58 protein-coding genes are annotated in these 54154 nt (G+C 71.7%); 10 read left to right on the forward strand and 48 right to left on the reverse strand.

The window, feature by feature from the left end; genetic code table 11:
• The 5 genes from DCW30_RS29165 to DCW30_RS29185 form a co-directional block, all read right to left on the reverse strand.
• On the reverse strand, positions 1-974 hold a 974-nt coding region (locus tag DCW30_RS29165; RefSeq protein WP_164992605.1), incomplete at its 3' end, for a serine/threonine-protein kinase.
• Between the two features lie 113 nt (positions 975-1087).
• Positions 1088-2719: a serine/threonine-protein kinase gene (locus tag DCW30_RS29170; RefSeq protein ID WP_076684936.1), complete on the reverse strand. Its 1632-nt coding sequence runs from the start codon at positions 2717-2719 to the stop codon at positions 1088-1090.
• A 195-nt stretch (positions 2720-2914) separates the two neighbouring features.
• Positions 2915-5632, reverse strand: a complete 2718-nt coding sequence (locus DCW30_RS29175) for a protein kinase (protein WP_076688966.1) — start codon at positions 5630-5632, stop codon at positions 2915-2917.
• 248 nt (positions 5633-5880) lie between these two features.
• Positions 5881-7878, reverse strand: coding sequence for a serine/threonine-protein kinase (locus DCW30_RS29180; RefSeq protein ID WP_076684937.1), 1998 nt, complete (start codon positions 7876-7878; stop codon positions 5881-5883).
• A 413-nt stretch (positions 7879-8291) separates the two neighbouring features.
• On the reverse strand, positions 8292-10001 hold the full coding sequence (locus DCW30_RS29185) for a glycerol-3-phosphate dehydrogenase/oxidase (protein WP_076684938.1): 1710 nt from the start codon (positions 9999-10001) through the stop codon (positions 8292-8294).
• Positions 10002-10228: 227 nt separating this feature from the next.
• Between DCW30_RS29185 and DCW30_RS29190 the strand changes: the two genes are divergently transcribed.
• Positions 10229-11482 carry a nucleotide sugar dehydrogenase gene (locus DCW30_RS29190; RefSeq protein WP_076684939.1) on the forward strand — a complete coding sequence of 418 codons (1254 nt, stop codon included), beginning with the start codon at positions 10229-10231 and terminating at the stop codon, positions 11480-11482.
• Positions 11483-11537: 55 nt separating this feature from the next.
• On the opposite strand, the gene DCW30_RS29195 is transcribed toward DCW30_RS29190, so the two are convergent.
• The 4 genes from DCW30_RS29195 to DCW30_RS29210 all read right to left on the reverse strand — a co-directional run bounded on the left by DCW30_RS29195 (position 11538) and on the right by DCW30_RS29210 (position 15860).
• Positions 11538-12662 (reverse strand): GuaB3 family IMP dehydrogenase-related protein, encoded by a 1125-nt coding sequence (locus tag DCW30_RS29195; protein WP_062775222.1) that lies wholly within the window; start codon positions 12660-12662, stop codon positions 11538-11540.
• Positions 12663-12773: 111 nt separating this feature from the next.
• Positions 12774-14279 carry an IMP dehydrogenase gene (gene guaB / locus DCW30_RS29200; RefSeq protein ID WP_076684940.1) on the reverse strand — a complete coding sequence of 502 codons (1506 nt, stop codon included), beginning with the start codon at positions 14277-14279 and terminating at the stop codon, positions 12774-12776.
• Positions 14280-14406: 127 nt separating this feature from the next.
• Positions 14407-14982, reverse strand: a complete 576-nt coding sequence (locus DCW30_RS29205; protein ID WP_062775217.1) for a sigma-70 family RNA polymerase sigma factor — start codon at positions 14980-14982, stop codon at positions 14407-14409.
• 266 nt (positions 14983-15248) lie between these two features.
• Positions 15249-15860 carry a response regulator transcription factor gene (locus DCW30_RS29210; protein WP_003948568.1) on the reverse strand — a complete coding sequence of 204 codons (612 nt, stop codon included), beginning with the start codon at positions 15858-15860 and terminating at the stop codon, positions 15249-15251.
• A gap of 388 nt (positions 15861-16248) precedes the next feature.
• Between DCW30_RS29210 and DCW30_RS29215 the strand changes: the two genes are divergently transcribed.
• Complete coding sequence (locus DCW30_RS29215) at positions 16249-16596, forward strand: WhiB family transcriptional regulator (protein WP_062775214.1); 348 nt, start codon at positions 16249-16251, stop codon at positions 16594-16596.
• Positions 16597-16671: 75 nt separating this feature from the next.
• Here the strand turns inward: DCW30_RS29215 and DCW30_RS29220 are convergent, their stop codons facing one another.
• Positions 16672-17598 (reverse strand): LysR family transcriptional regulator, encoded by a 927-nt coding sequence (locus tag DCW30_RS29220; RefSeq protein ID WP_076684941.1) that lies wholly within the window; start codon positions 17596-17598, stop codon positions 16672-16674.
• Positions 17599-17679: 81 nt separating this feature from the next.
• Here DCW30_RS29220 and DCW30_RS29225 point away from each other — a divergent pair, with 81 nt between their 5' ends.
• On the forward strand, positions 17680-18351 hold the full coding sequence (locus DCW30_RS29225; protein ID WP_076684942.1) for an MOSC domain-containing protein: 672 nt from the start codon (positions 17680-17682) through the stop codon (positions 18349-18351).
• A gap of 57 nt (positions 18352-18408) precedes the next feature.
• Positions 18409-19182 carry an SDR family NAD(P)-dependent oxidoreductase gene (locus DCW30_RS29230; protein ID WP_062775209.1) on the forward strand — a complete coding sequence of 258 codons (774 nt, stop codon included), beginning with the start codon at positions 18409-18411 and terminating at the stop codon, positions 19180-19182.
• A gap of 176 nt (positions 19183-19358) precedes the next feature.
• Here the strand turns inward: DCW30_RS29230 and groL are convergent, their stop codons facing one another.
• The 3 genes from groL to DCW30_RS29250 form a co-directional block, all read right to left on the reverse strand.
• Positions 19359-20987: a chaperonin GroEL gene (groL, locus tag DCW30_RS29235; protein WP_076684943.1), complete on the reverse strand. Its 1629-nt coding sequence runs from the start codon at positions 20985-20987 to the stop codon at positions 19359-19361.
• 115 nt (positions 20988-21102) lie between these two features.
• Positions 21103-21411, reverse strand: a complete 309-nt coding sequence (gene groES / locus DCW30_RS29240) for a co-chaperone GroES (protein WP_016434667.1) — start codon at positions 21409-21411, stop codon at positions 21103-21105.
• Between the two features lie 571 nt (positions 21412-21982).
• Positions 21983-22909 carry a polysaccharide deacetylase family protein gene (locus tag DCW30_RS29250; RefSeq protein ID WP_076684945.1) on the reverse strand — a complete coding sequence of 309 codons (927 nt, stop codon included), beginning with the start codon at positions 22907-22909 and terminating at the stop codon, positions 21983-21985.
• An 83-nt stretch (positions 22910-22992) separates the two neighbouring features.
• Here DCW30_RS29250 and DCW30_RS29255 point away from each other — a divergent pair, with 83 nt between their 5' ends.
• Positions 22993-24234 (forward strand): THUMP-like domain-containing protein, encoded by a 1242-nt coding sequence (locus tag DCW30_RS29255; protein WP_076684946.1) that lies wholly within the window; start codon positions 22993-22995, stop codon positions 24232-24234.
• Positions 24235-24252: 18 nt separating this feature from the next.
• On the opposite strand, the gene DCW30_RS29260 is transcribed toward DCW30_RS29255, so the two are convergent.
• Positions 24253-25512 (reverse strand): RNA polymerase sigma factor, encoded by a 1260-nt coding sequence (locus tag DCW30_RS29260; protein ID WP_076684947.1) that lies wholly within the window; start codon positions 25510-25512, stop codon positions 24253-24255.
• A gap of 74 nt (positions 25513-25586) precedes the next feature.
• Positions 25587-25943, reverse strand: coding sequence for a YciI family protein (locus DCW30_RS29265; RefSeq protein WP_076684948.1), 357 nt, complete (start codon positions 25941-25943; stop codon positions 25587-25589).
• 147 nt (positions 25944-26090) lie between these two features.
• Between DCW30_RS29265 and DCW30_RS29270 the strand changes: the two genes are divergently transcribed.
• Positions 26091-26708: a class I SAM-dependent methyltransferase gene (locus DCW30_RS29270; protein ID WP_076684949.1), complete on the forward strand. Its 618-nt coding sequence runs from the start codon at positions 26091-26093 to the stop codon at positions 26706-26708.
• On the opposite strand, the gene DCW30_RS29275 is transcribed toward DCW30_RS29270, so the two are convergent.
• The 4 genes from DCW30_RS29275 to tsaB are packed head-to-tail and all read right to left on the reverse strand — an operon-like array spanning position 26696 to position 29226.
• The gene (locus tag DCW30_RS29275) at positions 26696-26959 is read right to left on the reverse strand and encodes a hypothetical protein (RefSeq protein ID WP_062775196.1); all 264 of its coding nucleotides are present in this window, start codon (positions 26957-26959) and stop codon (positions 26696-26698) included. The two genes, DCW30_RS29270 and DCW30_RS29275, sit on opposite strands and share 13 nt — an antisense overlap.
• Positions 26956-28062, reverse strand: coding sequence for a tRNA (adenosine(37)-N6)-threonylcarbamoyltransferase complex transferase subunit TsaD (gene tsaD, locus DCW30_RS29280; protein ID WP_076684950.1), 1107 nt, complete (start codon positions 28060-28062; stop codon positions 26956-26958). The genes DCW30_RS29275 and tsaD overlap by 4 nt, the downstream gene beginning before the upstream one ends.
• Entirely contained in the window at positions 28055-28537 is a 483-nt protein-coding gene (rimI, locus tag DCW30_RS29285) for a ribosomal protein S18-alanine N-acetyltransferase (protein WP_062775295.1), read from the reverse strand. Before rimI ends, tsaD begins: the two co-directional genes overlap by 8 nt.
• A gap of 32 nt (positions 28538-28569) precedes the next feature.
• The gene (gene tsaB, locus DCW30_RS29290; RefSeq protein ID WP_076684951.1) at positions 28570-29226 is read right to left on the reverse strand and encodes a tRNA (adenosine(37)-N6)-threonylcarbamoyltransferase complex dimerization subunit type 1 TsaB; all 657 of its coding nucleotides are present in this window, start codon (positions 29224-29226) and stop codon (positions 28570-28572) included.
• A gap of 112 nt (positions 29227-29338) precedes the next feature.
• Here tsaB and DCW30_RS29295 point away from each other — a divergent pair, with 112 nt between their 5' ends.
• A complete protein-coding gene (locus tag DCW30_RS29295) occupies positions 29339-29890 on the forward strand; it encodes a hypothetical protein (protein WP_076684952.1) in 552 nt (183 codons plus the stop codon).
• 299 nt (positions 29891-30189) lie between these two features.
• Here the strand turns inward: DCW30_RS29295 and tsaE are convergent, their stop codons facing one another.
• The 5 genes from tsaE to DCW30_RS29325 form a co-directional block, all read right to left on the reverse strand.
• A complete protein-coding gene (gene tsaE, locus DCW30_RS29305) occupies positions 30190-30711 on the reverse strand; it encodes a tRNA (adenosine(37)-N6)-threonylcarbamoyltransferase complex ATPase subunit type 1 TsaE (protein WP_076684954.1) in 522 nt (173 codons plus the stop codon).
• A gap of 33 nt (positions 30712-30744) precedes the next feature.
• The gene (locus DCW30_RS29310; RefSeq protein WP_076684955.1) at positions 30745-31989 is read right to left on the reverse strand and encodes an alpha/beta fold hydrolase; all 1245 of its coding nucleotides are present in this window, start codon (positions 31987-31989) and stop codon (positions 30745-30747) included.
• Between the two features lie 33 nt (positions 31990-32022).
• The gene (gene alr / locus DCW30_RS29315) at positions 32023-33183 is read right to left on the reverse strand and encodes an alanine racemase (protein ID WP_062775182.1); all 1161 of its coding nucleotides are present in this window, start codon (positions 33181-33183) and stop codon (positions 32023-32025) included.
• 118 nt (positions 33184-33301) lie between these two features.
• Positions 33302-34741: a bifunctional ADP-dependent NAD(P)H-hydrate dehydratase/NAD(P)H-hydrate epimerase gene (locus tag DCW30_RS29320; RefSeq protein ID WP_076684956.1), complete on the reverse strand. Its 1440-nt coding sequence runs from the start codon at positions 34739-34741 to the stop codon at positions 33302-33304.
• Between the two features lie 50 nt (positions 34742-34791).
• On the reverse strand, positions 34792-35160 hold the full coding sequence (locus tag DCW30_RS29325; protein WP_062775178.1) for a holo-ACP synthase: 369 nt from the start codon (positions 35158-35160) through the stop codon (positions 34792-34794).
• 82 nt (positions 35161-35242) lie between these two features.
• Between DCW30_RS29325 and coaA the strand changes: the two genes are divergently transcribed.
• The gene (gene coaA / locus DCW30_RS29330; RefSeq protein ID WP_198503436.1) at positions 35243-36217 is read left to right on the forward strand and encodes a type I pantothenate kinase; all 975 of its coding nucleotides are present in this window, start codon (positions 35243-35245) and stop codon (positions 36215-36217) included.
• Positions 36218-36241: 24 nt separating this feature from the next.
• The gene (locus DCW30_RS29335; protein WP_076684957.1) at positions 36242-37189 is read left to right on the forward strand and encodes a DUF389 domain-containing protein; all 948 of its coding nucleotides are present in this window, start codon (positions 36242-36244) and stop codon (positions 37187-37189) included.
• Here DCW30_RS29335 and glmM read toward each other — a convergent pair.
• The 4 genes from glmM to DCW30_RS29355 form a co-directional block, all read right to left on the reverse strand.
• Positions 37186-38544: a phosphoglucosamine mutase gene (gene glmM, locus DCW30_RS29340; protein WP_076684958.1), complete on the reverse strand. Its 1359-nt coding sequence runs from the start codon at positions 38542-38544 to the stop codon at positions 37186-37188. The two genes, DCW30_RS29335 and glmM, sit on opposite strands and share 4 nt — an antisense overlap.
• A 172-nt stretch (positions 38545-38716) precedes the next feature.
• A complete protein-coding gene (rpsI, locus tag DCW30_RS29345) occupies positions 38717-39238 on the reverse strand; it encodes a 30S ribosomal protein S9 (RefSeq protein WP_076684959.1) in 522 nt (173 codons plus the stop codon).
• Between the two features lie 42 nt (positions 39239-39280).
• On the reverse strand, positions 39281-39724 hold the full coding sequence (gene rplM, locus DCW30_RS29350; RefSeq protein WP_076684960.1) for a 50S ribosomal protein L13: 444 nt from the start codon (positions 39722-39724) through the stop codon (positions 39281-39283).
• A 346-nt stretch (positions 39725-40070) separates the two neighbouring features.
• Positions 40071-41288 carry a glycosyltransferase family 87 protein gene (locus tag DCW30_RS29355; protein ID WP_076684961.1) on the reverse strand — a complete coding sequence of 406 codons (1218 nt, stop codon included), beginning with the start codon at positions 41286-41288 and terminating at the stop codon, positions 40071-40073.
• A gap of 74 nt (positions 41289-41362) precedes the next feature.
• On the opposite strand from DCW30_RS29355, the gene DCW30_RS29360 reads away from it, so the two are divergent.
• Positions 41363-42229, forward strand: a complete 867-nt coding sequence (locus tag DCW30_RS29360) for a hypothetical protein (RefSeq protein WP_076684962.1) — start codon at positions 41363-41365, stop codon at positions 42227-42229.
• Between the two features lie 33 nt (positions 42230-42262).
• Here DCW30_RS29360 and truA read toward each other — a convergent pair whose 3' ends face one another.
• The 20 genes from truA to rplN all read right to left on the reverse strand — a co-directional run bounded on the left by truA (position 42263) and on the right by rplN (position 54123).
• Complete coding sequence (gene truA, locus DCW30_RS29365) at positions 42263-43117, reverse strand: tRNA pseudouridine(38-40) synthase TruA (protein WP_076684963.1); 855 nt, start codon at positions 43115-43117, stop codon at positions 42263-42265.
• Between the two features lie 136 nt (positions 43118-43253).
• The gene (gene rplQ / locus DCW30_RS29370) at positions 43254-43745 is read right to left on the reverse strand and encodes a 50S ribosomal protein L17 (RefSeq protein ID WP_062775159.1); all 492 of its coding nucleotides are present in this window, start codon (positions 43743-43745) and stop codon (positions 43254-43256) included.
• 138 nt (positions 43746-43883) lie between these two features.
• On the reverse strand, positions 43884-44906 hold the full coding sequence (locus DCW30_RS29375; protein ID WP_016645160.1) for a DNA-directed RNA polymerase subunit alpha: 1023 nt from the start codon (positions 44904-44906) through the stop codon (positions 43884-43886).
• 140 nt (positions 44907-45046) lie between these two features.
• Complete coding sequence (gene rpsK / locus DCW30_RS29380) at positions 45047-45451, reverse strand: 30S ribosomal protein S11 (RefSeq protein WP_003948617.1); 405 nt, start codon at positions 45449-45451, stop codon at positions 45047-45049.
• A 65-nt stretch (positions 45452-45516) separates the two neighbouring features.
• Positions 45517-45897, reverse strand: a complete 381-nt coding sequence (rpsM, locus tag DCW30_RS29385) for a 30S ribosomal protein S13 (protein ID WP_030782528.1) — start codon at positions 45895-45897, stop codon at positions 45517-45519.
• Positions 45898-46084: 187 nt separating this feature from the next.
• A complete protein-coding gene (rpmJ, locus tag DCW30_RS29390; protein ID WP_003948619.1) occupies positions 46085-46198 on the reverse strand; it encodes a 50S ribosomal protein L36 in 114 nt (37 codons plus the stop codon).
• Between the two features lie 58 nt (positions 46199-46256).
• On the reverse strand, positions 46257-46478 hold the full coding sequence (gene infA / locus DCW30_RS29395) for a translation initiation factor IF-1 (protein ID WP_003948620.1): 222 nt from the start codon (positions 46476-46478) through the stop codon (positions 46257-46259).
• A 180-nt stretch (positions 46479-46658) separates the two neighbouring features.
• On the reverse strand, positions 46659-47495 hold the full coding sequence (map, locus tag DCW30_RS29400) for a type I methionyl aminopeptidase (RefSeq protein ID WP_076684964.1): 837 nt from the start codon (positions 47493-47495) through the stop codon (positions 46659-46661).
• A 117-nt stretch (positions 47496-47612) separates the two neighbouring features.
• Entirely contained in the window at positions 47613-48266 is a 654-nt protein-coding gene (locus tag DCW30_RS29405) for an adenylate kinase (protein ID WP_076684965.1), read from the reverse strand.
• On the reverse strand, positions 48266-49579 hold the full coding sequence (secY, locus tag DCW30_RS29410; RefSeq protein WP_062775152.1) for a preprotein translocase subunit SecY: 1314 nt from the start codon (positions 49577-49579) through the stop codon (positions 48266-48268). Before secY ends, DCW30_RS29405 begins: the two co-directional genes overlap by 1 nt.
• A gap of 225 nt (positions 49580-49804) precedes the next feature.
• Complete coding sequence (gene rplO / locus DCW30_RS29415; RefSeq protein ID WP_062775150.1) at positions 49805-50260, reverse strand: 50S ribosomal protein L15; 456 nt, start codon at positions 50258-50260, stop codon at positions 49805-49807.
• Between the two features lies 1 nt (position 50261).
• Complete coding sequence (gene rpmD, locus DCW30_RS29420) at positions 50262-50444, reverse strand: 50S ribosomal protein L30 (protein WP_005481207.1); 183 nt, start codon at positions 50442-50444, stop codon at positions 50262-50264.
• Positions 50444-51046: a 30S ribosomal protein S5 gene (rpsE, locus tag DCW30_RS29425; RefSeq protein ID WP_055553512.1), complete on the reverse strand. Its 603-nt coding sequence runs from the start codon at positions 51044-51046 to the stop codon at positions 50444-50446. Before rpsE ends, rpmD begins: the two co-directional genes overlap by 1 nt.
• 68 nt (positions 51047-51114) lie before the next feature.
• The gene (gene rplR / locus DCW30_RS29430; RefSeq protein ID WP_062775147.1) at positions 51115-51498 is read right to left on the reverse strand and encodes a 50S ribosomal protein L18; all 384 of its coding nucleotides are present in this window, start codon (positions 51496-51498) and stop codon (positions 51115-51117) included.
• A 3-nt stretch (positions 51499-51501) separates the two neighbouring features.
• A complete protein-coding gene (rplF, locus tag DCW30_RS29435) occupies positions 51502-52041 on the reverse strand; it encodes a 50S ribosomal protein L6 (protein ID WP_055527119.1) in 540 nt (179 codons plus the stop codon).
• 21 nt (positions 52042-52062) lie between these two features.
• Positions 52063-52461, reverse strand: coding sequence for a 30S ribosomal protein S8 (gene rpsH / locus DCW30_RS29440; RefSeq protein WP_018528360.1), 399 nt, complete (start codon positions 52459-52461; stop codon positions 52063-52065).
• Between the two features lie 219 nt (positions 52462-52680).
• Positions 52681-52866: a type Z 30S ribosomal protein S14 gene (locus DCW30_RS29450; protein WP_003956452.1), complete on the reverse strand. Its 186-nt coding sequence runs from the start codon at positions 52864-52866 to the stop codon at positions 52681-52683.
• A gap of 5 nt (positions 52867-52871) precedes the next feature.
• A complete protein-coding gene (gene rplE / locus DCW30_RS29455; RefSeq protein ID WP_062775145.1) occupies positions 52872-53429 on the reverse strand; it encodes a 50S ribosomal protein L5 in 558 nt (185 codons plus the stop codon).
• Positions 53429-53752: a 50S ribosomal protein L24 gene (rplX, locus tag DCW30_RS29460; protein ID WP_016645174.1), complete on the reverse strand. Its 324-nt coding sequence runs from the start codon at positions 53750-53752 to the stop codon at positions 53429-53431. The genes rplE and rplX overlap by 1 nt, the downstream gene beginning before the upstream one ends.
• A 2-nt stretch (positions 53753-53754) precedes the next feature.
• On the reverse strand, positions 53755-54123 hold the full coding sequence (rplN, locus tag DCW30_RS29465; RefSeq protein ID WP_003974257.1) for a 50S ribosomal protein L14: 369 nt from the start codon (positions 54121-54123) through the stop codon (positions 53755-53757).
• Positions 54124-54154 lie beyond the last annotated feature (31 nt).

Below are 54154 nucleotides of genomic sequence, written 5' to 3' on the forward strand. Positions count from 1 at the left end.
CCCGCCAGGCGGCCGTGGCCCGCGCCGTCGCGGCCCGCCCCGCTCCCACCGTCCGGCGGCGCGGACATGCGCCCCGTGTCGACGTATTCCTGGAGCAGCCGCTCGGCCCCCGCCGCGTCGAGGCGCCGCCTCGGGTCCCGCTCCAGCAGGCCGCTGACGACGGGGAGGAGCGGGGCCGCGCGCTCCGGCGGCCGGATCTCCTCGTATATGACGGCGTGCAGGACACCGCCGATCGAGTCCCTGCGGAAGGGCGACTCGCCCGCGAGCGCGGTGACCAGCAGCGCGCCGAGCGACCAGAGGTCGGAGGCGGGGCCGGTCCGCTCCCCCGCGATGCGCTCCGGCGCGGTGTACTCCGGCGAGCCGACGAACGACCCCACTTCCGTCAGCGTCGTCGCCCCGCTGACCTGCGCGATCCCGAAGTCGGTGAGCACCACACGGCCGCCGGCCCGCTCCACGAGCACATTGGCGGGCTTCAGGTCGCGGTGCAGGATGCCCGCCTCGTGTGCGGTGCTCAGGGCGCCGAGCAGGTCAATGCCCATCCTGGCGACGGTCTGCGCGTCGAGCGGCCCGGTCCGGCCGATCTGCCGGGCCAGCGATCCGCCCTCGATCAGCTCCATGACGATGTAGGGCTGCTCGGCGTGCTCGACGACGTCGTGGACGACGACGATGTGCGGGTGCCGCAACTGGGCGACCGCACGGGCCTCGCGCAGGGTGCGCTCGCGCTGCTGGGCGGCCTCGGTGTCGGACAGCGTCTCGTCCCTGTCCAGTTCCTTGACGGCGACCTGACGGCCCAGCAGCAGGTCCGTGGCGCGCCACACCGTTCCCATGCCGCCCCGGCCGAGCCGCGCGTCGAGGCGGTAACGGCCCGCGATCACCCGGGCGTTGCCCTCGTCCCCCACGGCGTCGGCGTCCCCGCCGCCGGCTCTGCCCGCGCCGGCGCCGGCCGCGCCGGCGTGGTCTCCCAGGCTCCCCATGCGGCCATCATGCCCCACACGTGTACGAAGGAAATGGGTCTCCGCGCCGGGCGGCTGGTTCCGGCCGCAGCCACCGGGCGTCCCTCTGGCACACCGGAGCACCCGGGGCCGCGTCAGCGCTCCCGCCAGCCCCGGAGCATCGAGTCGAACTGCTGCCGGGTCTTGTCCCAGCCCTCGGCGGGGGCCGAGAGGTAGAGGGCGTACTCGACGCCGTCCTTGCTGATGTAAATCTGTTCGATGGCCCGCCGGGGGCCTCTGGTGGTGTCGTTCGCCCCGGCGGTCCAGCTGAACTCCCAGAGGGCTCCGTGCCGGCTGCGGAACGTGTTCGCGTCCAGATGCAGCCGCCGGTAGTCCTGGTACTTCCGCAGGCCCTTCTCCAGGTCCAGTTGATGCGTGTACGGGGAGTCGAAGTCCGGGCTCTTGTCGACGCCGATCCGCAGGAAGCGGCGTCCGCCGTCCGGCGTGTAGTCCACCTGGCTGCCGTTCGCCTGGCGCTTCCAGCCCTTGGGCAGCATGAGGCTGAAGCCGTCGGGGTCGTTCACGCGCACCCAGTCGGCGGGTATGCCGCGCGCGGGCTCCCCCGCCTCCTCGCTCGCGCTCTGCCCCTGGCCGCCGCCGTCGCCGGTGAGGTGCAGGAAGCCGAGGACCCCGCCGCCGCCGAGCAGCGCGGCCGCGACCACGAGGGCGGCGACGGCGAGCCCGCGGCGGCGCGGCGCGGCCGGAGCCGCCGCGGGGCCCCGGCCGTGGACGTCGTGGCCGCCGCCGGACCCCTGGACGGCCGTGACGGGCCCCGCCCCGTGCGAAGTCGCCGCGCCGTGCGGGGCCGTCGAGCCGTACGGGGTGGTCCGGCCGTACGAGGCAGCCGGATGCGCACGAGCGGGGTGCACCTGGGTCGGCACGTACGCCTGCGCCTCGGTCGGCCGCCGTCCCTCCGCGGCCTCGGCCAGCATCGACTCGGCCTCCTCTGCGGTCGGCCTGGCCGCCGGGTCCTTGCGCAGGAGCGCCTCGATGACGGGGGCCAGCGGGCCCGCGTGCGCGGGCGGTGACGGCTCCTCGGTGACCACGGCCTGCATGGTGCCGAGCGGCGACGTGCGCCGGAACGGCGAGGTGCCCTCGACCGCCGTGTACAGCGTGGCCCCGAGCGCCCACAGGTCCGAGGCCGGTCCCGGGTTGGCGCCGCTGACCCGCTCGGGCGCGAGGTAGTCGACGGAACCGACGACCTCGCCGGTGCGCGTGATCGTCGAGTCGCCTTCGATCGCGGCGATCCCGAAGTCGGTGAGCAGGATGCGGCGGTCGTCGGCGAGCAGGACGTTGCCGGGCTTGACGTCGCGGTGCAGCACCCCTGCGGTGTGCGCGGCCCGCAGTGCCTTCAGGGTCCACAGGCCGATCCGGGCGGCCTCGACCGGGTCGACGCGGCCCCGGTCCTTGACGGCGTCCGCGAGCGAACAGCCCTCGACCAGTTCCATCACGATCCAGGGACGGTCGTCGTACTGGATGACGTCATGGACGGTGACGACGGCGGGGTGGTTGATCCTGGCCGCCGCCCGCGCCTCCGTCTGCGTGCGCGCGAAGAGGACCGCGCGGTCGGCCTCCTGCACGAACTGCGCGGCCGTCAGTTCCTTGACGGCGACGGTACGGTGCAGCACCTCGTCCTGCGCGCGCCACACCCGTCCCATGCCACCGCGGCCAATGGACTCACCGAGACGGTAGCGGCCCGCGAGGAGCAGGCCCTGGCTCTGATTCACGTTCCCCCGCAATGGTATTGACAGGGCCAGGTTAAGGAGCGGGCCGCGTGCAGGGAACCGCAGGGGGGTCGCGGAGACCTCAATGTGACGCTTGCCGCTGATGTCCTGACGGGGCAGATCTGCCCCTCCCGGTGTGGCCGGGCAGTCTTCTGAGGGCCCGTCGGAGAGCCAACCGGAGACTTGGTAACCGGAGGGTCAACCGGAGACGTGGTAAGTGGTGGACGCCTGTTCGTAGAGCCGCGTCACCTCGTCGCGCTCGGCCTCCGGACCGCGCACCTGCACCACGTGGTACTTGCCTCCGACGACCATCGCGAGATTGCGTACGTACAGCTCGCGGCCCGCGTCGTCCTGCCAGGTGAACTGCCCCTCGGCCATGGCACGGCCGCCCACGTCGATGCGCCGCATCCCGCTGGAGGTGGCCCAGGAGGAGTCGCGGAACGGCTGCAGTTCCCGCTCGTGCTCGCGCTGGTACTTCATGGGGTCGCGGCCGTAGCCGTCGGTCGTGTCGCGGCCCGGCACCACGAGGAGCTCGAAGTCGCCGTGGGTGTAACGGACCTGCCCGCGGCCGTTCTTCGGCTGCCGGTCCCAGCCGCGCGCGACGGCCACGCGGAAGCCCTCGGTGTCCTTGCGCAGGGTGAACCCCTGCGCCACCTCGGGCCCGGTGGTCTGCGGCTGCTGCGAACCGCGGTTCTTGCCGGACGTGTCCTCGCCCTTGCCCTTGTCCCCGCCCTCACCGGGCTTCTCCTCGTGGCTGGGGTCGGGGTTCGGCGGCGCCGCCGAACCGGCCTCGCCCGCGGCCCCGGCCCGGTCGCCCGAGCCGCCCTCGTCGTTCTTGGGCATGAACAGCATGGCGTACGCGATCGCCGCCACGAGGCCGATCAGGATGGCGAGCAGCAGCAGCCGCCCCAGCGAACGCGGGCGCGCCGGGCCGCGCTCCCGCGACGCGGGCGCGGCCTCGCGCGGGGGCGGGGTCCCCCGCAGGTTCTGCGGCTCGCGCGGCGGCGCGGACGCCCGCACGGCCTTGCCCTTGCCGCGCTTGTGCCGGCCGTGCCCACCGGTGGTGGCGGGCGCGGACGCCCGGCGCTTGCGCACGACCTCGCCGCGGCGGCGCACGATGGGCAGCCGCCCCGCGTCGTACGGCGGCACCGGCACGACGTGCGCCCCCGCCTCCGGCTCCGGCGCGGACCGCACCAGCGAGCGGAGCCAGCCGCCGACCTCCTCGAAGTCCAGGCGCTCGGTGGGGTCCTGACGCAGCAGCGACTCCACGACGGGCCGCAGCGGCCCGCACTCCTCGGCGAAGGCGGGCGGTTCCGCGCACACCATCTGCACCAGCTCGGCGGTGCTGTCCTCGGGGTAGGGCGCGTGGCCCTGCACGGCCCGGAAGAGGAGCGCGCCCAGGGCCCACAGGTCGGTGGCCGGTCCGATCGGCGCGGCGAGCTGCCAGTTCTCGTGCACGGGGCCCGCCTGCTCGGGCGCCCACCGCTCGGTGACGGCGCCCACCACGACCATGCGGGCATGCCGCGCCCGCTCGGCGTCCAGAGCGCTCCCCGGCCCCCGCCGCGCCTCCCCGCCGTCTCCCCACTCACCGAAGCCGCCGGCGCCGGCGCCGACAGGGGTTGGGGTCGGGGTGGCTTCCGGGGCGGGGGGCGTGGACCCGGCGCGCGGGGCGAACGGCGTGCCGGAGCCTCGCGGGGCAGCGTGCGGGGCGTCGGTCGCGGGTGCGCCGCCGAGGTCGCGGGACCCCGTGTAGGGGCCGCCCTCGCGGGTGCGCGGCGCCGGAGTGCCCGTGCGGGCCGCCGGGACGCCGCCGCGGGGCGCCGCGCCGTGCCACGGCTTCGTCTCGGCCACTCCGTAGGGGTCCGTGATCCGTCCGGGCGGCCCGGGCTCCGCCTCGCGCCCCGAGGGTCCGGCCGCCCTGCCCGGCCCGCTCTCGCCGCCGCTCCGCGGCTGCGGCACCCCGCGCCCGCCGCCCTCCTCGTCGCCGACGCGCGCCGCGGCCCTCGTGCCCGCCCGGTACGCCGCGATGGCCGACCCCGCATGCGCGGTCCGCGCGTCGCTCCACGCCGCCCCCGCGGTGTCCGCCACCTCGACGGCACGCCGCACCGCGGAATCCGCGAAGCCCGCCGCAGGCGCCGGTTCGAGCGCCTCGTCCCCCGGTTCGTCCTCACGGTCGCCGTCGAGGCCCGGCTCGAAGGCCCCTTCGTACGCGGACACGCCCTCGTATAGGGACACGTCCTCGTACGCCGACACGTTCCCGACGGAGCCCGCCGAACCGGCCGCCTCTCCGGCCTCCACCGGCCGCGGGTCGTACCCGCACAAGGCTTCCTCGGCCGCTCCCGCCGCCAGGCCGGTCAGCATCACGCGGCCGTCGTCGCAGATGAGCACCGTGCGGGCAGTGATGTTGCGGTGGACCCAGCCGTGTGCGTGCAGCACGCGCAGCGCCGCGAGGACGTCCGCGGCGACCTCGGCCGCCCGGTACGGGCTCAGCGGCCGGTCGGCGAGGAGCGCCGCCAGCGGCCTCGCCGACACCAGTTCGCTCACTATCCACAGCGAGCCGCCCTCGGCGAACACGTCGAAGACCTGGTCGAGCCGCGGGTGATCGGGTATCTGCGCGGCGGTCTGCGCCGCCTCCATGGCGCGCCGCACCGCCGGGTCCGTGGGCCTGCGCGTCGTCCGCGCCGAGGCCCGCCGCATGCCGCCGGAGGCACCTGGCCGGGGCGCGAACCCTTCGGGCAGGTCGTCCTCGTCGAGGACCTCCGCCTCGACGACCTCGGGCAACGGGACCTGCCTGACCAGGACTTCCTGCCCGCTGTACGTGTCAAAGGCACGCGACTCGGCCAGTTCGTACTCGTCCGTGGGCGGTAACGGCAGGCGGTAGCGGTCGGCGAGCACCCGACCCGCGTAGTCGTCCACGATGCCTTCCCCGTCCGCCCGGTGGTCAATTCCGTTCGTCTTGCGGCTCATTGCGGCTTGTCACGCCTCTATTGCGGCTGCGCAGGGTCCGCAAGCATTCACGATACGTGCCCTACCCGCACCGCAATGAGGCGATTCGAGATCTCGGCGCCGAAATCTCGCGCCGGAGCCCGCGGGCCGGGTCCCCCCACCGGCCGAGCCGGCCCGGCACCGCGAGCGGTCCGGGCCGGGGCCGTGCGCGCCCTGGTTCAGGACTTCGGCTGGAACGTCCGCGTGAACGTCTTCCATGCGGAACGCCGCTGGTCACCGCCCCAGTCGTCGGCCTTGGCCGTGTACATCAATCCGTATCCGAGGCCGCTGTTGACGACGAAGCCGCGATCCACGGAGCGGTACTTGGTCCCGCCGTCCACGTAGGTGAACTCCCAGTCGGCGGTGTTCCAGCCGCGGAAGTCCACCTTCTCGATGCGAATCCGGTCGTACTGCGACCGGACCATGTAGTTCTCCTGGTTCTTCCAGTCGCTCACCGGGTTGTCCTTGGGCGTCGTCGTCCATCCGACGAGCAGCTTCTGCCCGTCGGGGCCGCTGAACCGCGCGCCCGCGCGGCTCGTGGTCTGGAACTTCCACCCCTTCGGCAGCCCGATCTTGAAGCCCTGGTCGTGCTTGTACGTCGACGCGGCGCCGTCCTCGGGCTTCTTCTCCTCGTCCTTGCCCGGATCGTGGCCCTGGCCCTCGTCGGCGTCCTCGCCCTTGCCCGGGTCCTCGGTCCTGCCCTCGCCCTGGGCCTGGTCCTCGCCGTCGCCCGAACCGGCGCCCTTGTCCGAGCCCTTGCCGTCCTTGCCGTTGTCGTCCCCGGCGGTCGCCCCGCTGGACGCGGCCTTGTCGCCGCCCTTGTTGTCCTCGCCGGAGCCGCTGTCGTCGCCGGAGAGCGCGAAGGCGAGCACCGTGCCGAGCACCGCGAGCACGGCCACCACGCTCACTATCACCAGCGTCCGCCGCGGCACCACGTCGGTGAGCGACGCCTTGGGCGGCACCCTCGGGGCACCCCTCGGCGGCGTCCCGAGGGGCGGCGCCGAGGCCGTGCCGGGCGCGCTCCCGGCGCCCGCGCCGACCCCACCGCTGCCCGTGCCGCCGGCCGTCGCCGCGCCCGCGCCGGTCGCCGCGCCGGGCGTGGTCGCCTTGCGGACCGACCGGAAGGCGTCCTTCAGCCGGTCGGCGGCCTCCTCGGCCTTGCTCCCGACACCGGCGGCCGCACCCGCGCCCGCGGCGGCGCCCGCCTTCTTCGCGGGCCTGGCCTGACCGCCCGGCTTCGACTGCTTGGCCGGCTTCTTCGGGAGCGGCGGCAGCGGCACCACCTTCGTCGCCTCGACCGGCTCCGGCTCCGCCGCGGCCTCCGGAGCGTGGATGACGTCCCGCAGGAGCGCCCGCGCCCCCGCGTCGTCGAGCCGCTGGGCGGGGTCCTTGGCGAGCAGGCCGTAGATGACCTTCTCCAGGGCGGGGCCGGCGTTCGTGGGCCGCTCCACGTCCTCGGTCATCACCGCGGTGAGGGTCGCGATGGCCGAACCCTTGTCGTAGGGCGGCACGCCCTCCACCGCGGCGTACAGCAGGCCGCCCAGTGACCAGAGGTCGGCCGCCGGGCCCGGCTTGTGGCCGCGGGCGCGCTCGGGCGAGATGTACGAGGGTGCGCCGACGAGCATGCCCGTGGACGTGATGGACGGGTCACCCTCGACCTGCGCGATGCCGAAGTCCGTGAGGACCACCCGGCCGTCCTCGGCGATCAGCACGTTCGACGGCTTCACGTCGCGGTGCAGGATGCCCTCGCGGTGCGCGGAGCGCAGCACGTCGAGCACGGCGAGGCCGACCTCGGCCGCCCGCCTCGGCGTGAGCAGTCCGTCCTCGCGGATGACCTCGGCGAGGGACTTGCCCTCCACCAGCTCCATCACGATCCAGGGCCGGTCGTCCTCGTCCACGACGTCGTAGACCGTCACGGCGCTGGTGTTGCGGATCCGCGCGATGGCCTTCGCCTCACGCAGCGTGCGCGTGATGAGCCGCCGCTTCTCCTCCTCGTCGATGCTCGAGGGGAACCGCAGCTCCTTCACCGCGACCGTACGGCCCAGCGTCTCGTCCTTGGCGCGCCACACCGTGCCCATGCCGCCGCGGCCGAGCACCTCTCCCAGCCGGTACCGGCCGGCGAGGAGACGTTCGCTCTTGTCCCGACGGGCCTCACCCGTCTGCTCCGCGTCCGACATGCGTCCCCTCTGCTGCTACCGCTGCTACCCGCGCAACCCGCCCTGACAGAGCCTTCATTGTCCCCTACTCGGGGACCACTCGACGCCCAGGGTCCACCGTTGCGCATGACGGCCCGCGCTCGGGGCGGGACCACCGTGCCCATACCGGGCCCCGGACCGGCCAACCCCCGTACGGGGGGCCTGATCTGCCGGTCCGTCGGCCCCGCCGACTCTCGGCGCGGGCCACGGAGGCCACTCTTCCGCTGCTCATCGGCCGAGGCAAGGCCCAATCCCCGGCCCTGTGCCCGACAGCCGACGGCTTCCGGCGCGGCGGGCCCTCACGACCGGTCACGCCCCGGCCGAAGCGGCCGCCACCGCGGCCCCTCGCGACACCCGACGCCTCGTCAGATAACGGGCGGACGAGGACAAGCGGGTCAACTCAGCGGCACGATGTCCGGCGCCCCCAGCCTCGCGGCGTCCGCCGTCAGGTCGTCGGGCTGGCGCTGCGACTCCCGCTCGGCCTCCACCCGCTTCTCGTAGTGCTGGACCTCCCGCTCGATCTGGTCCTTGTCCCAGCCGAGGACGGGCGCCATCAGCTCGGCGCACTCCCGGGCGCTGCGCGTGCCCCGGTCGAACGTCTCGATGGAGATGCGCGTCCGGCGCGTCAGCACGTCGTCCAGGTGCCGGGCGCCCTCGTGCGACGCGGCGTAGACGACCTCGGCCCGCAGATAGTCCTCGGCCGCCTGGAGCGGCGCGCCCAGGGCGGGGTCGGCGGTGACCAGTTCGAGCACTTCCTCGGCCAGCGCGCCGTACCGGTTCAACAGGTGTTCCACGCGCACCACATGAAGGCCCGTCCGGGCGGCGATCCTCGCCCGGGCGTTCCACAGCGCGCGGTACCCCTCGGCGCCCACGAGCGGGATGTCCTCCGTGACGCAGTCGGCGACGCGCTGGTCGAGGCCGTGCACGGCCTCGTCGACGGCGTCCTTGGCCATCACGCGGTACGTCGTGTACTTGCCGCCCGCGATGACCACGAGGCCCGGCGCGGGGTGGGCGACGGTGTGCTCCCTGGAGAGCTTGCTCGTGGCGTCGGACTCGCCGGCGAGCAGGGGCCTGAGCCCCGCGTACACCCCCTGGACGTCGTCGCGGGAGAGCGGCCGCGCGAGCACGGAGTTCACGTGCTCCAGGAGATAGTCGATGTCGGCGCTGGAGGCGGCCGGGTGCGCCTTGTCGAGGTCCCAGTCGGTGTCGGTCGTGCCCACGATCCAGTGCCGGCCCCACGGGATGACGAAGAGGACGCTCTTCTCGGTCCGCAGGATGAGGCCCGTCGTGGAGTTGATCCGGTCCTTCGGCACGACCAAATGGATGCCCTTGGACGCCCTGACGTGGAACTGGCCCCGCTCGCCGACCATGGCTTGCGTGTCGTCCGTCCAGACACCGGTGGCGTTCACCACCTGCTTGGCGCGGATCTCGTACTCCCCGCCGCCCTCGACGTCCTGCACCCGGGCGCCGACCACGCGCTCGCCCTCGCGCAGGAAGCCGGTGACCTTGGCGCGGTTGGCGACCTTCGCGCCGTACGCCGAAGCGGTGCGCACCAGGGTGGCGACATAGCGGGCGTCGTCCATCTGGGCGTCGTAGTACTGCATCGCGCCGACCAGGGCGTCCTTCTTCAGGCACGGGGCCACGCGCAGGGCGTGGCGGCGCGTCAGGTGGCGGTGCACGGGCAGGCCGCGGCCGTGGCCGCGCGACATCGACATGGCGTCGTACAACGCGACGCCCGATCCCGCGTACAACCTCTCCCAGCCCTTGTGCCGCAAGGGGTAGAGGAACGGCACCGGCTTCACCAGGTGCGGGGCGAGGCGCTCCAGGAGCAGTCCGCGCTCCTTCAGGGCCTCGCGCACCAGCGCGAAGTCGAGCATCTCCAGATAGCGGAGCCCGCCGTGGATCAGCTTGCTCGATCTGCTGGACGTGCCCGACGCCCAGTCCCTCGCCTCGACGAGGCCGGTGGACAGGCCCCGGGTCACCGCGTCCAGAGCCGTGCCGGCACCGACCACGCCTGCGCCGACGACCAGGACGTCCAGCTCCCGGTCGGCCATTCCCGCGAGTGACTCGGCACGCTCGGCCGGGCCCAGTGTCGCTGTCCTCACCGCTGCCTCCCGTTGCGATCGGGTGTGGTCGGACTCACATCATGCCCAGATTTCCGCCGCGCCCGCTGATCTCGCCCGCAGCCTGTGGACAACACTCCGGAGTCCGGCACGGCGCAATACCGCAAAACGGTCATATTTACTCCTAGTCTGACATTGCGCTCGCCTCTCTTGTCCACAGGGCTTGCGCGCTCGTACCGCTCCGGCTATTGGGAGGACGGCCCACCGCCATGCCCGCAGATCTCGCCGTCATCGGTCTCGGCCACCTCGGCCTGCCCCTCGCCCAGACCGCCGTCGCACGCGGCATCGCGACCATCGGCTACGACCCCGCCCGCGCCACCGACCTGGCGGGCGGCCGCCTGCCCAGCGACGGCACCGAGGGCATCCTCACCGCCGCCGACGTCCGCCGGATGCTCGCGAGGGGCTTCAGGCCGACCACCGACCCCGCCCAGCTCGGCCGCGTGCGCACCGCCGTCATCTGCGCCCCCGCTCCGCCCGCCGCCGACCGCTCGCTCGACCTGAGCCAGGTCGCCGAGGCCGCCCGGGCGCTCGCCGCCCGGCTGCGCCCCCACACCACCGTGATCGTGGAGTCCCCCGCGTACCCCGGCACGACCGAGGAATACGTCCGTCCGATCCTCGAATCCGGCTCCGGGCTGCGCGCCGGGCGCGACTTCCACCTGGCGTACTCCCCCGGCCGCCTCGACCCCGGCAACCGCGACCACGGCTACGCCGGCACCCCCAAGGTCATCGGCGGCATCACCCCGGCCTGCACCGAGTCGGCGGCGGCCTTCTACGGCCGGCTCACCGACAAGGTCGTACGCGCGCGTGGCCCCCGCGAGGCCGAGACCGTGCACCTTCTGGAGACCAACTACCGGCACGTGAACATGGCCCTGGTCAACGAGATGGCGGTGCTCTGCCACGACATGGGCATCGATTTGTGGGACGTCATCCGCTGCGCCGAGACCAAGCCGTTCGGCTTCCACGCCTTCCGCCCCGGCCCCGGCGTCGGCGGCCACGGCGTCCCCATGGACATCCCCGGGCCCGCCCGCGGCGCCCGCCCCCTGCGCATGGTCGAACTGGCCCAGCAGGTCAACGACCGCATGCCCCAGTACGTCATCCAGCGCTCCGCCACGCTCCTGAACGAGCACGGCAAGTCCGCCCGCGGCGCGCGCGTGCTCCTGCTCGGCGTCACCTACAAGCCCGACCTCGCCGACCAGCAGGGCGCCCCCGCCCAGGAGGTGGCCACCCGCCTCATGGAGCTCGGGGCGGCCGTCAGCTACCACGACCCCTACGTGCCGAGCTGGCAGGTCCTCGGGCACCCCGTCCCGCGCGCGGACTCCCTCTACGAGGCGGCGGCCGACGCCGACCTCACGATCCTCCTCCAGCACCACCGCACGTACGACCTCCAGGGCCTCGCCGTGAAGGCCCAGCTCCTGCTGGACACCAGGGGCGCGACCCCGGCGGGCGCGGCGCACCGGCTCTGAGGACGCGGAAGGGCCCCGGCACACCCGTGCCGGGGCCCTTCGAAGTGTGTCCGCGTCAGCGCTTGTGCTGCGAGTCCGCGACCGTCACCTCGACGCGCTGGAACTCCTTGAGCTCGCTGTAACCCGTCGTCGCCATGGCGCGGCGCAGCGCCCCGAAGAAGTTCATCGAACCGTCCGGGATGTGCGAGGGACCGGTCAGGATCTCCTCGGTCGTGCCGACCGTGCCGAGGTCCACCTTCTTGCCGCGCGGCACGTCCTCGTGGACGGCCTCCATGCCCCAGTGGTGGCCCTTGCCGGGCGCGTCCGTGGCGCGGGCCAGCGGGGAGCCCACCATCACGGAGTCGGCGCCGCACGCGATGGCCTTGGGCAGGTCGCCGGACCAGCCCACGCCGCCGTCGGCGATGACGTGCACGTACCGGCCGCCGGACTCATCCATGTAGTCGCGGCGGGCGGCCGCGACGTCGGCGACGGCCGTGGCCATCGGCACCTGGATGCCCAGGACGTTGCGCGTGGTGTGCGCGGCGCCGCCGCCGAAGCCCACCAGGACGCCCGCGGCGCCGGTGCGCATCAGGTGCAGGGCGGCCGTGTAGGTGGCGCAGCCGCCGACGATGACCGGCACGTCGAGCTCGTAGATGAACTGCTTCAGGTTCAGCGGCTCGGCGGCTCCGGAGACGTGCTCGGCGGAGACCGTCGTACCGCGGATGACGAAGATGTCGACCCCGGCGTCCACGACGGCCTTGGAGAACTCGGCGGTGCGCTGCGGGGAGAGCGCGGCGGCGGTGACCACACCGGAGTCGCGCACCTCCTTGATGCGCTGCCCGATGAGGTCGGCCTGGATCGGCGCGGAGTAGATCTCCTGGAGGCGCCGGGTGGCGGTCTCCGAGTCCAGCTCGGCGATCTCGTCCAGCAGCGGCTGCGGGTCCTCGTACCGCGTCCAGAGGCCTTCGAGGTTCAGGACGCCGAGGCCGCCGAGCTCACCGATGCGGATGGCGGTCCGCGGGGAGACCACCGAGTCCATGGGGGCGGCCAGGAAGGGCAGCTCGAAGCGGTAGGCATCGATCTGCCACGCGATCGAGACCTCCTTCGGGTCGCGGGTGCGCCGGCTCGGTACGACGGCGATGTCGTCGAAGGCGTACGCGCGGCGGCCGCGCTTGCCGCGCCCGATCTCGATCTCAGTCACGTTGTGGGGCCTTTCCCTCTTGGTCTGCCTGTCCAGTATCCCCGACACACACCGCAGGGGCGGCCCCGGTGACCCGGGACCGCCCCTTCACGCGTGCGTGCGGCCTGGCGGCTACTTCGTACGGCTGTAGTTCGGCGCCTCGACCGTCATCTGGATGTCGTGCGGGTGGCTCTCCTTGAGGCCCGCGGACGTGATGCGGACGAAGCGGCCCTTGCTCTCCATCTCGTCGATGCTCGCCGCGCCGACGTAGCCCATCGTCTGGCGCAGTCCGCCGACGAGCTGGTGCAGGACGTTGGCCAGCGGGCCGCGGTAGGGCACCTGGCCCTCGATGCCCTCGGGCACGAGCTTGTCGTCGGAGGCGACCTCGGCCTGGAAGTAGCGGTCCTTGGAGTAGGACCTGCCCTGGCCGCGGGACTGCATGGCGCCGAGCGAGCCCATGCCGCGGTACGACTTGAACTGCTTGCCGTTGATGAACATCAGCTCACCCGGCGACTCCTCGCAGCCCGCGAGGAGCGAGCCGAGCATCACCGTGTCGGCGCCGGCGGCGAGCGCCTTGCCGATGTCACCGGAGTACTGCAGGCCGCCGTCGCCGATGACCGGCACGCCGGCCGCGCGGGCCGCGACCGCCGCTTCGTAGATCGCGGTGACCTGCGGGACGCCGATGCCGGCGACCACGCGGGTGGTGCAGATCGAGCCCGGTCCGACGCCGACCTTGACGCCGTCGACGCCGGCGTCGATCAGGGCCTGCGCGCCGTCGCGGGTGGCGACGTTGCCGCCGATCACGTCGACGCCCACGCTCGACTTGATCTTCGACATCCAGCTCAGGGCGTTGCTGTTGTGGCCGTGGGAGGTGTCGACGATCAGGAAGTCGACTCCGGCTCCGGCCAGCGCCTGGGCGCGCTCCAGCGCCTCGGGGCTGGCGCCGACGGCGGCGCCGACGAGCAGCCGGCCCTCGGCGTCCTTGGCCGCGTTCGGGTACTGCTCGGCCTTCTTGAAGTCCTTGACGGTGATGAGGCCCTTGAGCCGCCCCGCGTCGTCGACCAGCGGCAGCTTCTCGATCTTGTGGCGGCGCAGCAGCTCCATGGCGTCCACGCCGGAGATGCCGACCTTGCCCGTGACCAGCGGCATGGGCGTCATGACCTCGCGGACCTGCCGGCTGCGGTCGTTCTCGAAGGCCATGTCGCGGTTGGTGACGATGCCGAGCAGCTTGCCCGCCGCGTCGGTCACCGGGACGCCGCTGATGCGGAACTTCGCGCAGAGGGCGTCGGCCTCGGCGAGCGTCGCGTCGGGGTGCACCGTGATCGGGTCGGTGACCATGCCGGACTCGGACCGCTTCACGAGGTCGACCTGGTTGACCTGGTCCTCGATGGAGAGGTTGCGGTGCAGGACGCCGACACCGCCCTGGCGGGCCATGGCGATCGCCATGCGGGCCTCGGTGACCTTGTCCATCGCCGCGGAGAGCAGCGGGATGTTCACCCGGACGTTCCTGGAGATGCGGGACGAGGTGTCGACCGCGTTGGGGAGCACTTCCGACGCGCCCGGCAGCAGCAGCACGTCGTCGTAGGTCAGCCCGAGTGTCGCGAATTTCTCGGGCACTCCGTCGACGTTTGCAGTCATGACACCTTCCCCAAATGGCCTTGATCGGTGCGGATGTCCATGCTAACGGCCGTGGAGGGTGTCTCATTCCACGAGCAAGATCATCGAGCGGCTTCGTGCGTTCGTACGGCCCGGGGGGTGGGCGAGGTCACTGCTCGGCGAGCGCCCGCAGCCGGCTCAGCGCGCGGTGCTGGGCCACCCGGACGGCCCCCGGCGACATCCCCAGCATCTGCCCGGTCTCCTCGGCGGTGAGCCCGACGGCGATCCTGAGCAGCAGCAGCTCGCGCTGGTTGTCCGGGAGGTTGGCGAGGAGCTTCTTGGCCCACTCCGCGTCACTGCTGAGCAGCGCGCGCTCCTCCGGGCCGAGCGAGTCGTCGGGCCGCTCGGGCATCTCGTCCGAGGGCACGGCGGTCGACCCGGGATGGCGCATGGCCGCGCGCTGCAGGTCGGCCACCTTGTGCGCCGCGATCGCGAAGACGAACGCCTCGAAGGGGCGCCCGGTGTCCTTGTAGCGCGGCAGGGCGAGCAGGACCGCGACGCAGACCTCCTGCGCCAGGTCCTCCACGAAGTGGCGCGCGTCACCCGGCAGCCGGGACAGCCGGGTGCGGCAGTAGCGCAGCGCGAGGGGGTGGACGTGCGCGAGGAGATCGTGCGTGGCCTGCTCGTCCCCCTCGACGGCGCGGAGGACGAGGGCACCGATCACCGTCGTCTTGTCTTCGCGCATCGGTCCATGGTGCCTTGACGGCGTCGGATCCGCGGCACCGCGTCCGTAGTTGTGCACTGAAGCGTTATGAGCAGGTGCGCCGGAACTCATCCTCCGCGCCCTCCCCTCCCGCTCGATCGACTCGTCCCCGAGGAACTCCACACCTCAAGGATGCGGCATCCGCCGCGAAGCGACGGCAACCGAGACCGCGACGCCCTGCCGCGGGCACCCGTCACCCCGCCCACCGGGCGGCGGGCGGGGAGCGCCGTGCCCCCGCGGCGGCACATTCAGCGGACCAGGCCCCAGCGGAATCCGAGCGCCACGGCGTGGGCGCGGTCGGAGGCGCCGAGCTTCTTGAACAGCCGCCTGGCGTGCGTCTTCACGGTGTCCTCGGAGAGGAACAGCTCACGCCCGATCTCCGCGTTCGACCGGCCGTGGCTCATGCCCTCCAGGACCTGGATCTCACGCGCCGTGAGCGTGGGCGCGGCGCCCATCTCGGCCGAACGCAGTCTGCGCGGGGCGAGCCGCCACGTCGGGTCGGCGAGCGCCTGCGTGACGGTCGCCCGCAGTTCGGCGCGCGAGGCGTCCTTGTGCAGATAGCCGCGGGCGCCGGCGGCGACCGCGAGCGCGACCCCGTCCAGATCCTCGGCCACGGTGAGCATGATGATGCGCGCACCGGGGTCGGCGGACAGCAGCCGCCGGACGGTCTCGACGCCGCCCAGGCCGGGCATGCGCACGTCCATCAGAATCAGGTCCGAGCGGTCGGCGCCCCAGCGGCGGAGGACTTCCTCGCCGTTGGCCGCTGTCGTCACACGCTCGACGCCGGGCACGGTCGCGACCGCGCGGCGGAGCGCCTCTCGGGCAAGCGGGGAGTCGTCGCACACGAGGACGGATGTCATGACTGTCCTCCGCGGCTCTCACAGCTGCTGCGCGTCACCTTGAGCCTCCAGGCTGGTACTTATTCGTCACCTGTGCGGTTGACGCTCTCGGACACCTGCCCGAGCGCTTCTTCTTTCAACCGCCTCGCACTCTCAACGACGGTCACCCGAAAGAGTTACGGGGCTGTCAGCCATCTTCGGCACTCTACGTGAGGGCGCGGATACGGCGGAGAGGACGCGGCAGACCCACGAGCTTTCCTCACAGAGGCTGCCCCATTTAGCGCCTTTTCTTCCCTTTTTGCGGTGTCTGAGGCTAGATTCCTAATGAGTCATATTTTCATCTCCTTAGATCGTAGATGTACGGTCGTGGGCACCGTATCCCGTCAGAACGGCTTCAAGGGGACCAGCAATGGCAGACTTCTCCCGCCTTCCCGGACCGAACGCGGATCTGTGGGACTGGCAGCTCCTCGCGGCCTGTCGCGGGGTCGACAGCTCGCTCTTCTTCCACCCGGAGGGTGAGCGGGGCGCGGCGCGCAGCGCCCGAGAGAACTCCGCCAAGGAGGTCTGCATGCGGTGCCCGGTCCGCGCCGAGTGCGCCGCGCACGCGCTGGCGGTCCGCGAGCCGTACGGCGTGTGGGGCGGCCTCACGGAGGACGAGCGCGAGGAGCTGATGGGGCGCGCGAGGAACCGCCTCGTCACCGCGTCCTCGACGACGGCTTCGGCGTCCGCCGCGACGGCGTCGTCGTCGCACCACTGAAGGAACGTTTTTCCCGGTAGGCCGGTGTCACGGACGGACCGGTTACGGACAGTTACCGGGGCCGACCGGGCAGTGTCAGCGGGCAGCGGCCCGCGCGAGGTGGTCGAGGGTGGCCGCGACGGCCGGCACCTGCGCCAGGTCCGGCAGCGTGAGCGCGACGATCTCCCGCCGCACCGGCGGCTCCACCGTCACCGTACGGACCCCTCTCGGGCGTACGGACTCGATCGCCAGCTCGGGCAGGACCGCCACCCCGAGGCCGGCGCCGACCAGGCCGATCACCGCCGGATAGTCATCCGTGGCGAAGTCGATCCGGGGCACGAAGCCCGCACCCTCGCAGACGTCCACGAGCTGCCTGCGGCAGCGCGGGCACCCCGCGATCCAGGGCTCGTCGGCGAACTCGCCGATGGTGACCGACTCCGCCTCGGCCAGCGGATGCCCCTCGGGCACGAGGCCGACGAGCCGGTCCGCGAGCACCGGCCGCACCACCAGGTCGTCCCAGTCCTCGGCGGGCGCGCCCGCCCTCGTGTCGTCGGGCGTCGCGCGCCGCGCCTCGTAGCGGAAGGCGAGGGCCACGTCGCAGTCGCCCTCGCGCAGCATCTCCACCGAGCGCGGCGGCTCGGCCTCCACGAGGGAGACGCGGGTGCCGGGGTGCTCCGCGCGCAGCGCCGCGAGGGCGCCGGGGACCAGCGTCGAACTGCCGCTGGGGAACGACACGAGCCGGACGCGTCCCGCGCGCAGGCCCGCGATGGCGGCGACCTCCTCCTCGGCCGCGGTGAGCCCGGCGAGGATGCCCGTGGCGTGCCGGACCAGGGCCTCGCCCGCCTGGGTGAGGCGCATCTCGCGACCGGTGCGGATCAGCAGCGGCGTGCCGGCCGAGGCTTCGAGGGCCTTCATCTGCTGGCTCACGGCGGGCTGGGTGCAGCCCAGCTCGCGGGCGGCGGCCGAGAAGGAGCCGGTGGTGGCGACGGCGCGCAGCACGCGGAGATGACGGGCCTCGATCATGGTTCGAGCATAAGCGACGCTTGGACGGAAGGTGAAATATCACGTCGCCGCTTTGAGGCGGGTCGCCTAATCTGCCTGACCATGAAGCTTCTCTCCGTGAACATCGGGCGCCGCGCCGCCGTCGCGTACACCTCGGCGCCCTCCGGTCTCACCGGCATCGACAAGCGTCCCGTGGCCGAGCCGGTGCACGTGACGGCGCCGGGCCCCGGGGGCGGCAGCGGCCTCGCGGGCGACGAGATCGCCGACCCGCGCCACCACGGCGGGGACGACCAGGCGGTGTACGCCTACGCGCGCGAGGACCTCGACGCCTGGGAGCGCGAACTCGGGCGGCCGCTGGCCGACGGCGTCTTCGGCGAGAACCTCACGACGGCCGGCGTCGACGTGAACGGCGCGCGGATAGGCGAGCGCTGGCGGATCGGCGGCGGCCCGCTCCTGGAGGTGACGAGCGGGCGCGTCCCCTGCCGGACGTTCCAGGGGCACCTGGGCGAGACGGGCTGGATGAAGCGGTTCACCCGGCAGGGCGTCACGGGCGCCTATCTGCGGGTGCTCGAACCGGGGATGATCCGGGCCGGCGACCCGGTCGAGGTGGTGCACAGGCCGGAGCACGGCATCACCGCCGCGCTCCAGTTCCGCGCCGTCACCACCGAGCGGGAACTGCTGCCGAGGCTGCTCGAAGCGGGCGACGCCCTGCACGCCGGGGCCGCGGAGAAGGCCCGCGTCTACGTGGCGCGGCACGGGTCCGGGGTTTCCTGACCCGAGCCGCCCCGCCCGCGCGACGCGCCCGCCGCCGGATCTCACTAGCCTTGGGCCATGACTACGGCTCTGATTACGGGATCGACCGCCGGCATCGGCGCCGCCTTCGCGCGTCGCCTCGCCGGTGACGGGCACAACCTCGTCCTCGTGGCGCGCGACACCAAGCGGCTGCGGGAGCAGGCGACCGAGCTGCACGACCGGCACGGCATCGAGGCCGAGGTGCTCACCGCCGACCTCTCGACGGACGGCGGCATCGAGGCCGTGGAGAAGCGCCTCGCCCGCCGCAGGGACCCGGTGGACCTGCTGGTCAACAACGCCGGGTTCGGCAACAAGGGCCGCTATCTGGAGGTGCCCGTCGCCGACGAGCTGACGATGCTCAAGGTGCACTGCGAGGCGGTGCTCCGGCTGACGTCGGCGGCGACGGAGACCATGCGCGAGCGCGGCCGGGGCGGGGTGGTGAACGTCGCGTCGGTGGCGGCGTTCCTGCCGCGCGGGACGTACGGGGCCTCGAAGGCGTGGGTGGTGCAGTTCACCCAGGGCGCGGCGAAGGACCTCGCGGGTTCGGGGGTCCGGCTGATGGCGCTCTGCCCCGGCTTCGTCCGTACGGAGTTCCACGAGCGGGCCGGGATGGGCACGGACAACATCCCCAAGTGGATGTGGCTCGACCCCGACAAGGTCGTGGCGGCGGCCTTGGCGGATCTCGCGCGGGGCAGGACCTTGTCCATTCCCGATCCCCGGTACAAGGCACTCATGGGGGTGGCGAAGCTGGCGCCTCGCCCTCTGCTGAGCGGGGTCACGTCCCGTACGGGGCGGAAGTACGGGCCCCAGTAGGGCTGCCTCCCTCTCGCGGGGCGCGTCTGCCGGGTTCTCGCCGTTCCCGGCCGCGGCTCGTGGTCCGTCCTCGCGCGGTTCCCCGCGCCCGACGAAGAACCGGCGAAAGGGCTGAGGCCCGGCTCCCCCGTCAGGGGAAGCCGGGCCTCAGTCACGGTTCGAGCGAGCGCAGCGCCTCAGTGGGAGTGGCCGTGCCCGTGGCCGTGGCCGGCGTCGGCCTCTTCCTCGGCCGGCTTCTCGACGACCAGGGTCTCGGTCGTGAGGAGCAGCGACGCGATGGACGCGGCGTTCTCCAGGGCGGAGCGGGTGACCTTGACCGGGTCGATGACGCCGGCCTTGACCAGGTCGCCGTACTCGCCGGTCGCGGCGTTGAAGCCGAAGCCCTTGTCGAGCTCGGCGACCTTGGAGGTGATGACGTAACCCTCCAGGCCGGCGTTCTCGGCGATCCAGCGCAGCGGCTCGACGGCGGCGCGGCGGACGACGGCGACACCGGTGGCCTCGTCGCCCTCCTTGCCGAGGTTGCCCTCGAGGACCTTGACGGCGTGGACGAGGGAGGAGCCACCACCGGAGACGATGCCCTCCTCGACCGCGGCGCGGGTCGCGGAGATGGCGTCCTCCAGACGGTGCTTCTTCTCCTTCAGCTCCACCTCGGTGGCGGCGCCGACCTTGATGACGCACACGCCGCCGGCCAGCTTCGCGAGGCGCTCCTGGAGCTTCTCGCGGTCCCAGTCGGAGTCCGTGGCCTCGATCTCGGCCTTGATCTGGGCGACGCGGCCCTCGACGTCGGCCTTGTTGCCGCCGCCGTCGACGATCGTGGTGTCGTCCTTGGTGACGGTGACGCGGCGGGCGGTGCCGAGCACGTCGAGACCGACCTGGTCGATCTTGAGGCCGACCTCTTCGGCGATGACGGTGGCACCGGTGAGGGTGGCCATGTCGCCGAGCATCGCCTTGCGGCGGTCGCCGAAGCCGGGGGCCTTCACCGCGACGGCGTTGAAGGTGCCGCGGATCTTGTTGACGACCAGCGTCGACAGGGCCTCGCCCTCGACGTCCTCGGCGATGATGAGGAGCGGCTTCGAGGAGTTGGCCTGGATGACCTTCTCCAGCAGCGGCAGGAGGTCCTGGATGGAGGAGATCTTGCCCTGGTGGATCAGGATGTACGGGTCGTCGAGGACGGCCTCCATACGCTCCTGGTCGGACACCATGTACGGGGACAGGTAGCCCTTGTCGAAGGCCATGCCCTCGGTGAAGTCCAGTTCGAGACCGAAGGTGTTGGACTCCTCGACGGTGATGACACCGTCCTTGCCGACCTTGTCCATCGCCTCGGCGATGAGCTCGCCGACCTGCGGGTCCTGGGCCGACAGACCGGCGACGGCCGCGATGTCGGCCTTGTCGTCGATCGGGCGGGCGGTGGCGAGGAGCTCCTCGGAGACGGCCGCGACGGCGGCGTCGATGCCCTTCTTCAGGGCGGCCGGGGAGGCGCCGGCGGCGACGTTGCGCAGGCCTTCCTTGACCAGGGCCTGGGCGAGCACGGTGGCGGTGGTGGTGCCGTCACCCGCGATGTCGTTGGTCTTGGTCGCCACCTCCTTCACGAGCTGGGCGCCGAGGTTCTCGTACGGGTCCTCGACCTCGACCTCACGGGCGATGGTCACGCCGTCGTTGGTGATGGTCGGGGCGCCGAACTTCTTGTCGATGACGACGTTGCGGCCGCGGGGGCCGATCGTCACCTTGACCGTGTCGGCAAGCTTGTTGACGCCGCGCTCAAGGGCGCGACGGGCGTCCTCGTCGAACTTCAGGATCTTCGCCATGGGAGCGGTTCAGCCCTCTCGAAACTCAGGTGAACGAGCCGCGCCCCTCGCCGCCCGGCAATCAGCGGGGTGACCAGGGGCGCAGCTCAAAGCAAAAATTTGCTTCAGGGGTGAATTACTTCTCGACGATCGCGAGCACGTCGCGAGCCGAGAGGACGAGGTACTCCTCGCCGTTGTACTTCACCTCGGTGCCGCCGTACTTGCTGTACAGCACGATGTCGCCGGTCTTCACGTCGAGCGGCAGGCGCTCGCCGTTCTCGAACCGGCCCGGGCCCACGGCCAGGACGACGCCCTCCTGGGGCTTCTCCTTCGCGGTGTCCGGAATGACCAGGCCAGAGGCGGTGGTCTGCTCGGCATCGAGCGGCTGGACCACAATGCGGTCCTCAAGCGGCTTGATGGCAACCTTGGAGCTGGCGGTCGTCACGATCCGGTCTCCCCCTTCGGAGATCTCACGGGGTCAAGTCTGAGGTGTGGCGACCAGGTGGATCCGTCGTCGCGGGTGCCGGACCTGCCCGTCGCTGTTGGCACTCTCCAACGGGGAGTGCCAGAAGTGAGACTAGGACGGCGATTAGCACTCGGTCAAGCGGAGTGCCAATCGGCGGCGTCGGGCTTTCACGGTTCGCCGGTCGCCGCCGGCCCCGGCGGGCTCGGCACGGGCGTGTCCTGGCAACGGTTTCCGGCGCCTGTCGGTTCCTGCCGCGCCGTCTCCGCGGCGCGGGACCGCCCGGTCACCCGTGGCCCGGCGGCGGGAGCCGTGTCCGCCCTTCCCCGAGCTCTCAGCTCCGTTCGAGCAGGGGAGACCCCGACCGCCGCATGGGACGCCCGCCCGCAGCGAGGCTCCCCCGGCGAGCGCCTCGGCACCTTCTCCGCCGCCTTTCTGCCCAGGCGTTCGATCGGGTCCACCGATTCCGCGCACCCCGTGAGCAGTGCGGGCGCGAGCAGGGCGCCGAGGAGGGCTCCGGCCAGGAGACGGCGCCGCGCCCGCGCCCGGGGGGTCATAGGTAGTCCTCCAGCCGGGCCACCGCGTAGCCCCGGTCCGTGACCGTCTTCATGACCTCGCGGACCATGTCCGGCATGGAGCCCTTCCAGTCCTCGCGGCCCCGGAAGTGGGTGAGGATGATGTCACCGGGATGGAGGTCCTTGTCCCACTCGCGCCACTCCATGTGGTCGGCGAAGGCCTCGGACGCCCACAGGGGCACGGCCTTGATGCCGCAGGACTTGGCGGCGCGGAGCGTGTCCCGGTTGTAGTTGCCGTAGGGCGGACGGAAGAGTTCGGGGCGCTTGCCGTACTTCTCCTCGATGACGTCCTGCATGCCGCAGATCTCCCGGCGCTGGGCCTCGTAGGAGAGGCCGGGCAGGTAGGGGTGGTGGAGGGTGTGGTTGTTCAGGGCGACCCCCCGGTCCTGCATCTTCCTGAAGTACCCGTAGTCCTTCTTGACCAGGTAGTCGCTGAGGAAGGCCGTGTAGGGGATCTTCAGGTCGCTCATCATCCGCAGCAGCGCCGGGTCCTTCTCGTCCCCGTCGTCGATGGTCAGGAAGACGACCTTCTGCCGGGTCGGGACGGTGGTGAAGACCGGCGGCAGCTTGGACTGCCCCGCCACCTCGAAGCCGTCGCGGGTCGTGATGCGCGGCTTGGTCCGCGGCGGCTCGGGAGCCTGCAGCGGCGGATCGGCGAGACCCCAGCGCCTGGCCGCGGCGGCCCGCGCGGCCTGGGCGCTCTCCAGCCGGTGGGCGTAGAGGTCGAGGGCGTCGGCGGCCGGGGCCTGGAGCGCCCGGCGGCCCCCGGCGCCGGGCGCGCCGCCTCTGCCGTCCCCGGAGGCGCACCCCGAGGCGATCGCCGCGACGGCGAGCACGGCCACCGCCGCGCACAGCTGGCTCTTCCGCCTGACAGCGGAATATTCCTTTTGTCGTACTAGTTGCATGGCGCCGGATCCTCGCAGCTCAACGCCCTGCCGAGGGGCCGACACCGCCGCCCCGCCCCGCACCGTCCACCGACTGGCCCACAATGGGGCGGGTGAACGACCCGAACACGCCGAGTACCCACGACGCCGGCCCCGGCGACCCCCTCGCCGCCTTCGCGGCCCTCCTCACCGAGGAGGGCAGGGCCCTGCTCGACGAGGTGCGGGACGTCGAGCCCGCGCGGGAACTCGCGGCGGCCACCCGGCTGCGCCGCGAGCACCCCGCCGCCCTCGTCTCCGCGGCGCTGGCCCAGGCCCGCCTGCGGCAGCGCGCCACGGCGAAGTTCGACGTCCGGGACGCGGCCCGGATGTTCTTCACGCCGGACGGCTTCGAGCAGTCCACCCGCACCTCCGTCGCCACCTACCGCGCCGAGTGCTTCGCGGCGCTCGGCGTGCGCTCCCTCGCCGACCTGTGCTGCGGCATCGGCGGCGACGCCATCGCGCTGGCGCGGGCCGGGATCTCCGTCCTCGCCGTCGACCGTTCCCCGCTGACCTGCGCGGTCGCGCGCGCCAACGCCGAGGCCCTCGGTCTCGCCGAGCTGATCGAGGTCCGCGAGGCGGACGTCACCGAGGTCGACACCACCGGGTACGACGCGGTGTTCGTGGACCCGGCCCGCCGGGGCGGACGCGGCCGGATCTTCGACCCCGAGGCGTACTCACCGCCGCTCTCCTGGGCCGTCGAGGCGGCCCGCAAGGCCCCGCGCGCGGCGCTGAAGATCGCCCCGGGCGTCCCGCACGAGGCGGTCCCCGACGAGGCCATGGCGGAGTGGATCTCCGACCGGGGCGACGTGAAGGAGGCCGTGCTCTGGTTCGGCGACGACGTGACGCCGGGGACCCGGCGGGCGACGCTGCTGCCCACGGGCGCCTGGATCGACGCCTCGCCCGCCGCCGCGCTCCCCGACCCCGCCGTACGGCCCGTCGGGCGCTACCTCTACGAGCCCGACGGCGCCGTCATCCGCTCCCATCTGGTCGCCGAGGTGGCCGAGCAGGTCGCGGGCGGCCTCATCGACGAGACCATCGCCTACGTCACCTCCGACGAGCTGCACGCCACCGACTACGCCACCGCGTACGAGATCACCGACCAGCTCCCCTTCAACGTGAAGAGGCTCAAGGCGCTGCTGCGGGAGCGCGAGGTCGGCGTCCTCACCGTGAAGAAGCGCGGCTCGGCGGTGGAGCCGGAGGAGCTGCGGCGCAAGGTGAAGCCGCAGGGGCGGAACTCCGCGACCGTCTTCCTCACCCGGGTGGCGGGCGCCCCGACCATGCTGATCGGACGCCCGGCGGCCGTCTGAGAGCCCGCGCGACCCGTTTCAGCAGCCGGCCGCCCGCGCCAGGAGCAGCGCGCGTTCGCGGCCGTTGCGCGTGAGCGAGGCCGCCCGTTCGAACTCCGCGCGGGCGTCCGCCGCCCTGCCGAGCCGTGCCAGGAGGTCGCCGCGCACGCTGGGCAGCAGGTGGTAGCCGCGCAGGGCCGGTTCGGCGGCGAGCGCGTCGACCAGGGCGAGACCCGCGGCGGGCCCCTCCGCCATGGAGACCGCGACGGCCCGGTTCAGCTCCACGACCGGGGAGGGCGCGCGGGCGGCGAGCAGGCCGTACAGGGCGGCGATCTGCCGCCAGTCGGTCTCCTCATAGGTGTGCGCGTGGGCGTGGCAGGCGGCGATGGCGGCCTGGAGCGCGTACGGGCCGAGGGACCGCCCCGAGGCCGTGGCCTGCGCGCGGGCCAGGGCGGCGTAGCCGCGCCGGACCAGCATCTGGTTCCAGCGGGCCCGGCTCTGGTCCTTGAGCAGCACCGGCTCGCCGGAGGGCCCCGTGCGCGCCGCCGCGCGGGAGGCCTGAAGCTCCAGCAGAGCGGCCAGGCCGTGCACCTCGGACTCCTTCGGCATGAGCCCGGCGAGGACCCTGGCGAGCCGCAGGGCGTCCTCGCAGAGGCCGGGGCGCAGCCAGTCGTCGCCCGCCGTGGCCGCGTACCCCTCGTTGAAGATCAGGTAGATGACTTCGAGGACCGAGCCGACCCGGGCCTCCCTGTCGGGCCCGTACGGGACCTCGAAGGCCACCGCCTTGGCGGCGAGGGTCCGCTTGGCGCGCACGATCCGCTGCGCCACCGTCGGCTCCGGGGCGAGCACCGCGCGGGCGATCTCCCCGGTGGTCAGGCCGCCGAGCAGGCGCAGGGTGAGCGCCACGCGGGCCTCGGCGGAGAGCACCGGGTGGCAGGCGGTGAAGACCAGGCGGAGCAGGTCGTCGTCGATGTCGTCGGGGTCGGCGGGCTCGTCGCGGTGGGGCGGCGCCGACGCCAGGTCTCGGCCCATTTCGGCCAGCTTGTCCGTGTAGCGCTCGCGGCGGCGCACGAGGTCGATGGCGCGGCGCTTCGCGATGGTCATGAGCCAGGCGCCCGGGTTGTCGGGGACGCCCTGCTCCGGCCACTGTTCGAGGGCGGCCACCAGGGCGTCCTGCGCCAGTTCTTCGGCGATGCCGACATCTCGCACGATCCGGGCGACCCCCGCGATGACGCGGGGGGCCTCCATGCGGAAGACGGTCTCGATGGCGCGGCGGGGATGCTCCGGCGAAGGGCTCACGGCCGTCCATCAGAGCACCCCGGCGCGATCATGGCAAAGGTCCCCGCGGGCCTGCCCGCGAGGCACCGGGCCCGTCAGCCCGCTTCGATCTCCCGCACCTCCGCGGTGATCGTCCAGTACTCCTCGTGCGTCTTGAGGAACCGCTTCGTCCACTCGATCGCCTCGGCCTTGTCCTTGGCCTGGATGATCGAGTAGCCGCCGATGACCTCCTTGGTCTCGGTGAACGGGCCGTCGGTGACGGACAGCTCCCCCTGGTCCCAGGTCACCCGGCTGCCCTCGGCGACCGGCTTGAGGCCGGCCGTGTCGAGCATGACGCCGGCCTTGGTGATCTCTTCGAGGAGCGCGCCCATGCGCTCCTGGAGCTCGGGGCTCGGACCGCCCTCGGGCGCGTTCTTCTCGTCGACGCGGATCATCGTCAGAAAGCGCGGCATGGTGGTCTCCCCACAGGTGGCGGCGAGGTCTTCTCCTCGCCTCTCACCCTGGCGTCGAACGGGGGACGCCCGAATCGACACCGCCGCGGAATCATTCTCGGAAGATTTCTCCGCGACGTCCGCGCGGGCCGTGTCACGCTCCCCCGCATGCCCTTCGACCACAACGACCACTACCACCGCCTGCTCCTGCGGAAGCTGCCGCCGCACGGCCGCACCGCCCTCGACATCGGCTGCGGCACGGGCCGCTTCGCGCGCCTCCTGGCGGCGCGCGGCTACGAGGTCGACGCCCTCGACCCCGCCCCGGACGTCATCGCCGCGGCGCGGGCGGCCGGCGGCGGCCCGCGCTTCCGCACGGCCGACGTGACGGAGGAGGACCTGCCCGAGGGCCGCTACGACGTCATCACCTGCCTGGCCAGCCTGCACCACATGCCGTTCGGCACGGTCACGCGCCTGCGCGCCGCCCTCGCCCCCGGCGGCGCCCTGCTCGTCCTCGGCTGCTACGCGGGGACGACGTGGTGGGACCTGGCCGCGGCGCCCGCCAACGCCGTGGCGCGGGTGGCGGTGTACGCGGGCGAGCGCCTGCGCGGCGCGCACGAGCCGCCGCTCGCGCCGCCCGTACGGCAGCCGGACATGACGCTCCCGCGGATCCGCGCCGAGGCCGCGCGGCTCCTGCCCGGCAGCGGTGTGCGGCAGCTGCTGTTCTGGCGGTACCTGCTGACGTATCAGCGAGACGGTTCGCAGCGGGACGATGCTCAGCGGGGCTGAGCGTCGGCCGACTCGAACCGCCAGCGGTGCACCGCCCGCGTCACGAGGTCCGGCGGGGGCTCCGGCAGCTCCGGCAGGTCGGCGTCGTAGGCCGCGTCCCACCAGGTGATGACGAGCACGCGGTCCTGCGGCGCCCTGAAGTGCTCCCGGCGCACCGGCTCACCCGGCAGCTCCCGCGCCCTGGCCCACGCGAGCAGGTCCCCGCCGCGGCCCTCGGCGGCGCGGGCCTCCCACATCAGCGCGACGGTCACGGGTACAGGTTCTCCTTGCTGACCTCGTGCACGTGGTCGTGGTCGTGGCTGTGCCCCGGCACGTGCGGCTCCGTGACCGGCAGCGACGAGTCCGCCGACAGGTCCCAGGAGGACGCCGCGCGGTTGCGCGCCACCATCTCCGCGCCGAGTGCGGCGACCATCGCGCCGTTGTCCGTGCACAGCTTGGGGCGCGGCACGCGCAGCCGGATGCCGGCCTTCTCGCACCGCTCCTGGGCGAGGGCGCGCAGGCGCGAGTTGGCGGCCACGCCGCCGCCGATCATGAGGTGGTCGACGCCCTCGTCCTTGCAGGCGCGTACGGCCTTGCGGGTCAGCACGTCGACGACGGCCTCCTGGAAGGACGCCGAGACGTCCCGCACCGGCACGTCCTCGCCCGCGGCCCGCTTCGCCTCGATCCAGCGGGCGACGGACGTCTTGAGCCCCGAGAAGGAGAAGTCGTACGGGGCGTCGCGCGGCCCGGTGAGCCCGCGCGGGAAGGCGATGGCCTCGGGGTCGCCCTCGCGCGCGTACCGGTCGATGACGGGGCCGCCGGGGAAGCCGAGGTCGAGCACCCGGGCGATCTTGTCGAAGGCCTCGCCCGCCGCGTCGTCGATGGTCGAGCCGAGCGGGCGCACGTCGGAGGTGATGTCCTCGGAGAGCAGCAGCGAGGAGTGGCCGCCGGAGACCAGGAGGGCCATGGTCGGCTCGGGCAGCGGCCCGTGCTCCAGCTGGTCCACGCAGATGTGCGAGGCGAGGTGGTTCACGCCGTACAGCGGCTTGTCGAGGGCGTACGCGTACGCCTTCGCGGCGGAGACGCCGACGAGGAGCGCGCCGGCGAGACCGGGGCCCGCGGTGACCGCGATGCCGTCGAGGTCCTTGGCGCTGACCCCGGCGTCCTTCAGGGCGCGCCGGATGGTCGGCGCCATGGCCTCCAGGTGCGCGCGGGAGGCGACCTCGGGCACGACGCCGCCGAAGCGGGCGTGCTCGTCCACGCTGGAGGCGACGGCGTCGGCGAGCAGGGTGGTGCCGCGGACGATGCCGACGCCGGTCTCGTCGCAGGAGGTCTCGATGCCGAGGACGAGGGGTTCGTCGCGCGAGTCAGCCATGAATCTCGGTTCCTTGTACGCCGGTTGCGGTGGTGGAGGGGTCGGTGCGGCGCATCACCAGGGCGTCCACGTTGCCGGGCTGGTAGTAGCCGCGCCGGAAGCCGATGGGCTCGAAGCCGAAGCGTTCGTAGAGCTTCTGGGCCCGGGTGTTGTCGACCCGCACCTCCAGCATCACCTCGGCGCACTCGAACGCGGTGGCGGCCTGGAGCAGGTCGGTGAGCAGGCGGGCGCCGAGGCCGGTGCCCCAGTGGTCGCGGGCGACGGCGATCGTCTGGACGTCGGCGAGGTCTCCGGAGGCGGCGAGCCCCGCGTATCCGACGAGGCGGTCGCCGTCCATGGCGACCACGTAGCGCCGGGTGGCGTGCGGGCCGCGGGCGTGGGCCAGCTCGGACCAGAACATCCCGCGCGACCAGGCGTCGTCCGGGAACAGCTCCTTCTCCAGGGCGAACACCGGGTCGATGTCCCACCAGCGCATCTCGCGCAGCACGGCTTGGGCGGTCACCTGGGTCACTTGGGGGTGACCACCTTGTAGTTCTTGGGCACCTGCGCGTCGGGGCGGCGCAGATACAGCGGCCGGGGCTCCAGCAGCTCCTCGCCGGCCGCGAGCCGCTCGGCCGCCAGGGCGGCGAGGGAGGCCGCCGAGACGTGCTCGGGGCCGCGGGCGTCGGGGAAGGCGTCGGGGTAGAGCAGCGCGCCCGCGCCGACCGCGGGCAGGCCCTCGACCTCGGCGGCGATGTCGGCGGGGCGGTCGACGGCAGGTTCACCCGTACGCGTGCGTGCGTCGTCGTAGCGCGCCCAGTACACCTCCTTGCGGCGGGCGTCGGTGGCGACCACGAAGGGGCCGCCGTCGATGCCGGAGGCGTACGCGAGGCCGTCCAGGGTGCACACGCCGTGCACCGGGACGCCGAGCGCGAGGCCGAAGGTGTCGGCGGTCATCAGGCCGACGCGGAGGCCGGTGTAGGGGCCGGGGCCCACGCCGACGACGACGCCGGTCACGGCGTCGAGCCGGAGCCCGGCGTCGGCGAGCACGCGGTCGACGGCCGGAAGCAGCAGTTCCCCGTGGCGGCGGGCGTCGACCTGGCTCGACTCCGAGACGACTCGGGAGCCGTCGTGGAGGGCGACGGTGACGGCGGGCGTTGCGGTATCCAGAGCGAGCAAGAGCACGCGAACAGCCTACGGCTCCGGCGCACGTCGCACGGCCGCCCCGGGATGTGCGGCGCCTGCTGCTACCGTCACCACGTAGCCGGAGGCAGTACGAAAAGGTGGGTGGCGCAAGGTGTCAAGGAGCAGCTCGGGATTCGTGGCCGGGCTCACCGCCGCCGCGCTCGCAGCGGTCGGTTTCCTCGCCTATCAGGCCTCGGCCAGCGCGCCCGACACCCTGGCCAAGCCCCCCGCCAAGTCCCCCGCCGCCTCCGCCTCGGGCTCCCCCAAGGAGAAGTCCCGCCCGGCGGAGGTGCCGCAGCGGTCCGGTGACGGGGAGCGGGTCGTGTACTCCCTGGGCGCCGACCGCGTCTGGCTGGTCGAGGGCTCCGGCAAGGTGCGCACCACGTACGAGGTGACGCCGGGCTCGGTCGACCCGGCCCCGGGCACCTACACCGTCGGCTCCCGCACCGGCTCGGTCACCGGCACGGACGGCGTGGCGATCGAGCACGTCGTGCGGTTCACGAACACCGACGGGGTGACGATCGGCTTCAGCGCGGCGGTCGACGGGGCCACGCCGAAGGCCGACCCCGCGAAGAAGACCGGCGGCATCCGTCAGTCGCGCGAGAACGGCAACGCGATGTGGAAGTTCGCCGGCATCAGCAAGAAGGTCGTCGTCGTTCCGTAGCGACTCCCCCCGTGGCGGCCGGGGACGCGGGCGGCGTGGACACCGCGCTCGCCGCCGCGCACGAGGCCAGCAGGTCGCTCATCGAGAGGCCCCCGGGGCGCACGGCGCCCACGGGCAGCCCCCGCGGCCGGGGCCGCGGTTCTACGTCACGTTCTGAAGCCGACATGGATGCCTCCTGGGGGCTTCGGGCAGACGTGGTTAGGTAGACCTAACCAGTTCCGTCACCCATGTGACCACGCCCGGCCCGCGCAGCGCAACAGTTTCCCGACGCCTTGTCGGAAACTCCGGCCGGGCGGCGGTCACGCGGAGAGCGCGGCCAGGTCCGCCTCGGTCCAGCGGGCGCCGAGGCCCCGGAGGGTCACCTCGCGGACCTCGTCCGCCGTGTCGCCCACCGCGCGGTCGATGACGACGTGCAGACGGTCGTCCGACAGCTCCTCGACCTTGCCGTCGCCCCACTCCACGACGATCACCGAGTCGGGGAGCGACACGTCGAGGTCCAGGTCCTCCATCTCGTCGAGGCCGCCGCCCAGGCGGTACGCGTCGACGTGCACCAGCGCGGGCCCCGCGCCGAGCGGCGGATGGACGCGGGCGATGACGAAGGTCGGCGAGGTGACGGCGCCGCGCACGCCGAGGCCCTCGCCGAGGCCTCGGGTCAGCGTCGTCTTTCCGGCGCCGAGCTCACCGGTGAGCATGACGAGGTCGCCGGGGCGCAGGATCTTGGCCAGGCGGCGGCCCAACTCGCCCATCTGTTCCGGGGAGTTGACCGTGATCGCGGCGGTGTTGGCGGGGGCCTGGTGGTGCGGTGCTTCCATGGCCTCCACGGTAGCGGCTGGAAGACCCCCGGCCCCGCCGCGTCACCGGTCGGACGTGCCCGTACCGGCCGCCGCGCGGCCCGCGCCCGCCCTGGCGATCAGCTCCACGAGGCGGTCCGTGACCAGCTCGGGGTGTTCCAGCATGACGAGGTGACCCGCGTCCGGCACGAGGACGAGCTCGGCGTCGGGCAGCAGCGCGGCGATCGCCTCGCTGTGCCCGCTCGGCGTGACCAGGTCCTCCGTCCCGGCCAGCACGAGCACCGGCAGCTCCGCGAAGTGCTCGAGCGCCTCGGCCTTGTCGTGCTCGGCGAAGGCCGGGTAGAACTCCGCGACCACGTCGATCGGCGTCGCCTCGATCATCCGCTCCGCGAACCGCGCGATGGCGGGGTCCACGTCCTTCCGCGAGAACGAGTACCGCTTGATGACGCCCGCGAAGAGGTCCGCGGTGGCCCGCCGCCCGCGCTCGACGAGATCGGCCTGCGAGCCGAGGGTCCGCAGCAGCCCCGGAAGGACGCGGCGCACCGCGTTCATCCCGGCCACGGGAAGGCCGAAGTTCACCTCGCCGAGCCGCCCCGACGACGTGCCGACGAGGGCGACGCCGACGACGCGCTCCCGGATCAGCTCCGGGAACTGGTCGGCGAGCGCCATGGTCGTCATGCCGCCCATGGAGTGCCCCACCAGGACGAGCGGCCCCTCGGGCGCCGCCGCGTCGATGACGGCCTTCAAATCACGCCCGAGCTGGTCGATGGAGACCGGCACGGCCCGCTCGACCTGGTCGACGCCGCGCCCCGAGCGGGCGTGGCTGCGCTGGTCCCAGTAGACGGCGCGGACGACACCGCGCAGGGCGGCGCGCTGGAAGTGCCAGGAGTCCTGGTTCAGGCAGTAGCCGTGGCTGAAGACGACGGTGACGGGCTCCGGGGCCCGGCGTCCGCGCCCGCGGAGACGGCGTGCGCGGGCGCCCCGGCCGCCGCCCCCGGCCGCCGCGTCGGCCTCCTCCGTCCCGATGTCCTCGACCTCGTACGAGAGCTCGGTGCCGTCATCGGCGTACGCCGTGCCCGGCATGCCCCGCAGTGAGCCGTAGGGGCCGGCGGCGTCGAGCGCGAGACGTGCCTTCTTGCGCATCCCGCGGCCGACGGTGAGCCGTTCTATGGCCACGCCCGCCGCCGCGCCCGCGGCGATGACGCCTATCGCGGTACCCGCGACCCCGGCGCGCCGCCAGCTCCCCGCCGCGGCGACGGCCTCCACCGCCGCGTCCGCCGCGGCAGCCCCCGTGCTGCTCTCGCTCACGTGCCGCTCCTCGTCAGTGGTCGAACCGCTCGTTCACATCTCTCCCGGCTGAGTCCGCTCATTCACGAAGACGCGGGGGACGCGGGAGCCGACGCGGGTGACGATCTCGTACGCGATGGTGCCCGCCGCGCGCGCCCAGTCCTCGGCGGTCGGCTCCCCCCGGTCACCGGGCCCGAACAGCACCGCCTCCGCGCCGGCCGGCGGCTCATCGCCGCCGAGGTCGACCACGAACTGGTCCATGGCCACGCGGCCCGCGACCGTCCGCCACTTGCCGGCGACGAGGACGGGGCCGGTGCCCGAGGCGTGCCGCGGGATGCCGTCGCCGTACCCGGCGGGGACGAGGCCGAGGGTGGTCTCGCCGGAGGTGACGTAGTGGTGGCCGTAGCTGACGCCGAGACCGGCGGGGACATGCTTGACCAGGGCGAGCGAGGCGCTGAGGGTCATCACGGGCCGCAGCCCGAAGTCCGCGGGCGTGCCCACCTCCGGGCTCGGCGAGATGCCGTACATCGCGATGCCGGGCCGCACGAGGTCGAAGTGGGTCTCCGGGAGCGTGAGCGTCCCCGGGGAGTTCGCGATGTGCCGGACCTCGGGGCGCACGCCCTGCCCCTCGGCGTACGCCACCATCTCCCGGAAGACGGTGAGCTGCGCGGCGATCGAGGGGTGTCCGGGCTCGTCGGCGCACGCGAAGTGCGACCAGAGGCCGGTGACCCGCACCAGCCCTTCGGCCTCGGCGCGCAGGGCCGCCGCGACCAGCTCCGGCCAGTCGGCGGGCGTGCAGCCGTTGCGGCCGAGGCCCGTGTCGGCCTTGAGCTGGACACGGGCGGTGCGCCCCGCCTCGCGGGCGGCGGCCGTCACCTCGGTGAGCGCCCACATCCCGCTGACCGACATGTCGAGGTCGGCCTCGACGCCCTCGCGCCAGGGCCCGCCCGGCGTCCACAGCCAGCACATCAGCCGCCCCTCGACGCCTGCGGCGCGCAGGGCCAGGGCCTCCTCGGGGGTCGCGGTCCCGACCCAGGTGGCGCCCGCCTCCAGGGCGGCCCTCGCACAGGGCACCATTCCGTGTCCGTACGCGTCGGCCTTGACCACGGCCATGAACGCGGCGTCCGGCGCGTGGGCACGCAGCGAGCGCACGTTGGCGCGGAGGGCGGCGAGGTCGATCTCGGCGCGGACACGGTGGGCGGCTGTCTCGTTCATCGCCCACCAGTGTCTCAGAGCCCGCCGTCCGCCCCTCTCCGTGGCGGTCCGCGGCCACCCGGCGGCGGACTCCCCCTCCAGGGCCGCGACGCCGGGCAGATCCGCACGACAGGCTCGCTTAGCCCCGCACGTCCCGCCAGGCCGCCGGAACGGCCTCCGCGACGTCCTGCGCGGCCACCGGAGCGCCGTCCGCCGCGTGGCGCGCGGCCAGGCCGTGCAGATAGGCGGCGACCGACCCCGCGTCACGCGCCGCGAGCCCGGCGGCCAGCAGGGACCCGGCGAGGCCCGACAGCACGTCGCCGCTGCCCGCGGTGGCGAGCCACGCGGTGCCCGTGGGGTTGACGCGGACGGGCCCCTCGGCGTCGGCGACCAGGGTGGTCGACCCCTTGAGCAGCACGGTCGCGTCGTAGCGCGCCGCCAGCTCCCGTACGGCGGCGAGCCGCGCCGACTCCACCCGCGCACGGTCGACGCCGAGGAGCGCGGCGGCCTCGCCCGCGTGCGGGGTGAGCAGCGTGGGCGCGCGCCGCGCACGGACCCGGCGCTCGTCGGCGAGCCGCAGGCCGTCGGCGTCGATCAGGACGGGGACGTCGGCGTCGAGCACGTCGAGGAGCCGGTCCTCGTCGTCGCCGAGCCCGGGGCCCACGGCCCAGGCCTGCACCCGCCCGGCCTTCGACGGCGGCCCCGCGGACACCAGGGCCTCGGGGAACCTGGCGATGACGGCGTCGGCGGCGGGCCCGGCGTACCGCACGGCGCCCGCGCCGCCGTGCAGCGCCCCGGCGACGCACAGCACGGCCGCCCCGGGGTAGCGGGCCGACCCGGCGACGACGCCCACCACGCCCCGGCGGTACTTGTCGCTCTCCCCGGCCGGCACGGGCAGCAGCCGGGCCACGTCGGCGTACTGGAGGGCCTCCAGCGCCCGCCGCTCCGGCGGCAGGTCGAGGCCGATGTCCACGAGCCGCACGGCTCCGGCGTACGCGCGCCCCGGGTCGACCAGCAGCCCCGGCTTGTACGCCCCGAAGGTCACCGTCACATCGGCGCGCACCGCCTCACCGCGCACCTCACCGGTGTCGGCGTCCACACCGCTCGGCAGGTCGACGGCGACGACGGTGGCCGTCCGCGCCGCCGCCACCAGGTGCGCAGCGCGCTCGCGCAGCCCGCCCCGGCCGCCGATGCCCACGATGCCGTCGACGACGAGCCGCGCGCCGGCGACCGCGTCCTCGGCCCGGCCGTCGCGCTCGTCGACGCCGTCCACGACACGGCCCCCCGCGGCGCGCAGCGCGGCCAGGCCGCCGGGGTGCGCCCGGTCCGGCGCCAGCAGCACCGCCGTGACGCCCGCGCCCCTGCGGGCCAGCCTGGCCCCCGCGTACAGCGCGTCACCGCCGTTGTCACCGCTGCCCACCAGCAGCGTGACCCGGCTGCCGTACACCCGGCCGAGCAGCCGGGCGCACTCGGCGGCGAGCGCCGCCGCCGCCCGCCGCATCAAGGCGCCCTCGGGTCCGCGGGCCATGGCCGCCCGCTCCGCCGCCCGCACCTCCGCCACACCGAAAGCACTTCGCATGGCCCCCAGTCTCCTCCCTCCCGCGGCGCCCCGCCCGGAGCCGCGGGCCGCTACGCCTCCGCCACCACCACCGCCGAGGCCACCCCCGCGTCATGGCTCAGCGACACGTGCCAGGCGCGGACGCCCAGCTCGGCGGCGCGCGCCGCCACCGTCCCGCTCACCCGGAGCCGCGGCTGCCCGGTGTCCTCCACGTACACCTCGGCGTCGGTCCAGCGGAGGCCTCCGGGTGCCCCCAGGGCCTTGGCCAATGCCTCCTTCGCCGCGAAGCGGGCCGCGAGCGAGGCCACGCCCCGCCGCTCCCCGCTCGGCAGCAGCAGCTCTCCGGGGACGAAGAGCCGCTCGGCCATCCCGGGCGTGCGCCGCAGCGCCGCACCGAACCGCTCGATCTCCGCCACGTCGATGCCAACCCCGATAATCACCGGATCAGCGTGACACACCCCACCCCGCCCGCCGCGCGCGCAGCCGTGACAATGAACTGTGATCTCTTCGGTCTCCGCGCCAATGAAGGCGCCGCGGAGCGCCCACCGGCACAAGCCGGAGGCGACTCCCTACGTCGACCTCACCCGCAGCGAGTGGAGCGCGCTGCGGGAGAAGACGCCGCTCCCCCTCACGGCGGCGGAGGTGGAGAAGCTCAGAGGCCTCGGCGACGTCATCGACCTGGACGAGGTCCGCGACATCTACCTCCCGCTCTCCCGCCTCCTGAACCTCTACGTGGGCGCCACCGACGGTCTGCGCGGCGCCCTGAACACCTTCCTCGGCGAGAAGGGCTCGCAGTCGGGCACGCCCTTCGTCATAGGGGTCGCGGGCTCCGTGGCGGTCGGCAAGTCGACCGTCGCCCGCCTCCTCCAGGCGCTGCTCTCCCGCTGGCCGGAACACCCCCGCGTGGAGCTGGTGACGACCGACGGCTTCCTGCTCCCCACCAAGGAGCTCGAAGCGCGCGGCCTGATGTCCCGCAAGGGCTTCCCCGAGTCCTACGACCGCCGCGCCCTCACCCGCTTCGTCGCCGACATCAAGGCCGGCAAGGAGGAGGTGACGGCGCCCGTCTACTCCCACCTGATCTACGACATCGTGCCCGGCAAGCGCCTCACCGTCCGCCGCCCCGACATCCTCATCGTCGAGGGCCTGAACGTCCTCCAGCCCGCGCTTCCGGGCAGCGACGGCCGCACCCGCGTGGGCCTCGCCGACTACTTCGACTTCAGCGTGTACGTCGACGCCCGCACGGAGGACATCGAGCGCTGGTATCTCAACCGGTTCAAGAAGCTGCGCCTGACGGCCTTCCAGAACCCGTCCTCGTACTTCCGCAAGTACACCCAGGTTTCCGAGGAGGAGGCCCTCGACTACGCCCGCACCACCTGGCGCACGATCAACAAGGTCAACCTCGTCGAGAACGTGGCCCCCACCCGCGGCCGGGCCGCCCTCGTCGTGCGCAAGGGCCCCGACCACAAGGTGCAGCGCCTGAGCCTGCGCAAGCTCTGACCCTTCACCGCTAGCCTGCGGGCCATGCTGCACCTTCGCCTGATCACCCCCGCCGACACCACCGACGAAGCGGTGCGCCTGATCGAGAGGACGACGGGGACCGCCCACTTGGCCGTGGTCCCCGGCGCCGCCCGCGCCCCCCGGGGGGACGTCGTCATGTGCGACGTCGCCCGCGAGGCGGCGGACGGGCTGCTCGACGACCTGCGCGCGCTCGGCCTGGACAGGACGGGCTCGATCGCGGTCGAGAACATCGACCTCTCCCTCTCCGAGCGCGCCGACAGGGCGGAGCAGGACGCGCCGGGAGAGGCCGCCGACGCGGTGCTGTGGGAGCAGCTCACCGACGCGACCCACGAGGAGTCGACGCTCTCGGCCACGTACGTCGCGTTCATCACCCTCGCCACGATGATCGCGGCCTGCGGTGTCGTCCTCGACAACGCGATCCTGATCGTCGGCGCGATGGCCGTCGGCCCCGAGTTCGGCCCGCTCGCGGGGTTCTGCACGGCCCTCGTCCGCCGTGCTCCCCGGCTGGCCCTGCGCGCGCTGATCGCGCTGCTCGTGGGGTTCGCGGCGGCGATGGCGGCGACCGTCGGGTTCAGCTACTTCATGGACGCGATGAACCTCTTCAGCGACGACGCCCTGCGGGCGGAGCGCCCGAACACGAACTTCATCTACCGCCCCGACTGGTTCTCGTTCGTGGTGGCGGTCCTCGCGGGCGCGGCGGGCACCCTCTCCCTGACCTCGGCTAAGTCGGGCGCCCTGGTCGGCGTGGCGATCTCCGTGACGACGGTCCCCGCGGCGGCGAACGCCGCGGTCGCCTTCAGCTACGCCGAGTACAAGCAGGCCTGGGGCTCCACCGAGCAGCTGCTGCTGAACCTGCTCGGCATCGTCCTCGCGGGTACGGCGACGCTGCTGGTCCAGAAGGCGCTCTGGGCCGGGCAGCGGCGCCGTGCCGCGAAGGCGGAGCGGGGTTAACCGAGCGCCGACTTCACCACGTCGGCGAGACGGCTCGCCACGGACCGCGCCTGCTCGATGTCGGCGGCCTCGACCATGACCCGCACCAGCGGCTCCGTCCCCGAGGGACGCAGCAGCACCCGGCCGGTCGAGCCCAGCTCGCGCTCGGCCTCGGTGACGGCCGCCGACAGCTCGGCCGAGGTCTTCACGCGGGACTTGTCGACGTCCGGCACGTTGATGAGGACCTGCGGGAGCCGCTTCATGACCCCGGCGAGGTCGGCGAGCGTACGCCCCGTCTCGGCGACACGCGCCGCGAGGAGCAGCCCGGTCAGCGTGCCGTCGCCCGTGGTGGCGTGGTCGAGGACGATGACGTGCCCGGACTGCTCGCCGCCGAGGGCGTAGCCGTGCTCCTTCATCGACTCGAGGACGTACCGGTCGCCGACGGCGGTCTGCACGAGCGCGAGCCCCTGCTCCTCCATGGCGAGCTTGAAGCCGAGGTTCGACATGACGGTGGCGACAACGGTGTCGCCGCGCAGCGTGCCGTGCTCCCGCATGGCGAGGGCCAGCACCGCGAGGATCTGGTCGCCGTCGACCTCCTCGCCCGCGCCGTCCACGGCGAGGCAGCGGTCGGCGTCCCCGTCGTGGGCGATGCCGAAGTCGGCGCCGTGCTCGACGACGGCGGCCTTGAGCAGGTCGAGGTGGGTCGAGCCGCAGCCGTCGTTGATGTTGAGGCCGTCCGGCTGGGCGCCGATCGTGATGACGTCGGCGCCGGCGCGGGCGAACGCCTCCGGCGAGACGCGGGCGGCGGCGCCGTGCGCCTCGTCCAGGACGATCTTCAGCCCGTCGAGGCGGTTGGGCAGCACCCCGAGGAGGTGCGCGATGTACTGGTCGAGCCCCTGGTCGTAGGAGCTGACCCGGCCGACGCCGGAGCCGGTGGGCCGCTGCCAGGGAGCGCCGGTGCGGTGCTCCTCGTAGACCGACTCGATGCGGTCCTCCAGCTCGTCGGCGAGCTTGTGGCCGCCGCGGGCGAAGAACTTGATGCCGTTGTCCGGCATGGCGTTGTGGCTGGCGGAGAGCATCACGCCGAGGTCCGCGCCGAGAGCGCCGGTGAGGTGCGCCACCGCGGGGGTCGGCAGCACGCCGACGCGCAGGACGTCCACGCCCGCGCTCGCGAGGCCCGCGACCACCGCGGCCTCCAGGAACTCCCCGGACGCGCGCGGGTCCCGCCCGACCACGGCCTTCGGCCGGTGGCCCTCGAAGGTGCCCGCCTCGGCCAGTACGTGCGCCGCCGCCACGGAGAGTCCGAGCGCGAGCTCGGCCGTCAGATCCGCGTTGGCGACACCACGCACGCCGTCCGTGCCGAAGAGTCGTCCCACTGCTGTCCTCCGAACGTTCCAAAAGCTTTCGGAAATGCTCCGAACTTGTCCCCCGCTGTCTGCCCCCTGTTCACAAGAGGGTGCCAGGGACCAAGCGGTTCCTGATAGACGAACGCCCCGGCAGCACAGTCTGTGCCGCCGGGGCGAACGAAGCAGTACAAGCAGGCAGCGATTAGCGCTTGCTGTACTGCGGAGCCTTACGGGCCTTCTTGAGACCGGCCTTCTTGCGCTCGACCGCACGGTCGTCGCGCTTGAGGAAGCCGGCCTTCTTGAGGGCGCCGCGGTTGTTGTCGACGTCGGCCTCGTTCAGCGCACGGGCGACACCGAGACGGAGCGCACCGGCCTGGCCGGAGACGCCGCCACCCGCGATGCGGGCGATGACGTCGTAGCGGTCGTCGAGCTCGAGCACCTTGAAGGGCTCGTTGACTTCCTGCTGGTGGACCTTGTTCGGGAAGTAGTCCTCGAGCGTCCGCCCGTTGATCTTCCACTTGCCGGTGCCCGGGACGATCCGGACGCGGGCGATGGCGTTCTTGCGACGGCCCAGGCCGGCGGCCGGCTGCGGGTCGCCGAAGCGCGCGGCGTTCGACTCGGAGGTGTACTCGCCCTCGACGGGCGCCTCGGACTCGGTGGTGTACTGCTCGACGTCGGCGATCTCGGTCTCTTCGACCGGCTGCTCAACGGTGGTCTCGGCCACGATTCTCCTCAGATTTCTTTTCGTCTTTGGGGGTGGCCGGAACTACTGCGCGACCTGGGTGATCTCGAACGGGACCGGCTGCTGAGCGCCGTGCGGGTGCTGGTCGCCCGCGTAGACCTTCAGCTTCGAGAGCATCTGACGGCCCAGGGTGTTCTTGGGGAGCATGCCCTTGACGGCCTTCTCAACGGCCTTCTCGGGGCTCTTGGCGAGCAGCTCGTCGTAACGGACGGAACGCAGACCACCCGGGTAGCCGGAGTGGCGGTACGCCATCTTCTGGGTCTTCTTGTTGCCGGAGAGGTGCACCTTCTCGGCGTTGATGATGATGACGAAGTCACCGGTGTCAACGTGAGGGGCGTAGATCGGCTTGTGCTTGCCACGCAGAAGGGTGGCAGCGGTGGTCGCCAGACGGCCCAGGACGATGTCCCGGGCGTCGATGACGTGCCACTGGCGGGTCACATCGCCGGGCTTGGGGCTGTACGTACGCACGGTGTCGTAGCCTTCGCTTCTTCAGAGGTGGGGTCCTGACATGGCCACCACGGACGATGTACGACAGCCCTGGCGGACCTCGGTGACGCAACCGAGTCCTGCCGCTGGTCATCGGCCCGGTGGACCGGTGTAAGGGCCCCTCACGTGAGAATGAGAAAGCCAATACACATAACGAACTCGCAGAATACCCGCGCTGGCCCGTACGGGTCAAAACGCGGGCCTGGAGACCGGCGAACCGGCTCCACCGACATGGGCGGCCTGTGAGACACCAGGATAACCGGCCCGCGCGCCTGCCCCCCGAGTCCGGCCGCGGACCACCTGTCCGGCCCCGGCCGAGCGGTCCGCCTCAGCCGCCGGGCGCCGCGGTCTCCGCGTCGGCCCGCCGCCCGCCGGCCGCCACGCCCTGCGGCGCCCCGCGCTCCCCCGCGACCCCGCCCACCAGGCAGTTCCCGCCCAGCGTGCCCGCTAGGAGACAGAGCGTCGCCGCGTCCTTGAAGGCCCGCCGGGTCCCCGGCTCCAGCCACGGCCAGGCGAACCCCGGGACCTGCGGCACGAGCGCCAGCCAGAACCACGGGGTGCGCCCCGGCGCCCCCGGCGTGAGCACCCCGGCGAGCAGCAGCGGCAGGACGACCAGCAGGTAGTGGTCGTAGGAGGGGCGGGAGACGAGAAAGGCCGAAAGCATGAGCATGGTGGCGCACTCCGCCACCCGCGCGGGCCCCTCGTCCCCTCTCCCCCACCGCCGCCAGGCACACCACACCCCGGCCGCGGCGGCGCCGCCCGCGAGCAGCGTCGCCAGGGACTGCGGCGCCCCGAGCCGCCCGAGCACCGCGGCCGGCGAGGCCTCGTAGAGCCGTACGAAGGCGTCGTCGCCGCGCAGCAGGAAGGGCAGCGTCCGGGTGAAGAACCCGGCGGGGTCCGGCATCGTCAGCGCGGCCCCGAGCGAGGCCGCCACGGGCAGCCCGACCACCGCGGCGAGCCCCCGCCACCGCCGGGCGAAGACGAAGAGCAGCGCGACGGGCACCAGCAGGGGCTTCACGGCCACGGCGGCGCCGATCACCAGACCGGCGGCGGTCCAGCGGCCCCGGGACGCGAGCAGCGCGCCGAGCGGCAGGGCCGCCGCCGACGCCACCGTCCAGTTGCCCAGCTCCACGAGGTGCCCGAAGGGGGCGAAGCCGAGCGCGAGCCCGAGCAGCCCGTACGCCGCGAACCGGCTGCGCCAGGAGACCCCGTACAGCCGCAGCGCGCACGCCCACCCGGCGACGAGCCCTGCGGTGACGCCCGCCGGGACCAGGAAGCGTGCCGCGGCGGTCGGCAGCAGGGCCTGCGGCACGGCGGCGAGCACGGCCCCCGGCAGATAGAGGAAGTGCCGGTCGGCGTAGGGCGAGCGCCCGTGCAGCCAGGCCTCGGCGGCCCGCACCACGATGGCGTTGTCCATGCCCCCGTCCGGCGCGCGCAGCCCGACCCGGACGACCGCGGCGAGCAGCACCGCCCCGAGCACCGCGAGGACGTGCCACTCGGCAGGCCGCGACATCCACCCCGTAACCGCCGTTTTGCCCGTTTCCATGCGGCTCAGGCTAGGCCGCGAACCCCCCGCGACCCCGGCTCAACATCCGTGACGGCCCGTCTAAGATGCGGCCCATGAGCTTTGGGCAAGGGGGACCTCAGTGGAGTCCGGGCGGCACGGGCGGCCCCGGGGGCGGACCCACACCCGACTGGGCGGCGCTCGCCGAAGCCTCCGAGGCGCGCACCCGGCGGCGCAAATGGCTGATGATCGGCGGCGGCGCGTTCGCCACGATCGCCATCGCGGCGGGGGTGGCCGTCGCCGTCGTCTCCGCCAACAGCGACGACGCCTCCGCGTCGAACAAACCGGCGAGCGAGCTCCCCGCCACGGCCGAGATCCCCGGCGCGAGCAAGGACCCAGGCCCCTCCTTCGAGGCGACCACGCCGCCGCCCCCGCCGGACCCGAAGGACTTCATCTCCAGCGCCGAGAAGGACAAGGCGCCGCTCACCGCCGAGGGCCTCTTCCCCGGCAAGACGTTCACCTCGGGCGAGACCGTCTACAAGAAGGGCGCGACCGACAGCGCCAAGAGCTGCGCCTCGGTCACCCAGCCCGCCCTCGGCGCGATCCTCACCAAGAACGACTGCACCCGCCTGATCCGCGCCAGCTACGTCAAGGACGGCATCGCGGTCACGGTCGGCGTCGCCGTCTTCGACACCACGGCCAAGGCCGAGAAGGTCAAGGACCAGGTCGAGAAGGGCCTGGTCACCGCGCTGCCCGGCAAGGGCGTGCCGGGCTTCTGCCAGACCGGCGTCTGCCGCGGCACGTACAACGCCTACGGCCGCTACGCGTACTTCACCACCACCGGCTACACCAGCGGCAAGGACGTCACCACCGGCGACCGCAAGGCCTACGGCGTCGGCGACACCATGGCCCGCTTCGCCTTCCAGCGCATTCACGCGCGGGGCGAGGCCCAGGCGTCGGCCGCGGCGACCGGTCCCGAGTAGTCCGGCCGCCGGGCCCTTCGCGGTTCCGGCCGCTCAGCAGCAGCCGGCGCCGGGCAGCGTCCGCTTGTTGCGCGCCTCCTTGTTGCGCGCGGCGAGCAGCTCGTCGGCGGGGTAGCCGACCTCTTCGAGGGTGAGCCCGTGGGGCCGCACGACGTGCACGGCGGAGTCCCGCACCCCGGCCGCGAGCACCTTGCCCGGCCACTCCACGGGCCGGTGCCCGTCGCCCACGAACAGCATGGCGCCCACCAGGGAGCGCACCATGTTGTGGCAGAAGGCGTCGGCCCGCACGGTGGCTTCGAGGATGCCGTCGTCCCGCCGCACCCACCGCAGCTCCTGGAGCGTGCGGATGGTCGTCGCGCCCTCACGCCGCTTGCAGTACGCCGCGAAGTCGTGCTCGCCGATCAGCCGCTCGGCGGCGGCGTTCATGGCGTCGAGGTCGAGCTCCCAGTCGTGCCACAGCACATGGCCGCGCAGCAGCGGGTCGACGCCGCCCGGGTGGTCGGTCACGCGGTAGGCGTACCGCCGCCACACGGCCGAGAACCGCGCGTTGAACCCGGCGGGCGCCTCGGCGACCCTCCAGATCCGCACGTCGTGCGGCAGCCGCCCGGCGAGCCTGCGCAGGAGCTTGTCCCGGTGCTCGGCCCACACGTCCTCCGGCAGGTCGACGTGGGCGACCTGCCCGCGCGCGTGCACCCCGCTGTCGGTCCGGCCCGCCACGGTCAGCTCGTACGTCTCCTGGGACCGCGTCACGGTCCGCAGGGCGGCCTCGATCTCCCCCTGGACGGTCCGCTGCCCCTGCCGCTGCTTGGCCCAGCCGGAGAAGTCCTTGCCGTCGTACGAAAGGTCAAGACGTACCCGGACGAACCCGGGCTCTGCTTCGTCACTCACTCCTGGATCCTCTCAGGCAACGAAAAGCGGGCCCGCCCCTGGCAAGGGACGGACCCGCATCGCCCCGAAGGGGCGCGGGGAACTGCGCGACCGGCCGCGAAGCCCGCAGCCGAACGCACAGCCCCCGGCAGAACGCTTACGCGTCCTTCGACTCCTCGGCCGGAGCCTCGTCGGCCTTGGCCGTGTCGACCTTGGCGTCGGTGGCCTCGGCGTCCTTGGCGGCGCGCTTCGTGGCGGCCTCGGCCTCACCGGTGGCCTCCTGGGCCACGGTCAGGGCCTCGACCAGCTCGATGACCGCCATGGGCGCGTTGTCGCCGCGACGGTTGCCGATCTTGGTGATGCGCGTGTAACCACCGGGGCGGTTCTCGTAGCGCGGGCCGATCTCCGTGAAGAGCGTGTGCACGATGCTCTTGTCGGTGATGACGGACAGCACCTGGCGGCGGTTGTGAAGGTCGCCCTTCTTCGCCTTGGTGACCAGACGCTCCGCGTACGGACGCAGGCGACGGGCCTTCGCCTCGGTCGTGGTGATGCGGCCGTGCTCGAAGAGCTGCTTGGCGAGGTTCGCCAGCAGAAGCTTCTCGTGCGCGGCGCTGCCGCCCAGACGGGCACCCTTGGTGGGCTTCGGCATGGTGTTTCTCCTAGTGATCTGCCCCGGCCGTATCAGGTACCGAGGTCAGTGGCACCCGCGCCCCGTCAGGGGCGCGGGGAACTGCGCGATCTACCACAACGATCCCGCAGCCAAATTCAAACCGCTGGTCCCGAGCTCTTAGTACTGCTCGGTCTCGACGAAGCCCGCGTCGGCATCGTCATCCGCGCCGAAGGCGTCGGCGGCGGCGGTCGGGTCGAAGCCGGGAGGCGAGTCCTTCAGCGCGAGACCCATGCCGTTGAGCTTCATCTTGACCTCGTCGATCGACTTCGCACCGAAGTTGCGGATGTCGAGCAGGTCCGCCTCGGAGCGGGCGACGAGCTCACCCACGGAGTGGATGCCCTCACGCTTGAGGCAGTTGTACGACCGAACGGTGAGCTCCAGCTCCTCGATCGGCAGCGCCAGGTCGGCGGCGAGGGCGGCGTCCGTCGGGGACGGGCCCATGTCGATGCCCTCGGCGTCGATGTTGAGCTCGCGCGCCAGACCGAACAGCTCGACCAGGGTCTTGCCTGCGGACGCCATGGCGTCGCGCGGGCGCATGGCCTGCTTGGTCTCGACGTCGACGATCAGCTTGTCGAAGTCGGTGCGCTGCTCGACACGGGTCGCCTCGACCTTGTACGTGACCTTGAGCACCGGCGAGTAGATCGAGTCGACCGGGATACGGCCGATCTCCTGGCCGACCTGCTTGTTCTGCACGGCGGAGACGTAGCCGCGACCGCGCTCGACGGTCAGCTCCATCTCCAGCTTGCCCTTGCCGTTGAGCGTGGCGAGGACGAGGTCGGGGTTGTGCACCTCGACACCGGCCGGCGGGGCGATGTCGGCGGCGGTGACCAGACCCGGGCCCTGCTTGCGCAGGTACATCACGACCGGCTCGTCGTGCTCCGAGGAGACGACCAGCTGCTTGATGTTGAGGATGAGGTCGGTGACGTCCTCCTTGACGCCCGGCACGGTGGTGAACTCGTGCAGGACGCCGTCGATGCGGATGCTGGTGACAGCAGCGCCGGGGATCGACGACAGGAGGGTGCGGCGGAGGGAGTTGCCGAGGGTGTAGCCGAAGCCCGGCTCCAGCGGCTCGATCACGAACCGGGAGCGGAATTCGTCGACGACCTCTTCGGTCAACGAGGGACGCTGAGCGATCAGCATGAAATGTTCCTTCAGTCAGGGGCACCCACTATTTGATGCCCTGCCCGGGGCCAGGCCCCATGGTGTTACGCATTCAAGGGTACGGGCGGCACGGACTCGAAGAGCCGTACCGCCCGGAACCTCGGATCAAGCGACGTGCGTCAGACGCGGCGGCGCTTGGGCGGACGGCAGCCGTTGTGCGGCGTGGGCGTCACGTCCTGGATCGAGCCGACCTCAAGGCCGGTCGCCTGGAGCGAACGGATGGCGGTCTCACGACCGGAACCCGGGCCCTTGACGAAGACGTCGACCTTGCGCATGCCGTGCTCCTGCGCGCGACGGGCAGCCGACTCGGCGGCCATCTGCGCGGCGAACGGCGTGGACTTGCGCGAGCCCTTGAAGCCGACGTGGCCGGCGGAGGCCCACGAGATCACGTTGCCGGTCGGGTCCGTGATGGACACGATCGTGTTGTTGAACGTGCTCTTGATGTGAGCGTGCCCGTGGGCGACGTTCTTCTTTTCCTTGCGGCGCACCTTCTTGGCAGCGCCCTGACGACCCTTGGGGGGCATCTATAACTCCTACGGGAGGTGGTCGGTCCTGCAGCGTCAGCTGTCGATAGACCGCTGAGCGAGGACTACTTCTTGCCCGGCTTCTTCTTACCGGCGATGGCGCGACGCGGGCCCTTGCGGGTGCGGGCGTTCGTGCTGGTGCGCTGACCACGGACGGGCAGGCCACGACGGTGACGCAGGCCCTGGTAGCAGCCGATCTCGACCTTGCGGCGGATGTCGGCCTGGATCTCGCGACGGAGGTCACCCTCGGTCTTGATGTTGGCGTCCACGTACTCGCGGATCTTGACGAGGTCTTCCTCGGTCAGGTCGCGGACGCGGGTGTTGCGGTCCACCTCGGTGGCGTCCAGCGTCTGCTGGGCCAGCGTGCGGCCGATGCCGAACACGTAGGTGAGGGCGACCTCGATGCGCTTTTCGCGCGGGAGGTCAACGCCTTCAACGCGTGCCATTCATGGCTCCTGTTGATTCTTCGGAGGTCTTCGGCAGAACCACTCCCAGTGGCCGTACTAGGTACCGGCTGGGTCCCCGGCCTCCGACCGGGGGTGTCGCCCTCCATTACCGATGGATCTGAAGAGGGACGTGCTCTGCGTATTGATTACGTGCGTCGCGCGAAACTCTGCGAACTGCAGTCGTGCGTCAGCCCTGGCGCTGCTTGTGGCGCGGGTTGTCGCAGATGATCATGACCCGGCCGTGACGGCGGATCACCCTGCACTTGTCGCAGATCTTCTTGACGCTCGGCTTGACCTTCATTGGGTGAGGTTCTCCGGGTCAGTGCCTCCACCCCGCGCGAACGGGGTGCGGGCAAGATCTACTTGTACCGGTAGACGATCCGGCCACGCGTCAGGTCGTACGGAGACAGCTCCACCACGACCCGGTCGTCAGGGAGGATGCGGATGTAGTGCATGCGCATCTTGCCGCTGATGTGTGCCAGGACCTGGTGGCCGTTCTGGAGCTCCACCTTGAACATGGCGTTCGGAAGAGACTCGACGACAGTGCCTTCGATCTCGATGGCACCTTGCTTCTTGGCCACGCTTCGCCCTTCGAATCGACTACCTTGATCGGCCTCGCACTGGCGCGTCCCCGGATGGAGACACACGGATGCACGAGAGCCGACGCGTCAGTCTACGTCAGCGCACTCGGAAAGACGAATCGAGAAAGTCTGCCCCACGACGAAGATCCTTAAGCAAGGGGGTCACCGAGCGCGCGGGCTTCAGGCCAGCGGGTCCGGCGCCGCGGTGACGCCGTACTCCGCCAGCTTCGCCTTGCCGCAGTCCGGGGCCGTGAGGACCAGGGGGCCCTGCTCCGTGAGGGCGACCGAGTGCTCCCAGTGGGAGGACCAGGTGCCGTCGGTCGTGATGACCGTCCAGTCGTCCTCCAGGACCTCCGTGCGGGGGGTGCCGAGGGAGACCATGGGCTCGATCGCGAGGCAGAGGCCGGGGACCAGCTTGGGGCCCTTGCCGCGGCGGCGCTCGACGTAGTTCAGGAGGTGCGGGTCCATGTGCATCTCGGTGCCGATGCCGTGGCCGCCGTAGTCCTCGACGATGCCGTACTTGCCGCCGCCCGGCTTCGGCTGCCGGCGGATGTACGTCTCGATGGCCCGGGAGATGTCGACGAGCCGGTTGCCCTGCTTCATGGCCGCGATGCCGGCCCACATCGACTCCTCGGTCACCCGGGAGAGCTCGACCAGCTCCGGGGCGTGACCGGAGCCGACGAAGGCGGTGTACGCGGCGTCGCCGTGCCAGCCGTCGACGATGGCGCCGGCGTCGATGGAGATGACGTCCCCGTCCTTCAGGACGGTCTTGTCGTCCGGGATGCCGTGCACGACGACCTCGTTGACCGAGGTGCAGATCGTCGCGGGGAAGCCGCCGTACCCGAGGAAGTTGGACTTCGCCCCGTGCTCGGCGATGACCTTGCGGGCGACGTCGTCCAGGTCCTTCGTGGTCGCGCCGGGCACCACGGCCTCACGGGTCGCGGCGTGGACGGCGGCGACGACAAGGCCCGCCTCACGCATCTTCGCGATCTGCTCGGGGGTCTTGATCTGCACCATGGGGCTTCCGCTCTCCGTCATCCGTCCAACAACCGGCCACGTACACGAACCGACTACGTACACAACACTACGGCCGCGGTCCCCCGAGGGGCACCGCGGCCGAAACAGCGTACTGAACTACTTGTCGCCCTTGAGGGCGTCCATCGCACGCTTGGTGACCTCGTCCACCTTGCCGAGCGCCGAGATCGTCACGACCAGACCCTGGGCCCGGTAGTAGTCGATGATCGGCTCGGTCTGCGTGTGGTAGACCTCCAGACGCTTGCGGACGGTGTCCTCGCTGTCGTCGCCACGCTGGTACAGCTCACCGCCGCAGACGTCGCAGACACCTTCCCGCTTCGGCGGCGAGTACGTCACGTGGAAGACGTGGCTGGACTCGTTGCGGCAGACGCGACGGCCGGCGATCCGCTTGACGACCTCGTCCTCCGGGACCTCCAGGTCCAGGACGGCGTCGAGCTTCACGTCGTCGGCCTTCAGGGCCTCGTCCAGGGACTCCGCCTGCGACACGTTCCGCGGGAAGCCGTCGAGCAGGAAGCCGTTCACGGCGTCCGACTGCGCCATGCGGTCCTTCGCCATGCCGATCGTCACCTCGTCGGGCACCAGGTTCCCGGCGTCCATGTACGCCTTGGCCTGCTTGCCCAGCTCCGTGCCCTGGCTGATGTTGGCACGGAAGAGGTCGCCCGTGGAGATGTGCGGGATCGACAGGTTCTTGGCGAGGAACGCGGCCTGCGTTCCCTTGCCCGCACCGGGCGGCCCGACGAGGACGATTCGCATCAGCGGAGGAACCCTTCGTAATTGCGCTGCTGGAGCTGGCTCTCGATCTGCTTCACGGTTTCCAGACCCACACCCACGATGATGAGGATGCTCGTCCCGCCGAACGGGAAGTTCTGGTTTGCCCCGAAGCCCACCAACGCCATCGTCGGCACAAGAGCGATCAGGCCCAGATACAGCGAACCCGGCCACGTGATCCGGTTGAGTACGTAACTCAGATACTCAGCGGTAGGACGGCCAGCCCGGATGCCCGGGATGAAGCCACCATACTTCTTCATGTTGTCGGCGACTTCCTCGGGGTTGAAGGAGATCGCGACGTAGAAGAAGGCGAAGAAGACGATCAGGATGAAGTACGTGGCGATATAGATCGGGTGGTCACCCGTGGTCAGATTCGCCTCGATCCACTGCTTCCATCCGGAATTGCCACCCGCGAACTGTGCCACGAGAGCCGGGATGTACAGCAGCGAGGAGGCAAAGATCACAGGGATGATGCCCGCCTGGTTCACCTTCAGCGGGATGTACGTCGACGTCCCGCCGTAGGACCTGCGGCCGATCATGCGCTTCGCGTACTGGACCGGGATGCGCCGCTGCGCCTGCTCGACGAAGACCACCAGGCCGACCATGAAGAGGCCGACCGCGATGACGGTGCCGAACTCGATCCAGCCGTCCGCCAGGTCGCCCTGCTCCTTGATGGCCCACAGGGCGCTCGGGAACGTGGCGGCGATCGAGATGAACATCAGGATCGACATGCCGTTGCCGATGCCGCGGTCGGTGATGAGCTCACCGAGCCACATGACGCACGCCGTGCCCGCGGTCATCGTGATCACCATCGTGATGGTGACGAAGATCGACTGGTCGGGGACGATCTCACTGGCGACGGGGCAGCCCTGGAAGAGCGTGCCGGTGCGGGCCGTGGCCACCAGGCCGGTGCCCTGAAGGATCGCGAGCGCGATGGTCAGATAGCGCGTGTACTGCGTGATCTTCGCCGTACCGGCCTGACCCTCCTTCTTGAGGGCCTCGAGCCGCGGGATCACCACGGTCAGCAGCTGCAGGATGATGCTCGCGGTGATGTACGGCATGATGCCGAGCGCGAAGATCGTGATCTGCAGCAGCGCGCCACCGCTGAACATGTTGACGAGACCGAACAGACCCTGGTTCTGACTCTGGTTGTCGATACAGGCCTGGACGTTCTTGTAGCTGACACCGGGGATCGGCACGTGCGTACCCAGCCGGTAGATCACGATGATGCCGAGCGTGAAGAGCAGCTTCTTGCGCAGGTCGGGCGTCTTGAACGCCCGGGCGAACGCGGTGAGCACGGTGCCTCCTGCGACCCCCGCGCGCGTGCGCCAGAGGTGGTGGTCTTGAGGTTCGACGAATACGTATCAGTCAACAAAACCGTGCGGGCAGACCGCACGGAGCTTAGACAGTGCACGCCACCTTACCGGCGACCGTGCCCCCCTTGGAACGACCAACCGGGGATGCCCCTTTTGTGGGGCATCCCCGGATGGGAATCGCTCATGTCATCGACACGTCTGGATGAATCAGACGAGCTCGGTGACGGTACCGCCCGCGGCGGTGATCTTCTCCTTGGCGGAGCCGGAGACGGCGTCGACCGTCACCTGCAGCGCCACGGTGAGCTCACCCTGGCCGAGCACCTTGACGAGGCTGTTCTTGCGAACGGCGCCCTTGGCGACGAGACCCTCGACGGTGACCTCGCCACCCTCCGGGTACAGCGCGCTCAGCTTGTCGAGGTTCACGACCTGGAACTCGGTCTTGAACGGGTTCTTGAAGCCCTTGAGCTTCGGGAGACGCATGTGGAGGGGCATCTGGCCACCCTCGAAGCGCTCCGGAACCTGGTAACGGGCCTTGGTGCCCTTGGTACCACGACCAGCGGTCTTACCCTTGGACGCCTCACCACGACCCACACGGGTCTTGGCGGTCTTGGCGCCCGGGGCGGGCCGGAGGTTGTGGACCTTCAGCGGGTTCTGCTCCGCCATGTCAGTCGACCTCCTCAACCGTCACGAGGTGGCGGACGGTGTGCACCATTCCGCGGAACTCGGGGCGGTCCTCCTTGACGACCTGCGTGTTGATGCCCTTGAGACCAAGGGAGCGCAGGGTGTCGCGGTGGTTCTGCTTGCTGCCGATGTACGACTTCGTCTGCGTGATCTTGAGCTGCGCCATTACGCACCAGCCCCGGCACGCGCACGAAGCAGGGCCGCGGGGGCGACGTCCTCGAGGGGCAGACCGCGGCGGGCCGCGATCTCCTCGGGACGCTGCAGACCCTTGAGGGCCGCCACGGTCGCGTGCACGATGTTGATCGCGTTGTCGGAGCCCAGGGACTTCGACAGGATGTCGTGCACGCCGGCGCACTCGAGCACGGCACGCACCGGGCCACCGGCGATAACACCGGTACCGGGGGAAGCAGGCTTGAGCAGGACGACGCCCGCGGCCTTCTCGCCCTGGATCGGGTGCGGGATGGTGCCCTGGATACGGGGGACCTTGAAGAAGTGCTTCTTGGCCTCCTCAACACCCTTGGCGATGGCGGCCGGCACCTCCTTGGCCTTGCCGTAACCGACACCCACGGTGCCGTCACCGTCGCCCACCACGACCAGCGCGGTGAAGCTGAAGCGACGACCACCCTTCACAACCTTGGCGACACGGTTGATCGCGACGACGCGCTCAACGTATGCGGTCTTCTCGGCGGCAGCGCCACCGTCGCGACCCTTCCGGTCCCGCCGCTCGCCGCCACCGGCACCGCCACCGCGGCGCTGGGGTCCAGCCATTGGAATTACCTCTCTCTGTTTCCGCTAGCTACGCAGCATCGAATAGTCACTGCGCGAACGGGCAGGACTCAGAACTTGAGTCCGGCTTCGCGGGCGGCGTCCGCCAGGGCGGCGATGCGCCCGGCGTACTGGTTACCACCACGGTCGAACACGACAGTCTCGACGCCGGCGGCCTTGGCGCGCTCGGCGACCAGGGCGCCGACCGACTTGGCGGCCGTGGACTTGTCGCCCTCGGCACCGCGGATCGAGGCGTCCAGGGTCGACGCCGACGCAAGGGTGTGACCCTTGATGTCGTCGATGACCTGGGCCACGATGTGGCGGTTCGAGCGCGTCACGACCAGGCGCGGACGCTCAGCCGTACCCGAGATGTGCTTACGGATGCGGATGTGACGACGCTTGATGGCAGCACGCTTGTAAGCGTCGCCCTTAGCAATCTTGACACCGTATGCCATGGCTTACTTACCCGCCTTTCCGACCTTGCGGCGGATGACTTCGCCTTCGTACTTGACGCCCTTGGCCTTGTACGGGTCGGGCTTGCGCAGCTTGCGGATGTTGGCCGCAACCTCGCCGACCTTCTGCTTGTCGATGCCCTCGACCGAGAACTTGGTCGCCGATTCGACCTTGAAGGAGATGCCCTCGGGCGCCTCGATCAGGATCGGGTGGCTGTAGCCGAGCGAGAACTCCAGGTTGGAGCCCTTCGCCAGGACGCGGTAACCGACACCGCTGATTTCGAGCTTCTTCACGTAACCCTGGGTCACGCCGGTGATCATGTTCGCCACCAGCGTGCGGGACAGGCCGTGGAGGGCCTTGTTCTGACGCTCGTCGTTCGGGCGGGTGACGTTCAGAACGCCGTCCTCACCCTTAGCGATCTCGATCGGCGCGACGATGGTGTGGCTCAGGGTGCCCTTGGGACCCTTGACCGCGACCGTCTGGCCGTCGATGGTGACGTCCACGCCGGCGGGAACCGTGATGGGGAGCTTGCCAATACGCGACATTAGCTATTCCTCCGTTCCCGACTACCAGACGTAGGCGAGGACTTCCCCACCTACGCCCTTCTTGCCTGCCTGCTGGCCGGTCAGGAGACCGTGCGACGTGGAGATGATCGCCACGCCGAGGCCGCCGAGGACCTTCGGCAGGTTGGTGGACTTCGCGTAAACCCGGAGACCGGGCTTGGAGATCCGCTTGATGCCCGCGATGGAGCGCTCACGGTTCGGGCCGAACTTCAGCTCGAGAACGAGGTTCTTGCCGACCTCGGCGTCCTCGACCTTCCAGCCCGTGATGAAGCCCTCCTGCTGGAGGATCTCCGCGATGTGAGACTTGATCTTGCTGTGCGGCATCGCCACGGTGTCGTGGTACGCCGAGTTCGCGTTACGCAGACGAGTCAGCATGTCCGCGATCGGATCAGTCATGGTCATGAATTGGCCTTCGGCCTCTCTCGCCGGGGTTTCCTATCTGCGCCATCCCTCTCCCCACTCAGAGGCGGGACGGGTGCGGCGCGGGGACCTACGGCGTAGTAAGTCGGTCAGGGCGGCAGACGCCCAACCCTCCTAGCCTAAGCCATGGAGGGGCGGGCCTCTGCCGACCCTTTACTTACCGAGAGATCCAGGAGTCCTGAAAACCCTTGAAGGGCAGGACTACCAGGAGCTCTTGGTCACGCCCGGCAGCTCGCCACGGTGAGCCATCTCACGAAGGCACACGCGGCAGAGACCGAACTTGCGGTAGACGGAGTGCGGACGGCCGCAGCGCTGGCAGCGGGTGTACGCACGCACACCGAACTTGGGCTTACGAGCAGCCTTGGCAATCAGAGCCTTCTTCGCCATCTCGCTTACGCCTCCTTGAACGGGAAGCCGAGGTGACGAAGGAGCGCACGGCCCTCAGCGTCGTTGGTCGCCGTGGTCACCACGGTGATGTCCATACCCCGGACGCGGTCGATCTTGTCCTGGTCGATCTCGTGGAACATGACCTGCTCCGTGAGACCGAAGGTGTAGTTGCCACGGCCGTCGAACTGCTTGGGGGACAGACCGCGGAAGTCGCGGATGCGCGGCAGCGCGAGCGACAGGGTGCGGTCCAGGAACTCCCACATGCGGTCGCCACGGAGCGTGACGTGGCAGCCGATCGGCTGACCCTCGCGCAGCTTGAACTGCGCGATGGACTTCCGGGCCTTCGTCACGGCCGGCTTCTGGCCGGTGATCGTGGTGAGGTCGCGGATGGCGCCGTCGATCAGCTTCGAGTCACGGGCAGCGTCGCCGACACCCATGTTGACCACGATCTTGACGAGGCCGGGGATCTGCATGACGTTCTCGTACGAGAACTCCTCACGCAGCTTGCCCGCGATCTCCTCGCGGTACTTCGTCTTGAGACGCGGAGTGGTGGTGGTCGTCATCAGATGTCCTCACCCGTCCGCTTGGCAACGCGGATCTTGTTGCCCTCGTCGTCGAAGCGGTAACCGACGCGCGTGACGACCTTGTTGCCGTCCTTCTCCACGACCAGCTGGACGTTGGAGACGTGGACGGGGGCCTCGGTGGTCACGATGCCGCCGGCCTGCGAGCCGCTGGCGGTCGGGCCGGCCTTCGTGTGCTTCTTGACCCGGTTGACACCCTCGACCAGGACGCGCTCGTCGCGCGGGTAAGCGGCAATGACCTTGCCCTGCTTGCCCTTGTCCTTACCGGTGATGACCTGGACCAGGTCGCCCTTCTTGATCTTCATGCTTACAGCACCTCCGGCGCGAGCGAGATGATCTTCATGAACTTCTTCTCGCGCAGCTCACGGCCCACGGGGCCGAAGATACGGGTGCCGCGAGGGTCGCCGTCGTTCTTCAGAATGACGGCGGCGTTCTCGTCGAAGCGGATGTACGAGCCGTCCGGACGGCGGCGCTCCTTGACGGTGCGAACGATGACCGCCTTGACGACGTCACCCTTCTTCACGTTGCCACCGGGGATCGCGTCCTTGACGGTGGCGACGATGACGTCACCGATGCCCGCGTAGCGGCGACCCGAGCCACCGAGAACACGGATGGTGAGAATTTCCTTCGCACCCGTGTTGTCGGCGACGCGCAGTCGCGACTCCTGCTGGATCACGTCTATCTCCTGATTGTCTGCCGGTTCCCCC

Source organism: Streptomyces alfalfae, assembly GCF_004127445.1.
GTDB lineage: Bacteria > Actinomycetota > Actinomycetes > Streptomycetales > Streptomycetaceae > Streptomyces > Streptomyces alfalfae.

Coding starts and splice junctions, on each gene's coding strand:
- guaB (WP_076684940.1), bottom strand. CDS start 14,279: ATGACTGCAAACGTCGACGGAGTGCCCGAGAAATTCGCGACACTCGGG.
- rplQ (WP_062775159.1), bottom strand. CDS start 43,745: ATGCCGAAGCCCACCAAGGGTGCCCGTCTGGGCGGCAGCGCCGCGCAC.
- rpmJ (WP_003948619.1), bottom strand. CDS start 46,198: ATGAAGGTCAAGCCGAGCGTCAAGAAGATCTGCGACAAGTGCAGGGTG.
- rpsE (WP_055553512.1), bottom strand. CDS start 51,046: ATGGCTGGACCCCAGCGCCGCGGTGGCGGTGCCGGTGGCGGCGAGCGG.
- DCW30_RS29225 (WP_076684942.1), top strand. CDS start 17,680: ATGAAGCTTCTCTCCGTGAACATCGGGCGCCGCGCCGCCGTCGCGTAC.
- DCW30_RS29205 (WP_062775217.1), bottom strand. CDS start 14,982: ATGCGCGAAGACAAGACGACGGTGATCGGTGCCCTCGTCCTCCGCGCC.
- rplF (WP_055527119.1), bottom strand. CDS start 52,041: ATGTCGCGTATTGGCAAGCTCCCCATCACGGTTCCCGCCGGCGTGGAC.
- DCW30_RS29255 (WP_076684946.1), top strand. CDS start 22,993: ATGGGGCGGGTGAACGACCCGAACACGCCGAGTACCCACGACGCCGGC.
- rplX (WP_016645174.1), bottom strand. CDS start 53,752: ATGAAGATCAAGAAGGGCGACCTGGTCCAGGTCATCACCGGTAAGGAC.
- DCW30_RS29355 (WP_076684961.1), bottom strand. CDS start 41,288: ATGGAAACGGGCAAAACGGCGGTTACGGGGTGGATGTCGCGGCCTGCC.
- DCW30_RS29375 (WP_016645160.1), bottom strand. CDS start 44,906: ATGCTGATCGCTCAGCGTCCCTCGTTGACCGAAGAGGTCGTCGACGAA.
- rpsH (WP_018528360.1), bottom strand. CDS start 52,461: ATGACCATGACTGATCCGATCGCGGACATGCTGACTCGTCTGCGTAAC.
- coaA (WP_198503436.1), top strand. CDS start 35,243: ATGAAGGCGCCGCGGAGCGCCCACCGGCACAAGCCGGAGGCGACTCCC.
- DCW30_RS29230 (WP_062775209.1), top strand. CDS start 18,409: ATGACTACGGCTCTGATTACGGGATCGACCGCCGGCATCGGCGCCGCC.
- rpmD (WP_005481207.1), bottom strand. CDS start 50,444: ATGGCGCAGCTCAAGATCACGCAGACGAAGTCGTACATCGGCAGCAAG.
- rpsM (WP_030782528.1), bottom strand. CDS start 45,897: ATGGCACGCGTTGAAGGCGTTGACCTCCCGCGCGAAAAGCGCATCGAG.
- DCW30_RS29360 (WP_076684962.1), top strand. CDS start 41,363: ATGAGCTTTGGGCAAGGGGGACCTCAGTGGAGTCCGGGCGGCACGGGC.
- DCW30_RS29220 (WP_076684941.1), bottom strand. CDS start 17,598: ATGATCGAGGCCCGTCATCTCCGCGTGCTGCGCGCCGTCGCCACCACC.
- DCW30_RS29405 (WP_076684965.1), bottom strand. CDS start 48,266: ATGCGAATCGTCCTCGTCGGGCCGCCCGGTGCGGGCAAGGGAACGCAG.
- rplR (WP_062775147.1), bottom strand. CDS start 51,498: ATGGCATACGGTGTCAAGATTGCTAAGGGCGACGCTTACAAGCGTGCT.
- alr (WP_062775182.1), bottom strand. CDS start 33,183: ATGAACGAGACAGCCGCCCACCGTGTCCGCGCCGAGATCGACCTCGCC.
- rimI (WP_062775295.1), bottom strand. CDS start 28,537: ATGCGCTGGTGGGACATCGACCCGGTGTTCGCCCTGGAGAAGGAGCTG.
- rplE (WP_062775145.1), bottom strand. CDS start 53,429: ATGACGACCACCACCACTCCGCGTCTCAAGACGAAGTACCGCGAGGAG.
- DCW30_RS29250 (WP_076684945.1), bottom strand. CDS start 22,909: ATGCAACTAGTACGACAAAAGGAATATTCCGCTGTCAGGCGGAAGAGC.
- DCW30_RS29210 (WP_003948568.1), bottom strand. CDS start 15,860: ATGACATCCGTCCTCGTGTGCGACGACTCCCCGCTTGCCCGAGAGGCG.
- tsaD (WP_076684950.1), bottom strand. CDS start 28,062: ATGGCTGACTCGCGCGACGAACCCCTCGTCCTCGGCATCGAGACCTCC.
- DCW30_RS29215 (WP_062775214.1), top strand. CDS start 16,249: ATGGCAGACTTCTCCCGCCTTCCCGGACCGAACGCGGATCTGTGGGAC.
- DCW30_RS29450 (WP_003956452.1), bottom strand. CDS start 52,866: ATGGCGAAGAAGGCTCTGATTGCCAAGGCTGCTCGTAAGCCCAAGTTC.
- DCW30_RS29320 (WP_076684956.1), bottom strand. CDS start 34,741: ATGCGAAGTGCTTTCGGTGTGGCGGAGGTGCGGGCGGCGGAGCGGGCG.
- DCW30_RS29180 (WP_076684937.1), bottom strand. CDS start 7,878: ATGTCGGACGCGGAGCAGACGGGTGAGGCCCGTCGGGACAAGAGCGAA.
- groL (WP_076684943.1), bottom strand. CDS start 20,987: ATGGCGAAGATCCTGAAGTTCGACGAGGACGCCCGTCGCGCCCTTGAG.
- rplO (WP_062775150.1), bottom strand. CDS start 50,260: ATGGCGGAGCAGAACCCGCTGAAGGTCCACAACCTCCGGCCCGCCCCG.
- DCW30_RS29335 (WP_076684957.1), top strand. CDS start 36,242: ATGCTGCACCTTCGCCTGATCACCCCCGCCGACACCACCGACGAAGCG.
- DCW30_RS29190 (WP_076684939.1), top strand. CDS start 10,229: ATGCCCGCAGATCTCGCCGTCATCGGTCTCGGCCACCTCGGCCTGCCC.
- DCW30_RS29265 (WP_076684948.1), bottom strand. CDS start 25,943: ATGCCGCGCTTTCTGACGATGATCCGCGTCGACGAGAAGAACGCGCCC.
- map (WP_076684964.1), bottom strand. CDS start 47,495: ATGGTGCAGATCAAGACCCCCGAGCAGATCGCGAAGATGCGTGAGGCG.
- DCW30_RS29270 (WP_076684949.1), top strand. CDS start 26,091: ATGCCCTTCGACCACAACGACCACTACCACCGCCTGCTCCTGCGGAAG.
- rpsK (WP_003948617.1), bottom strand. CDS start 45,451: ATGCCCCCCAAGGGTCGTCAGGGCGCTGCCAAGAAGGTGCGCCGCAAG.